Source organism: Oricola indica (genome assembly GCF_965227485.1).
GTDB classification, from domain to species: domain Bacteria; phylum Pseudomonadota; class Alphaproteobacteria; order Rhizobiales; family Rhizobiaceae; genus Oricola; species Oricola indica.
In genome coordinates, this window is the sequence record NZ_OZ245747.1 from 3,733,379 (window position 1) to 3,791,049 (window position 57,671).

45 protein-coding genes, 2 tRNA genes and 4 pseudogenes (2 of these 51 running past the window's edge) are annotated in these 57,671 nt (G+C 58.9%); 33 read left to right on the forward strand and 18 right to left on the reverse strand.

The window, feature by feature from the left end:
• The 4 genes from ACQK2M_RS18670 to ACQK2M_RS18685 form a co-directional block, all read right to left on the reverse strand.
• Positions 1-403, reverse strand: the 5' end (the start) of a protein-coding gene (locus ACQK2M_RS18670) for a c-type cytochrome (protein WP_425420090.1). It extends 512 nt beyond the left edge of the window; the window shows 403 of its 915 coding nt (coding positions 1-403); the start codon lies at positions 401-403; its stop codon lies beyond the left edge, outside the window.
• Positions 404-408: 5 nt separating this feature from the next.
• Positions 409-855, reverse strand: coding sequence for a c-type cytochrome (locus tag ACQK2M_RS18675; RefSeq protein ID WP_425419027.1), 447 nt, complete (start codon positions 853-855; stop codon positions 409-411).
• 184 nt (positions 856-1,039) lie between these two features.
• Entirely contained in the window at positions 1,040-1,642 is a 603-nt protein-coding gene (locus ACQK2M_RS18680) for a superoxide dismutase (protein WP_425419028.1), read from the reverse strand.
• A gap of 130 nt (positions 1,643-1,772) precedes the next feature.
• Positions 1,773-2,639, reverse strand: a complete 867-nt coding sequence (locus ACQK2M_RS18685; protein WP_223477149.1) for a branched-chain amino acid aminotransferase — start codon at positions 2,637-2,639, stop codon at positions 1,773-1,775.
• 144 nt (positions 2,640-2,783) lie between these two features.
• On the opposite strand from ACQK2M_RS18685, the gene ACQK2M_RS18690 reads away from it, so the two are divergent.
• Together ACQK2M_RS18690 and ACQK2M_RS18695 are read left to right on the forward strand one after the other, a co-directional pair.
• Entirely contained in the window at positions 2,784-3,434 is a 651-nt protein-coding gene (locus ACQK2M_RS18690; RefSeq protein ID WP_425419029.1) for a haloacid dehalogenase type II, read from the forward strand.
• A 179-nt stretch (positions 3,435-3,613) separates the two neighbouring features.
• On the forward strand, positions 3,614-4,321 hold the full coding sequence (locus tag ACQK2M_RS18695; protein ID WP_223477151.1) for a L,D-transpeptidase family protein: 708 nt from the start codon (positions 3,614-3,616) through the stop codon (positions 4,319-4,321).
• A gap of 51 nt (positions 4,322-4,372) precedes the next feature.
• Here the strand turns inward: ACQK2M_RS18695 and ACQK2M_RS18700 are convergent, their stop codons facing one another.
• Positions 4,373-5,947, reverse strand: a complete 1,575-nt coding sequence (locus ACQK2M_RS18700) for a helicase HerA-like C-terminal domain-containing protein (protein WP_425419030.1) — start codon at positions 5,945-5,947, stop codon at positions 4,373-4,375.
• A 152-nt stretch (positions 5,948-6,099) separates the two neighbouring features.
• Between ACQK2M_RS18700 and ACQK2M_RS18705 the strand changes: the two genes are divergently transcribed.
• A complete protein-coding gene (locus ACQK2M_RS18705; RefSeq protein WP_223477153.1) occupies positions 6,100-6,459 on the forward strand; it encodes a DUF2267 domain-containing protein in 360 nt (119 codons plus the stop codon).
• A 101-nt stretch (positions 6,460-6,560) separates the two neighbouring features.
• Complete coding sequence (locus ACQK2M_RS18710; RefSeq protein WP_425419031.1) at positions 6,561-7,925, forward strand: TIGR03808 family TAT-translocated repetitive protein; 1,365 nt, start codon at positions 6,561-6,563, stop codon at positions 7,923-7,925.
• Between the two features lie 9 nt (positions 7,926-7,934).
• Here the strand turns inward: ACQK2M_RS18710 and ACQK2M_RS18715 are convergent, their stop codons facing one another.
• A complete protein-coding gene (locus tag ACQK2M_RS18715) occupies positions 7,935-8,939 on the reverse strand; it encodes an asparaginase (RefSeq protein WP_425419032.1) in 1,005 nt (334 codons plus the stop codon).
• Positions 8,940-9,070: 131 nt separating this feature from the next.
• Here ACQK2M_RS18715 and ACQK2M_RS18720 point away from each other — a divergent pair, with 131 nt between their 5' ends.
• Positions 9,071-9,808: a DUF3750 domain-containing protein gene (locus tag ACQK2M_RS18720; RefSeq protein WP_425419033.1), complete on the forward strand. Its 738-nt coding sequence runs from the start codon at positions 9,071-9,073 to the stop codon at positions 9,806-9,808.
• Between the two features lie 2 nt (positions 9,809-9,810).
• Here ACQK2M_RS18720 and ACQK2M_RS18725 read toward each other — a convergent pair whose 3' ends face one another.
• Positions 9,811-11,325, reverse strand: a complete 1,515-nt coding sequence (locus tag ACQK2M_RS18725) for a phosphomannomutase/phosphoglucomutase (RefSeq protein ID WP_425419034.1) — start codon at positions 11,323-11,325, stop codon at positions 9,811-9,813.
• Positions 11,326-11,544: 219 nt separating this feature from the next.
• Here ACQK2M_RS18725 and ACQK2M_RS18730 point away from each other — a divergent pair.
• From ACQK2M_RS18730 to ACQK2M_RS18755, 6 genes are all read left to right on the forward strand, one after another.
• A tRNA-Pro gene (locus ACQK2M_RS18730) sits at positions 11,545-11,621 on the forward strand.
• A gap of 369 nt (positions 11,622-11,990) precedes the next feature.
• The gene (locus tag ACQK2M_RS18735) at positions 11,991-12,263 is read left to right on the forward strand and encodes a PilZ domain-containing protein (RefSeq protein ID WP_425419035.1); all 273 of its coding nucleotides are present in this window, start codon (positions 11,991-11,993) and stop codon (positions 12,261-12,263) included.
• A gap of 180 nt (positions 12,264-12,443) precedes the next feature.
• The gene (locus tag ACQK2M_RS18740) at positions 12,444-13,187 is read left to right on the forward strand and encodes a helix-turn-helix transcriptional regulator (protein WP_425419036.1); all 744 of its coding nucleotides are present in this window, start codon (positions 12,444-12,446) and stop codon (positions 13,185-13,187) included.
• Between the two features lie 3 nt (positions 13,188-13,190).
• Positions 13,191-13,658 carry a PAS domain-containing protein gene (locus ACQK2M_RS18745; protein WP_425419037.1) on the forward strand — a complete coding sequence of 156 codons (468 nt, stop codon included), beginning with the start codon at positions 13,191-13,193 and terminating at the stop codon, positions 13,656-13,658.
• A 284-nt stretch (positions 13,659-13,942) separates the two neighbouring features.
• The gene (locus ACQK2M_RS18750) at positions 13,943-15,820 is read left to right on the forward strand and encodes an autotransporter assembly complex protein TamA (RefSeq protein WP_425419038.1); all 1,878 of its coding nucleotides are present in this window, start codon (positions 13,943-13,945) and stop codon (positions 15,818-15,820) included.
• Positions 15,820-20,139, forward strand: coding sequence for a translocation/assembly module TamB domain-containing protein (locus tag ACQK2M_RS18755; RefSeq protein ID WP_425419039.1), 4,320 nt, complete (start codon positions 15,820-15,822; stop codon positions 20,137-20,139). The genes ACQK2M_RS18750 and ACQK2M_RS18755 overlap by 1 nt, the downstream gene beginning before the upstream one ends.
• 48 nt (positions 20,140-20,187) lie before the next feature.
• On the opposite strand, the gene dxs is transcribed toward ACQK2M_RS18755, so the two are convergent.
• The 3 genes from dxs to galU all read right to left on the reverse strand — a co-directional run bounded on the left by dxs (position 20,188) and on the right by galU (position 24,597).
• On the reverse strand, positions 20,188-22,122 hold the full coding sequence (gene dxs, locus ACQK2M_RS18760; RefSeq protein ID WP_425420091.1) for a 1-deoxy-D-xylulose-5-phosphate synthase: 1,935 nt from the start codon (positions 22,120-22,122) through the stop codon (positions 20,188-20,190).
• Between the two features lie 110 nt (positions 22,123-22,232).
• A complete protein-coding gene (locus tag ACQK2M_RS18765; RefSeq protein WP_425419040.1) occupies positions 22,233-23,555 on the reverse strand; it encodes an NAD(P)H-dependent oxidoreductase in 1,323 nt (440 codons plus the stop codon).
• Between the two features lie 172 nt (positions 23,556-23,727).
• The gene (gene galU, locus ACQK2M_RS18770) at positions 23,728-24,597 is read right to left on the reverse strand and encodes a UTP--glucose-1-phosphate uridylyltransferase GalU (RefSeq protein WP_425419041.1); all 870 of its coding nucleotides are present in this window, start codon (positions 24,595-24,597) and stop codon (positions 23,728-23,730) included.
• Between the two features lie 212 nt (positions 24,598-24,809).
• Here galU and cysQ point away from each other — a divergent pair, with 212 nt between their 5' ends.
• From cysQ to cysN, 3 genes are read left to right on the forward strand one after another with little or no spacing between them, the layout of a single operon-like run.
• On the forward strand, positions 24,810-25,601 hold the full coding sequence (gene cysQ / locus ACQK2M_RS18775) for a 3'(2'),5'-bisphosphate nucleotidase CysQ (RefSeq protein WP_425419042.1): 792 nt from the start codon (positions 24,810-24,812) through the stop codon (positions 25,599-25,601).
• A gap of 14 nt (positions 25,602-25,615) precedes the next feature.
• A complete protein-coding gene (gene cysD / locus ACQK2M_RS18780; protein WP_425419043.1) occupies positions 25,616-26,557 on the forward strand; it encodes a sulfate adenylyltransferase subunit CysD in 942 nt (313 codons plus the stop codon).
• The gene (cysN, locus tag ACQK2M_RS18785; protein WP_425419044.1) at positions 26,557-28,464 is read left to right on the forward strand and encodes a sulfate adenylyltransferase subunit CysN; all 1,908 of its coding nucleotides are present in this window, start codon (positions 26,557-26,559) and stop codon (positions 28,462-28,464) included. Before cysD ends, cysN begins: the two co-directional genes overlap by 1 nt.
• Before the next feature lie 597 nt (positions 28,465-29,061).
• Here the strand turns inward: cysN and ACQK2M_RS18790 are convergent.
• Together ACQK2M_RS18790 and ACQK2M_RS18795 are read right to left on the reverse strand one after the other, a co-directional pair.
• Positions 29,062-30,669: an outer membrane protein gene (locus ACQK2M_RS18790; RefSeq protein ID WP_425419045.1), complete on the reverse strand. Its 1,608-nt coding sequence runs from the start codon at positions 30,667-30,669 to the stop codon at positions 29,062-29,064.
• Positions 30,670-30,815: 146 nt separating this feature from the next.
• Positions 30,816-31,253: pseudogene (locus ACQK2M_RS18795) on the reverse strand (IS5 family transposase); the annotation flags it as partial.
• 89 nt (positions 31,254-31,342) lie between these two features.
• On the opposite strand from ACQK2M_RS18795, the gene ACQK2M_RS18800 reads away from it, so the two are divergent.
• From ACQK2M_RS18800 to ACQK2M_RS18830, 7 genes and pseudogenes are all read left to right on the forward strand, one after another.
• On the forward strand, positions 31,343-32,368 hold the full coding sequence (locus tag ACQK2M_RS18800) for an IS110 family transposase (RefSeq protein WP_425419046.1): 1,026 nt from the start codon (positions 31,343-31,345) through the stop codon (positions 32,366-32,368).
• 258 nt (positions 32,369-32,626) lie between these two features.
• Positions 32,627-32,956, forward strand: a pseudogene (locus ACQK2M_RS18805) (IS66 family transposase); the annotation flags it as partial.
• A gap of 185 nt (positions 32,957-33,141) precedes the next feature.
• The gene (locus ACQK2M_RS18810) at positions 33,142-33,417 is read left to right on the forward strand and encodes a type II toxin-antitoxin system RelE/ParE family toxin (protein ID WP_425419047.1); all 276 of its coding nucleotides are present in this window, start codon (positions 33,142-33,144) and stop codon (positions 33,415-33,417) included.
• 37 nt (positions 33,418-33,454) lie between these two features.
• Positions 33,455-33,772, forward strand: coding sequence for a HigA family addiction module antitoxin (locus tag ACQK2M_RS18815; RefSeq protein ID WP_425419048.1), 318 nt, complete (start codon positions 33,455-33,457; stop codon positions 33,770-33,772).
• 847 nt (positions 33,773-34,619) lie between these two features.
• Entirely contained in the window at positions 34,620-35,921 is a 1,302-nt protein-coding gene (locus ACQK2M_RS18820; protein WP_425419049.1) for a site-specific DNA-methyltransferase, read from the forward strand.
• Entirely contained in the window at positions 35,914-36,273 is a 360-nt protein-coding gene (locus tag ACQK2M_RS18825) for a DUF5681 domain-containing protein (RefSeq protein ID WP_425419050.1), read from the forward strand. The genes ACQK2M_RS18820 and ACQK2M_RS18825 overlap by 8 nt, the downstream gene beginning before the upstream one ends.
• A 2-nt stretch (positions 36,274-36,275) precedes the next feature.
• Complete coding sequence (locus ACQK2M_RS18830) at positions 36,276-37,493, forward strand: hypothetical protein (protein WP_425419051.1); 1,218 nt, start codon at positions 36,276-36,278, stop codon at positions 37,491-37,493.
• On the opposite strand, the gene ACQK2M_RS18835 is transcribed toward ACQK2M_RS18830, so the two are convergent.
• Entirely contained in the window at positions 37,468-37,707 is a 240-nt protein-coding gene (locus tag ACQK2M_RS18835) for a helix-turn-helix domain-containing protein (protein WP_425419052.1), read from the reverse strand. The two genes, ACQK2M_RS18830 and ACQK2M_RS18835, sit on opposite strands and share 26 nt — an antisense overlap.
• A gap of 73 nt (positions 37,708-37,780) precedes the next feature.
• Between ACQK2M_RS18835 and ACQK2M_RS18840 the strand changes: the two genes are divergently transcribed.
• The 6 genes and pseudogenes from ACQK2M_RS18840 to ACQK2M_RS18865 all read left to right on the forward strand — a co-directional run.
• Positions 37,781-38,287 (forward strand): siphovirus Gp157 family protein, encoded by a 507-nt coding sequence (locus ACQK2M_RS18840; RefSeq protein WP_425419053.1) that lies wholly within the window; start codon positions 37,781-37,783, stop codon positions 38,285-38,287.
• A gap of 16 nt (positions 38,288-38,303) precedes the next feature.
• Positions 38,304-39,416, forward strand: coding sequence for a Rad52/Rad22 family DNA repair protein (locus tag ACQK2M_RS18845; protein ID WP_425419054.1), 1,113 nt, complete (start codon positions 38,304-38,306; stop codon positions 39,414-39,416).
• Positions 39,417-39,435: 19 nt separating this feature from the next.
• On the forward strand, positions 39,436-39,630 hold the full coding sequence (locus ACQK2M_RS18850) for a hypothetical protein (RefSeq protein WP_425419055.1): 195 nt from the start codon (positions 39,436-39,438) through the stop codon (positions 39,628-39,630).
• A 452-nt stretch (positions 39,631-40,082) separates the two neighbouring features.
• Positions 40,083-40,226 (forward strand): hypothetical protein, encoded by a 144-nt coding sequence (locus tag ACQK2M_RS18855; RefSeq protein WP_425419056.1) that lies wholly within the window; start codon positions 40,083-40,085, stop codon positions 40,224-40,226.
• 193 nt (positions 40,227-40,419) lie between these two features.
• Positions 40,420-41,366 (forward strand): IS630 family transposase gene (locus tag ACQK2M_RS18860; protein ID WP_425416454.1). Its coding sequence is split into 2 segments (ribosomal slippage): positions 40,420-40,768 and positions 40,768-41,366, totalling 948 coding nucleotides; the frame shifts between segments, so codons are not numbered across the junction.
• A 60-nt stretch (positions 41,367-41,426) separates the two neighbouring features.
• Positions 41,427-41,519, forward strand: a pseudogene (locus ACQK2M_RS18865) (transposase); the annotation flags it as partial.
• 91 nt (positions 41,520-41,610) lie between these two features.
• Here ACQK2M_RS18865 and ACQK2M_RS18870 read toward each other — a convergent pair.
• From ACQK2M_RS18870 to ACQK2M_RS18880, 3 genes are all read right to left on the reverse strand, one after another.
• On the reverse strand, positions 41,611-42,063 hold the full coding sequence (locus tag ACQK2M_RS18870) for a MucR family transcriptional regulator (RefSeq protein WP_425419057.1): 453 nt from the start codon (positions 42,061-42,063) through the stop codon (positions 41,611-41,613).
• 119 nt (positions 42,064-42,182) lie between these two features.
• On the reverse strand, positions 42,183-42,344 hold the full coding sequence (locus tag ACQK2M_RS18875; protein WP_425419058.1) for a hypothetical protein: 162 nt from the start codon (positions 42,342-42,344) through the stop codon (positions 42,183-42,185).
• Between the two features lie 363 nt (positions 42,345-42,707).
• Positions 42,708-42,782 (reverse strand) — tRNA-Gln (locus tag ACQK2M_RS18880).
• A gap of 316 nt (positions 42,783-43,098) precedes the next feature.
• On the opposite strand from ACQK2M_RS18880, the gene ACQK2M_RS18885 reads away from it, so the two are divergent.
• The 5 genes and pseudogenes from ACQK2M_RS18885 to ACQK2M_RS18905 form a co-directional block, all read left to right on the forward strand.
• A complete protein-coding gene (locus tag ACQK2M_RS18885; protein WP_425419059.1) occupies positions 43,099-43,845 on the forward strand; it encodes a polysaccharide biosynthesis/export family protein in 747 nt (248 codons plus the stop codon).
• Positions 43,846-43,898: 53 nt separating this feature from the next.
• Positions 43,899-46,241 (forward strand): GumC family protein, encoded by a 2,343-nt coding sequence (locus ACQK2M_RS18890; RefSeq protein ID WP_425419060.1) that lies wholly within the window; start codon positions 43,899-43,901, stop codon positions 46,239-46,241.
• A complete protein-coding gene (locus ACQK2M_RS18895; protein ID WP_425419061.1) occupies positions 46,150-47,370 on the forward strand; it encodes a tetratricopeptide repeat protein in 1,221 nt (406 codons plus the stop codon). The genes ACQK2M_RS18890 and ACQK2M_RS18895 overlap by 92 nt, the downstream gene beginning before the upstream one ends.
• Positions 47,367-48,584 (forward strand): O-antigen ligase family protein, encoded by a 1,218-nt coding sequence (locus ACQK2M_RS18900; RefSeq protein ID WP_425419062.1) that lies wholly within the window; start codon positions 47,367-47,369, stop codon positions 48,582-48,584. Before ACQK2M_RS18895 ends, ACQK2M_RS18900 begins: the two co-directional genes overlap by 4 nt.
• Before the next feature lie 31 nt (positions 48,585-48,615).
• Positions 48,616-48,831 (forward strand): annotated as a pseudogene (locus tag ACQK2M_RS18905) (IS3 family transposase); the annotation flags it as partial.
• A gap of 150 nt (positions 48,832-48,981) precedes the next feature.
• Here the strand turns inward: ACQK2M_RS18905 and ACQK2M_RS18910 are convergent.
• Positions 48,982-50,409, reverse strand: a complete 1,428-nt coding sequence (locus tag ACQK2M_RS18910) for a calcium-binding protein (RefSeq protein ID WP_425419063.1) — start codon at positions 50,407-50,409, stop codon at positions 48,982-48,984.
• On the opposite strand from ACQK2M_RS18910, the gene ACQK2M_RS18915 reads away from it, so the two are divergent.
• Positions 50,408-51,354, forward strand: a protein-coding gene (locus tag ACQK2M_RS18915) for an IS630 family transposase (RefSeq protein ID WP_425416454.1) whose coding sequence is annotated in 2 segments (ribosomal slippage) — positions 50,408-50,756 and positions 50,756-51,354 — 948 coding nt in all. Because the reading frame shifts where the segments join, the coding sequence is not laid out codon by codon here. The genes ACQK2M_RS18910 and ACQK2M_RS18915 overlap by 2 nt on opposite strands.
• Here ACQK2M_RS18915 and ACQK2M_RS18920 read toward each other — a convergent pair.
• A protein-coding gene (locus tag ACQK2M_RS18920; RefSeq protein WP_425419064.1) for a type I secretion C-terminal target domain-containing protein crosses the window boundary here: on the reverse strand, positions 51,299-57,671 show its 3' portion. The gene runs 4,970 nt beyond the window's last position; only the last 6,373 of its 11,343 coding nucleotides appear in the window; its start codon lies beyond the right edge, outside the window — the gene reads right to left on this strand; the stop codon is at positions 51,299-51,301. The genes ACQK2M_RS18915 and ACQK2M_RS18920 overlap by 56 nt on opposite strands.

The following is a 57,671-nucleotide window of genomic DNA, read 5'->3' on the forward strand; positions in this document are numbered from 1 at the left end:
CGGATTTCATCCGCGAATAGGATGTCCACGGAAAGGAAGGATAATAGTGTCCGCCGTCCGGCGACACCCCTCTCAGCATCGCGTTTGCGAAGTCCTCACGCGACCATGAACCGATGCCGGTCGAAGGGTCCGTCGATATATTGGGAACGACAAAGTCGCCGAAATCGCTGGCGAGGACATGCCCTCCGCCGAGTTTCAGCTTGTCATCGCCTTCGGCGTTGTCGGCAGCGTGGCAGGATGCACAGCCCCCGGCCCAGAAGACCAGTTCGCCGCGCTCGGCGTCGCCTTCCGGCATCTCCGCCAGGACATCGGCTGGCAATGTCTGCGGTATCGTCAGGACATAGAATGCAAGCCCGCCCACGACCGCGGCGAGTGCGACAATCAGGGCGAGCTTGCGAATCATCGGAATCAACGAGTCTGGTAACCTTCGTGGCAGCTCCGGCACGTGCCGAGGATCGGACCAACGGCGGCCTGGAATGCCTCAAGATCGGCGGGGCCCTCTCTGCCGGACGCTTCCATCGCGGCGGCCGCGGCGGTCTTGAACTTCTCCAGTTCGGCCTTGAACCCGTCCGGATCTTCCCAGATCTTCGCCGACGCCCTGGTATCCGCTCCCATGTCGCTTCCCTCGGGGAAATAGTCGCCAAATGCTTCGGCGGAGGCATGGAACGCGGCGATAGCGGCTTTACCGACTGCCGGACTGTAGTCGATTTCCTTCTTCATCATGCCGGCAGATGCTCCTGCGGCGGCCCCGTTGGACTGCATAAGGGATTTGCGCACCGCAATGGGATCGTCCGCGGCAAATGCCGTGGCTGTCGTGGCCGCGATAAGGGAAAAGGCAAAAATCGTCTTCTTCACGTAAATCCTCCTGGGATGGTTGGCTCGCAGTTTAGACACGAAGACTGCGACATTTGTTTTATCGGATGGAGTCACGGTTTCGTGAATTCGGGCAATTTGGCTGCGACACAGTGTCAATCATCACGAAACACGGCTCCGGACCATGTCCGGAGCCGCTGAAGATTGAGGGAATCGGTCGATCGCGTCAGGCGGTCGCCGCCTCGTACATCTCGAGCACATAATCCCAGTTGATCAGGCTATCGACGAAGGCTTCGAGGTACTTCGGCCGCGCATTGCGATAGTCGATATAGTAGGAATGCTCCCACACATCGACGCCGAGGATCGGCGTTGCGCCGTGAACCAGCGGGTTTTCGCCATTCGGCGTCTTCATGATCTCAAGCTTGCCGTCCTTGACGGCGATCCATGCCCAACCGGAACCGAACTGGCCGACACCGGCCGCGATGAAGTCAGCCTTGAACTTTTCATAACCGCCAAGGTCGCTGTCGACAGCGCTTTGCAGCTTTCCGGGAAGCGACGTTCCGCCGCCGTCCTTCTTCATCCATTTCCAGAAATGGACGTGGTTGTAGTGCTGGGCAGCATTGTTGAAGAGGCCCGGGTTCTTGCGATGAGACTGCTTGACGATCTCCTCGAGCGACAATCCGTCCATGCCGGCTTCGGCGGCGAGATCGTTGCCTTTGTCGACATAGGCCTTGTGGTGCTTGTCGTGGTGATATTCGAGCGTCTCCTTGGACATGAAGGGCTGCAGCGCTTCGTAGTCGTAGGGAAGGTCGGGAAGCGTGAAGGCCATTGGGGATCTCCTTGTTTCAAACGAATTCGTATCCAAATCGGCAGGGGCGGATCACTCCGTCGACTGTCACTCAGACACATAGAATTCCGGCACGGCGACCGCAATAATGGAAGCGGGTTTTTTCCCGCACCTAAGAGTGCGCCCACTCCCAGTACAATTCGCGTGCCTTGGTTGCCACGGGACCGGGCTGCAATTCCCGGTCCTCTATTCTGATAATCGGTACGACCTTGGAATGGTTCCCTGTCGAGAAGATTTCATCAGCATCCATGAAGTCGGCGACCGTCAATGTTTTCTCGACGGTGGAGAAACCGTACTGCGCCAGAAGGTCGATGGTCCGCGAGCGTGTAATGCCCGACAGGAAGGTTCCGTTCGGCGCGGGTGTGAAGACCTGCGCGTCCTTTACCATGAAGATGTTCGATGCGCCGGTTTCAGCGACATTGCCGAGCATGTCGAGAACCAGGCAGTTGTCGAAGCCGCGGCTCTTGGCCTCCAATATCGCACGCCCGTTGTTCGGGTAGAGGCAGCCCGCCTTGGCATTTGTTGGCATCGTCTCGATGGTCGGCCGGCGAAACGGCGACAAAGTTACGGAAAAACCGGCGGGCGGAAGCATCGGTGCTTCGTGAAGGCACAGGCAAAACCGGGTCGACTCGGGATCGGCCGGCACCGACATGTAGCCACCATGTTCCGCCCAGTACATCGGCCGGATATAGACAGCGGTCTTGCCGTCGAACTTCTTCAGCCCTTCATGGGTCAGCCCGACAATCTCCTCGGCGGTCATGGTCGGCTTGAGGCCCAGTGCCCAGGCGGAGGCGTTGACCCGCTCGGCGTGCCGGTCGAGATCCGGCGAAACGCCCTCGAACCACCGTGCCCCGTCGAAAACGGAGGAACCGAGCCACATGGCATGGGTGCGCGGCCCGATGATCGGCACATTGCCTTCATGCCAGTCGCCATCGACATAGGTCCATGTCGCGGATTGTGCCTTCGTATCGACCGCCATTTTCGCCTCCGGATTCTCCAAACGCGAGCAGGCAAACCGGATTTCCGCGATGAGGTCAATCACTTGCGCGTTCATTAGGGCATTACGCCGCTATTGACCCCCCTTCCCGATTTGCCCAAAGTCGTCGTAACCCGGATTGGTACTATGCAATTCAAGACCTACGTTTTCGACGCCTACGGCACTCTTTTCGACGTTCATTCGGCAGTCCGGAAATACGCCGACACCCTTGGCCCTGATGGCCAGCGGCTTTCGGAGATCTGGCGCACCAAGCAGCTCGAATATTCCTGGATCCGCACTCTGATGGGGTCCTACACGGATTTCTGGCGTCTCACCGAGGAGGCCCTCGACTACGCTTTTGGTGTTGTGCCCGGTGTCGATAAATCCTGCCGCGACAAACTGCTGGAAGCTTATTGGACGCTCGACTGCTATCCCGAAGTGCCGGAAATCCTCGCAAAACTTCGCGAGCGCGGAGCGCATGTCGCGATCCTCTCGAACGGCTCATCCGACATGCTCGCGGCCGCCGTGGAGTCGGCTCATCTGGGCGGACTTTTCGATGCCGTCCTGTCGGTCGATGCGATCAAGACCTTCAAGACCGCGCCGGATGTCTACCGCATGGTCACTGACACCTTCGCTATTGCGCCCGCCGAGGTTTCTTTCCAGTCATCGAACCGATGGGATATCGCGGGCGCGCACAAGTTCGGCTTCCACACCGTCTGGATCAACCGCGCGGGATTACCCAACGAGTATCAGAACTACGGGCCAGCGCGGGAAATCGGAAATTTGACCGAGCTCTGAGCCTCTTTAATGTGTTGCGGTGCTGCAACGGTGCGGATGGTATCGCATCCAGCTGCGCATAAACTCTCGTTTCTCCGTCATTTTCCGCTCTGATGTTTTGACGAATACGGGTATCTGGATGACATCGCCCTGCCCGCTTCGCATTGCGCCATGTGCAGCCCCATAGTCACGGATCAATGATGAAAGACCTTTCGCGCCGCAATTTCCTTGCCACGTCCGGCGTGCTGACCGCCGGCTTTGCCATCAGCGCCTGCACGACAGTTGAAGAGACGGACGAAAACGGTCCGCGTTTCACCGGCCGCGCTCCCGACTTTCCCGATTACGCCTCGATGTACGGCCCTGTCAGCGATGGCGGTTTCCAAATCCCGGCGGTTCCCTACACCAAAATCCCGGAGCGCTTTCTGCGTCAGGTCGTTTCGGACCCGACCGGCGAAGACCGTGGCACGATCGTCGTCGATACGCGGGGGCACTTCCTCTATCTCGTTTTGGGAGGAGGCAAGGCTGTTCGCTATGGTGTGGGTCTCGGCCGCGCCGGTTTCGAATGGTCCGGCCGCGCCGAAATCGGCGCCCGTCGCGAATGGCCGAAATGGTTTCCGCCTGACGAGATGATCGACCGCGAGCCGAAGCTGGAAAAGTACCGCGTCGAATACGACAGGGAAAACGACGTTTATCTGGGCGGCATGGAGCCCGGCGTCACAAATCCGCTCGGCGCGCGCGCGCTCTATCTCTATCAGGGCGAGAAGGACACGCTTTATCGACTGCACGGCTCGCCGGAATGGAACTCCATCGGCAAGTCGGTTTCGTCGGGTTGCGTCCGCCTGATGAACCAGGACATCATCGACCTTTACAGCCGCGTGCCGAAGGGGACTCCGGTTCTCGTTCGCTAGTCAGGACGACGATCAGTCAAGAACAACGCCGGCCTCGCGCCGGCGTTTTTGTCAGTCCAGAGCCTTTTTCAATCCGCCGAGAATTCCCCGAACCAGCGCGCGTCCGAGCTGGGTCGAGACCGAACGCGCCAACGACTTCATTGCGGCCTCGCTGACGGTCTGGCGGTTCGATCTTCTCTTGGTGGATTTCTTGCGGCTGCTGGATTTCCGGCTCTTGCGATCGTCATCGCCCAAATCGGGCAATGTCCAACGTGAACCGGTTTCCTCGCGCTCTTCTTCCTCTTCGCGCAGCCTCTCGCGTTCGGCGACCTCGGCGGTCTTCTTGGCCTTTTCTGCGAGCATTTCAGAGGCGGACTCCCTGTCCACCGTCTCGTCATATCGTCCCGCCACCGGGCTCAATTTCATGATCTCCGCACGCTCGTCGTCTTTGAGCGGGCCAAGCCTTGAAGACGGTGGGCGGATCAAGGTGCGCTGCACGATTCCGGGTACGCCCTTCTTCTCCAATGTCGATACCAATGCCTCGCCGACACCGAGTTGGGTAATCGCCTCGTAGCAATCGAACTCCGGGTTGGGACGGAATGTTTCGGCGGCGACCTTCACGGCCTTCTGTTCGCGCGGCGTGTAGGCGCGCAATGCATGCTGAACGCGGTTGCCGAGCTGGGAAAGGACCGTATCGGGCACGTCGAGCGGATTCTGCGTCACGAAGAAAACGCCGACGCCCTTGGATCGGATCAGCCGGACGACCTGCTCGACCCGCTCGATCAGGATTTTCGGCGCTTCATCGAACAGAAGATGCGCTTCGTCGAAGAAGAAAACCAGCTTCGGTTTTTCCGGGTCGCCGACTTCCGGCAATTCCTCGAACAGTTCCGATAGCAGCCAGAGGAGGAACGTCGCGTAGAGGCGAGGATTCATCATCAGCTTGTCGGCCGCAAGCACATTGATCGCGCCGAGCCCGTCGCGCGTCGTGCGCATCAGGTCGCTGATCTGAAGTGCCGGTTCTCCGAAGAAGAAATCGGCCCCCTCGCGTTCCAGCACCAGTAGGGAGCGCTGGATCGCGCCGAGCGACGACGAATGGATATTGCCGTAGCGAACAGAGATTTCCTTCGCATTCTCGCCCAGATGCACGAGAAGGGAGCGCAAATCCTTGAGATCGAGAAGCAGTAATCCCTCGTCGTCGGCGATTTCGAAGGCAATATTAAGAATACCTTCCTGCGCATCGGACAGGTTCATCAGGCGGGAAAGCAGAAGCGGTCCCATTTCCGATATGGTCGTGCGGATCGGATGGCCCTTTTTTCCGAAGAGGTCCCAGAAGATCACGGGGAACTCCTGAAACTCATAAGGGTCGAGCTTGATCGTCTCGGCGCGCGCGAGCAGGAAGTCCTTCGCCTCCCCTTTCGCGGCGATGCCGGAAAGATCGCCCTTTACGTCGGCGCAGAATACCGGGACGCCCGCATTGGAGAAGGATTCGGCAAGTATCTGGAGCGACACGGTCTTACCCGTGCCGGTTGCGCCGGTGATCAGGCCATGACGGTTGGCGTATCGAAGCGCCATGAATTCATGCTCCTGGAAACTGTCATCCGGCTTGCGGCTCGCGCCAAGGAAAATCCGGTCTGTCACGTCCCACATGGTCGCCTCTTTCCGCTATATCGGTGTAATGGCGTATAGTCGCCGCGGCTGCGAACGGCAATGCCGCCAGAAACGACCGCATTTTCCAACATTCGCCTTTACGGCGAAAGGCTTTCTACATATTACGTAAACGTCAATATCCGGAGGACAGAATGGACGAACTCATCTCCCGCATAACAGAGTCCGTCGGCATCGATGCCGACGTTGCACAAAAAGCCGTCGGAATGATCCTCGGCTTCCTCAAGAACGAAGGCCCGGCCGAGCAGGTCAACGAAATGCTGGCGGCGATGCCCGGCGTGCAGGATCTCATCGACAATGCGCCCGAAGCGGGTGGCGGGATGTTCGGTGGCGGCGTCATGGGGCTTGGCTCCGCGCTGATGGGCCTCGGCCTCGGCATGGGAGAGATCTCCGGCGTCTCCCGCCAGACGGTCGATTACGCAAAGGAAAAGGCCGGCGACGGCCCAGTCGATGCCGTCATCGCGGCGATTCCGGGTCTGAGCCAGTTCGTCTGAAGCCAATTTCCGCAATCTGAATTGGGCCCGGCCGCCTCGCGGCCGGGCTTTTCTTTTGCGCGCGCATCCGTTTGCACCCATTCTTCACGCGGAGCGAATCGATGAAACGACGCCAGTTCCTGACTCACGCCGGCGCAACGGCATTCCTGGCCGCCAAGCCGCTGGCGGCGATGGCGCAGTCTTCTCCATTTTCGAATGTCGAACTGCGCGGCAGCCGGAGCGCGACCGATTTTGGGGTCCTTCCCGACGCGCCGGTGGACCAATCGGCGAGCTTCCAGGCGATGCTCGACAGCGGTGCCGGCAACGGCATGGCGGTTTTCATTCCAGCCGGCCTCTATGTCCTGTCCGATATCCGCATTCCGTCCGGTACCGTGATCACGGGAATTCCCGGCAAGAGCCGCCTGATTCTCGGCGGGACCGGTCCGCTCCTGGGGGCTCTCGGCGGCGAAAGCATCACGCTTGACGGCCTCGTACTCGGCGGTGCCGGCGTGCAGCAAAACGGCGCGGACGGCCTGATCGAGATGCAATCGGTCCGCTCGCTCCGTATCGAAAAATGCCGGATCTTGCGCGCGTCCGCGGATGCTATTCACCTCCGGGGCTGTTCGGGGGTCATCACCGGGTGCGAGATCGAAAGCGCACAGCGTCTCGGGATTTTCGCGATCGACAGCGAAGGCCTGTCCATCAGAGATAACACGATCGAAAAGTGCCTGAACGGCGGGGTCGTCATCCACAGGAACAGCCAGGGCTTCGACGGCTCGATCGTCACCGGCAACCGGATCGCCGATACGGGCGCGACGAACGGAGGAACTGGTCAGTGGGGAAATGCGATCAACTTCTTTCGAGCCGACAACGTCGCAGCCACCCATAACATCATTTCGGGAAGCGCATTTTCCGCGGTCCGCGGGAATACCGTTCGCGGCATGCAAGTCACGGGAAACACCTGCACGGCAAATGGCGAAACCGCGATCTATGCCGAGTTTTCTTTCGAGAATGCCGTGATTTCCGACAATATCGTGGACGGTGCCGCGAACGGGGTCTCCGTCACGAATTTCGACAAGGGCGGACGCGCCGCGACCGTCAGCGGAAACATTATCCGCAACCTTCATGCGACCGGTCCCTATGAAGCCGATTTCCCGGGCTTTGGAACCGGGATTGGCGTCGAGGCGGATGCGGTCGTATCGGGAAACCTCGTTGAAGGCGCACCGCTTTACGGCATCAATGCCGGATGGGGCAGATTTCTGCGAGACGTGGCGATTTCCGGCAATGTCGTCAGGGACGTCCGCTATGGCATCGGCGTATCGGCGGCAGAAGGCGCGGGCCGCGCCCTGATCCGCGGAAATGTGATCTCCGCGCGTGAAATGGGCATCATGGCGCATGCATGGGGAAAACCTGTCGCCAGGGATCTCCTCACCAATTCCAGCGACGCGCCGCCCAATGTCTCGCTATCGGGGAATGTCGCCGGCTGAAACGGATACCTATTCCGGCAAGGCCGCTCGAAGTTCACCCACCTCGATCCCCTTCCGGTTCGTCAACGGCCTGCGCGAAAGCGGCTCGATGCGCGACCGCATCGTGTCGTCATGACTGAATAACGTCAGCAATATTCCCGCGAGCATGACTTCGGCGGCCGGGTCCGAGCCGTCATCGCATTTCAGGGCGATCCCGAGCCCCGCCTCAGGCAGGCACGCGACAAAGACGCCGTCGGCGCCATTCTTGGCGTAGATTGCCCCCTCACCGGCTTCGATGATGCGCGTGCAGAAATGCCCTGTTCCCGCTGTGAACCAGGGATTGGAGATACACGCCTGCATCAGCCGCGATGTCGCCTTTGCACGTTCGACTCCAAGCGAATGCCCGGTGGCGACTTTCGCGAAGCCATGCGCAAGCGCACGCAGGGGAAAGGCGAATGCGGGGATGGAGCACCCATCGATGGCGAATTCCGCACCGGTAAGCCGGTGTTCCGTAATCGTTTCCTGGGCAGCCATCGCCTGCCTCTGAATCTCATGCCCGGCCCCGGTGTAACCGCCGGTTTCGATATCCTGATGACACGCAGCGCACAGAAAGCCCGCATGCTTGCCTGAACAATTGTTGTGCAGTTGGTTTGGTGTCTGCCCGCTGCGAACGAACTCGACCAGTTTCGATTGGTCGCCCAGTGGCCAATGCGAACCACAGGCGAGATCGCTTTCCTTCAGTCCGGCTTTGGCCAGCATGGCCTCGGCGGCGGCGACATGCTCCTCCTCCGCCAAATGCGATGCACAAGCCATCGCCAGCTGCGTGTCATCGAACCCGAACCGGTCGGCGGCACCGCTTTCGACAAGCGGCAGGGCCTGGAACAGCTTGACGGCAGAACGCGGATAAACCGGCCGCTCCACATCTCCGGATGACCAGACCAGCCGTCCTTGGGGGTCCGAGACAGCAATCGCGCCGCGATGGCGCAGATCGACAATTCCGCCACGTACCGTCTCCGCGAGAACGGGATTGATCATGTCCACCTCCGAGCGAATTCGCACATAGCGTTCACCGCATTGTGCATGTGTATCGTTTGCGTTTGCCTCGATTTGGACGCCACTATCAGGCAATTCGATCGCAGAGCCAGAGGATTTTGGGAAAAGTACCGATGCGTTTTGCAAAAACGGCGATCCTGTTCATAGCGTTGGTGTTTATCGCGCCGATGGCTTTTGCCGGTGCTTGGTGGTCGACCGTCGATCGGCCATCCTCCTGGCGGTCCGCCGACTGGTCAGCGACCGGGCTTCTCCCCTCCCCATCCGCATCCACCGATGCGGCGATTTATGTCCTTTCGGCGCGGACGGGCGGGTTCAAGGGCGCATTCTCGGTCCACAGCTGGATCGCCGTGAAGGAACGCAACGCTGCCAGCTATACGCGTTTCGACAAGGTGGGATGGGGCAGCCCCATTCGGCGCGACGCCTATGCCGCGGACGCAGCGTGGTATTCGAACCGGCCCTGGATCGTTGCGCACCTGTCCGGCGCCGAAGCGGAAGCAGCCCTACCGCGCGTAGAGGCGGCAATTGCCGCCTATCCGTTCTCCAAACGCGGAGATTATCGGATCTGGCCGGGCCCGAATTCAAACAGCTTCGTCGCACATGTCTTGCGCGAGGTTCCGCAACTCGATGCCGTTCTTCCACCGAATGCGGTCGGGCGCGACTATCTCTCGGGCGGCGAATGGTTCGCGCTCGACCCTGACGGCCTCGACGTCCACGTTTCATTGGCTGGGCTCGCGGGATTGTCCGCAGGCCTGCGGAGCGGGATCGAGATCAATCTTCTTGGCCAGACGGCGGGGATCGATTTCAAAGGCCCCGCCCTGAAGATTCCCGCGGTCGGCCGGGTCGGCTTCTGAAGTCAGATCGACTGGTTATAGGCGCCAACTTCCTCGTTCTCGCGAAGGATCGCATCGACGGCGCGGAACATCTCCAGCTTGCGTTCCTCGGACACGGGACTTTCCACGACAACGACGAGTTCGGGCTTGTTCGAGGAAGCGCGCACCAGTCCCCATGTCCCGTCATCGGTCACGACGCGAATGCCATTGACCGTGACGAGATCGACGATTGGATGCCCGGCGACGGTCTCGCCAGCGGACTTCATCTCTGTGAACCGGTCCACGACGCGCGAAATCACATCGTATTTGATCTCGTCGGCGCAATGCGGCGACATGGTTGGCGAACCGTAGGTCAGCGGCAGGGCCCGGTAGAGATCGGCCATCGATTGTCCGGGATTGCGGTCAAGCATCCGGCAAATCGCGATCGCCGTCACCAACCCGTCGTCGTAGCCGCGCCCGATCGGCGGATTGAAAAAGAAATGGCCGGATTTCTCGAAACCGGCAATCGCTCCGAGTTCGGCAACGCGGCGCTTGATGTAGGAATGGCCGGTTTTCCAGTAATCGGTTACCGCGCCATTGGCCTGCAAAACGGGATCGGTCATGAAAAGGCCGGTCGATTTCACATCGACCACGAACTTCGCGTTTTCATGCTGCGCGGAGATGTCCCGCGCGAGCATGACACCGACCTTGTCAGCGAAAATCTCGTTGCCTTCATTATCGACGACACCGCAGCGGTCACCATCGCCGTCGAAGCCGAGACCGACATCGGCGCCAGTCTCCAGCACTTTGTCCCGGATCGCATGGAGCATCTCCATGTCCTCGGGATTGGGGTTGTAGCGCGGAAAGGAATAGTCGAGCTCGGCATCGAGCGGAATCACCTCGCACCCGATGCGCTCCAGCATTTCTGGCGCGAACGCCCCCGCGGTTCCGTTGCCGCAGGCCGCGACCACCTTGAGCGGGCGATTCAATTTCACGCCTTCCACGAGATCGTCGAGATAGACAGCGCGGAAATCGCGGACCGTTTCGTATGTTCCGCCGCCGGTAAGGTCGAAATCCCCGGAAAGCACGATATCGCGCAGTTGCGCCATTTCCTCCTGACCGAATGTCAGTGGGCGCTGGCACCCCATCTTCACTCCGGTCCAGCCATTCTCGTTATGCGACGCGGTCACCATCGCCACCGACGGCGCATCGAGGGCGAACTGCGCAAAATAGGCCATGGGCGAAAGCGCAAGACCGATATCCTTCACGTCGCAGCCGGCCGCCATCAATCCCTGAGCAAGGGCAAGCTTGATCGACAGCGAGTAGAAGCGAAAATCATGGCCCACGACGATTTTCGGCCCCGCGCCCAGGCGACGGATCAGCGTGCCCAATCCCATTCCGAGCGCCTGGACACCCAGCAGGTTGAGTTCCGGCGCCTTGTCCGACGCGGGATGGCCAAACCACCAGCGCGCGTCATACTCGCGAAACCCGGTCGGCTTGACCAAGGCCTGTGTCTCGAATTCGAAACTGTTCGGCAACAGGTCTGAACGTGGTTTCATGGCAGCTATCCCGGCGGTCTCGATGAATCTCGTTTGAATGGAATGATGCCATAAGTCCCGCGACCGCCTGTGTACAGCGGTGGATTGCGACCCAACCCTCAAGCCGGCTCAACCGCGCGAACGGCAATCGAAACGATTGCAGAAAAAACCGAAGCGGAATCGTCCGACCGCACTTGCGGGAATGAAAGGCCGGCGTTATAGACCCGTGCCGTTTGGTCACGGAGTGTAGCGCAGCCTGGTAGCGCACCTCGTTCGGGACGAGGGGGTCGCAGGTTCAAATCCTGCCACTCCGACCATTTTCCACAAAATTCCCGATTTCGTTTGCGGAATGCCCCTGCGGTTCGTCGCGGCATACGCATGTCCGGGAAGGGCTCGACCGACAGCAGCAGCAGTTTGCCAAGAGCGCGCAGCCGGGCACCTCGGGGGATGTCGTTCATCGCGGCAGCGGCGTCGGTCCGGGAAACCGGGCCGAATAGCCGGTATGTTTCGAGGTGGCAGTTTTTTCCACTCTTACGCCAATGAAACTCGATTTTACTGGGCGCTTGCGAAGACGTTAACAAACTTCTCTTGTTCAATCACCAGATCACGCCTGCCTGAATACACGGATATCCTCGACTGAAGAAATTTGGTTTCATGCCTCGGGCAAGGCAGCAAAAGGAATATGCATGGAGCCGGTAAGATCTCCGTTCGAGCGGCGTTCATCAGAGCGTAGCAGGTGTTCGCATCTTGCCGAAATCCGTATCGGATCGAGCTTCGTGCTCAGGGCTATCGTCAAGGATCTTTCCGAGAAGGGTGCGAAGCTTCAGCTGCCTCGAGACTCCTGGCTTCCGAAATCCTTCGATATCTGCATTCCCGATACGGGCCTTCAGCGCAAGGCGGTTTGCCGGTGGCGTCGCGGGGAGTATGCGGGCCTTGAATTCGCCATAATCGCGGAATAGCCGCGCTCTCATACCGGTTGTACAGGGTTTTATTAAACCCGGCTACGTTTAGCTCGGCTGCCCTTCTGCGAAGCGCCGCTCGCACATAATTCGTGCCCCAGGACAACAACCTTTAAACCGACGACATCAGCATCACCGCCATCAAGCGGCGGTGCTGTTTTAACAGTGGAACCCCCTCCAATGAAGACGCGACACGTCGTCCCCCTCAGTCAGGAACCCGGCGTCACTCTCCTCGACAGGGTTGCGGACTGCGACACAAGCTACGATATCCTTCGTTTGACCAGGGATATCACCAAGTCCTACGGATTCGAGTATTTCTCTATTATCCGGCTTCCGCGCAGCGATGAGCGATACTTGTCTTCGCTTTCGACAATCAGCAACTGGCCTCCGGAACTGGTCGGCACATACGACCAACTCGGCCTGCTCGAAAAAAGCCCGATCATGGACGCGCTTCGGCGCAGCACGAAGCCCGTCATTTGGCGGCTTGAAGACCTGGAAAGGAATCAGGCGGATGGCCGCGAGGAAAAAGTGGCCACGCTCTTTGCCGCCCACGGCTTCCATCGCAGCGTCTTTATCGCCACCCAGGATCCGTCGGGTGAACGCGGTGCTGTTTCCTTCAGCGGCACCCGAGACACGCCTACCGATCCCGAGTTGATGGAACTGAGCTATATCGCCAACCGCATCTACGAGAAAGTGTCTGAAATCAGGGAGCCGGCCGCCCTCGCCGACCAGATCCTGAGCGCGCGCGAACGCGAGTGTCTTCACTGGACCGCCGGCGGCAAGACCAGCTCCGAAATCGCCATCATTCTCGGACTGTCTGAGCATACGGTGAACCACTATCTCAGCGCCGTCTGTCAGAAGCTCGGCGCCGCCAATCGCGCTCATGCCGTGGCGCGGGCAATCCGTTCAGGCATATTGGACTGAAATATGAGCGACGCAGAAACTCCTCAACTTAGTATCGAGTTCAGGGACACGCCCTGCCCGTCCCAGCCGCTCGCCGCCATTGGACTGGAAGACGCCAATCTTCTGGATGCCCTGTCACAGTTCGATCCCTACGGGGCATGGCGTGTCGATCTCGAAACGGGAATGGTCTACTGGACGCGCGACGTCTTCGAGATTCACGGCATGCCCTACAAGGAAGGGCCAATCGATCTCGCCCTTGCGATATCGCGCTATCATCCCGACGACCGGGAGTTGGTGATGAACTGCATCGAGGAAGCCACGGAGCGGAAAACCGGATTTCGCTTCGTGTTGCGACTGGCAACCCCGGACGGTCATAACAAGCTCGTGAGGGCCAGCGGGCTCTATCGCGTCAACAGCCAGGGAAAAGGCGAAGTTTTCGGCGCGTTCTCGCAGTTTCAGCCAAGAGTGCGTACCGTGGCCGTCAACTCCTGACACGCTTGGCAGGCATTTTTGCAAAACGTGATTTTTTGACAATCTGAATCGAGTCTTAACTGTTTTGCGCTACGATTGACTCGCTCTAAAACCGGGACACATAGGCGGTATGATATTTTATTCGCCAAAAGCCCGGCTTGACGAATTTCGTCAAGAAACTGGAGTTGGGTGAGCGTGTGCAGCGTCAAGGCGGGATTTTGATTTTTTCTGAAGACATTGTCCGGATAGGCGGAGCGGCAAGAGCGGGACTTCGTCTCGTTTCGCGTGCCATTGCGGTTTTGGCTTTGTCGTCCAGCCTCTCGACTTTCAATGCGCCAGCCGCACACGCGTTCGAACTTCTCGGTCGATGCCTGATTGGCACCTGCGAGGATGAAGACGGTCCGATCGATCCCAAGAATTACCAGGTTGAGTTGACGGTGCTCGCCGATGGCCAACCGAATCGGGACCTCGAGAAAGCCGTCGGCAATGCGTCGCAACTCTGGCAGGGTCGCGACGAACCGGCTGCGGGCTCGGCCGGTCTCCTGACCCGGGCCAAAGCCGACTACAAGCGCATACTCGCCGCTCTCTACAATGATGCGCGATACGCTGCCGATATCTCCATCACCTGGAATGGCCGTGAAATCGCCGATGTGGAGGCGGGAACCGAGTTTCCCGACGACGCAGTGCTTGCAATCTCCGTGCGTGCCGAGCCGCAATTTCTCTTCGGGACTGCGGAAATCGACAACCGCGCGCCCGTCGCAACCGATCGCTTCGACCGGGTCGATCCGCCGGAAGCGGAAGGCTTCATGACCGGTGCACCGGCCTATGCAACCGCAGTCAGAAAGGCCGGGCAGCTTGCCGTCGAGGCCTGGCGCCAGCAAGGCTATGCGAAAGCGAAAATCACCGGCAGGAAGGTGACCGCCAATCACGCGACGCGCGAACTGAACGTACGACTGACCGTCGAGCCGGGTCCGCGCGCAGTTTACGGACAGGTCGCGGTTGAAGGCACCAGCCGGATGAAAGACTCTTTCGTCGCGCGACAGGCAGGCCTGGAGCCCGGCGCGGAATACGATCCCGACGACCTGAAGCGAGCCGAGAAAAGACTGCAGCGTCTCGGGGTATTCCAATCGATTTCGCTGAAAGAGGCGGAATCCGTGAACCGCGACGGCTCCCTTCCCTTCATGCTCACCGTTCAGGAACGCAAGCTGCGACGCATTGGCGTCGGCGCGACGGTCTCGACCATCGACGGCGTCGGTGTGGAAGGCTACTGGCTGCACCGAAACCTTTTCGGCAGGGCCGAGCGGCTGCGTTTCGATGGCCGCATTTCCGGGATCGGCACCACCTCGGATTTCAGGGATTTCGACTATTTCCTGGGCACGGAACTTACCTTGCCCGGACGGTTCACGCCCGACACTGACATTATCATCGGTGGCTTCTTTGAGCGCGAGGTGCTCGACCTCTACTCGAAGAATCGGGGTTCGGCGTCCGTCTATGCCAATCACTTCTACAGCGACCAGCTGACACTGCGCGGCGGGGCATACGCTTCCTATGGCGAATTCGAAGACGTGTTCGGAACCCGTCGTTTCGGGATTGTCGGCTTCGAGGCCGGGGCCGAATACGACACGCGCGACAACGAACTCGACCCGAAGAGCGGTTTCTATGCGAAAATCGCGGCCAAGCCGTTCTATGAATGGGAATACGGAAACGCGATCGGCAAGATCGTGGCGGAAGCACGGTTGTTCCATGCGCTCGGTGCCGAAGAACGCACGGTTCTCGCAGGGCGTGTGAAGGTCGGATCCATCATGGGAGCGCCGCTTTCGGAGATTCCGCAGGACGAGTTGTTCCTCGCCGGCGGCGGCTCGTCGGTTCGTGGATATCCCTATCGGGGGATCGGCGTCGCGGTGCCCGGCGGAATGTCAGGCGGGCGGTCTCTTTTCGAGGCATCCGCCGAAATCCGTCAAACGGTGACCGATTCCATCGGCATCGTCGGGTTCGCCGATATCGGTCATGTCGGTTCGGATTCATTCCCCGACTTTTCGGAGAGCGTTCGGGTCGGTGCGGGCCTCGGTCTGCGCTACAACACGGGTCTCGGTCCGCTGCGCCTCGATGTGGCGTTTCCTCTCAACCGTCAGGCAGGCGATCCGCGTTATGCGATCTATGCCGGGATCGGACAGGCGTTCTGATGATAACCAAACGCCACGCCTTCGCTCTCGCCGCTTCCGGCGCCGTTCTCACAGGAACGGCCGGCTACGTGCTTGCCCAGGATCAGGACGACCAGGAAAAATCGCGCTTCATCCGCTTTGTCGAGGAGCAGCTGTCGACGCCGAACCGCCAGATCCGGCTGAATGGCATTCAGGGGACCCTCTCCTCCAATGTCAGATTCGAGAGCATCACGATCGCCGACGAGAACGGCGTCTGGTTGACGATCGAAAACCCGAGCCTGCAATGGCAGCGCAGCGCGCTCATTCTCGGCAAGCTCGACATCAGCAATCTGTCTGCCGACCGGATCGACTGGCCGCGAAATCCGATACCCGACGAAAACCTCCCGACACCCGAGTCGTCCGGTTTCTCGCTGCCCGAACTCCCGGTGTCGGTCGATATCGGGGAACTCGCCATTGGCGAAGCCCAGTTCGGCGAACCGGTATTCGGCCTTGCCTCGACATTATCGCTCGAAGGCCAGATTTCCCTCGGTGACGGCACGCTGAATACCGATCTCGATATCACGCGCCTCGACGGACCGGGGGGCCAGCTTGCGTTGCAGGCCGCCTATTCCAATGCGACGACCCAACTCGATCTCGACCTTTCGCTGCAGGAGCCGGCGGACGGTGTTGTCGCCAACCTCATCGACATTCCCGAACGCCCCCCGGTCTCGCTCACGCTTGCGGGTGGCGGGCAACTGGACGATCTCGACCTGGGGCTTGCCTTCGACGTCGACTCCCGCCGGATCGCGACCGGAAGTTTCCGCCTGAGCGACAACCTGTTGACCGACGATCGGCGCGCCGAATTGCGCCTTTCCGGACCGCTCTCAAGCATTCTCCCGCAACAGCATCGCGCCTTCTTCGGCGCAGAGACGTCCATCGAGTCGGACATGATCCTGCGGAACGGCGGCGGTCTCGACCTTCAGCGTTTCGAGTTTGGCGGTGGAGCGCTCTCCATGTCCGCCTCCGGATCGACCCTTGCGGGCTGGTTCCCCCGCGAACTGATCGCGGACATCTCCATGCGCTCAAACGATGGATCGCCGGTTCGCCTTCCCGTATCCGGAGAAGCCGTGACCGTCGGCTCCGGCTCAGTCTCGCTGCGTTTCGGACAGCGGGACGCGCAGGAGTGGAGCCTGGACGGGCGACTCCTCGATTTCAGCGCGCCGGATTACGCGATCGGCGAAATACGGCTCGACGGATCGGGCGCGATCCAAAACATCGCGGATGCCGCCAACCGTTTCCTGTCATTCGATATTGATGCGCAAGCGCAATCCGTGGAACCCGCCGATCCGGACATCGCCGCCGCAACCGGCGACAGCCTGAGCCTTGCAATAACCGGCGACTGGCGAAGTGAAAATCCGATCCGCCTGGAGAGTGTCACCTTGTCTGGCGACACACTCGACATCGCCGCAAACGGTCAGTTGGAGAGCCTGAAATTCAACGGCAATGCGCGGATCGAAGCCGCTGATCTCGCAGCATTTTCGCCGCTGGCGGATCGCGAGCTGAGAGGTGCTGCCTCACTGTCCGCGCGTGGCGAAGCCGCGCTTGTGGGCGGCGCATTCGATCTTTCGCTGGACGGTACGCTGGTCGATGCGGTAGTCGGAGATGCGCTCGCCGACCGCTTGATTCGCGGTACGACCCGCCTCACCGGCGGCGTGGCGCGCACGCCCGATGGTCTTCGCTTCAACTCGTTGCTGCTGGAAAACCCGCAATCGCGAACGCAAGTGAACGGTGCATTCGCCACGACCCGCGCCGACCTGCGCGCGCATGCCGAAATTTTCGATGTCGCAACGCTCGACGATCGTGCCTCGGGACGGCTGGCCCTTGATGCGACGATCGACAAGGCCCCTGAATCGCAGCGCGACGACCCTTTTGACGTGAGCGCCAGCCTGTCGCTTTCCGGCGCAAAACTTCTCGACCGCCGCGTTCCCTCCGCCGAGTTCACCTTTGACGGCGCCATCAAAGGCGCCGAACTGGCCGGAAATCTCAGCGGGACGGGACTGATCGGCGGCGAGCCGATCGACGTCAGCGGCGCAATCTCCAGATCCAGAGACCGGATCGACATTTCCGACCTGTCCGCGAGGATCGGAGCCAGCACGTTCGACGGAGACATCATCGTCGAAAACGGCCTGTCGACCGGGTCAGTCGCGGCGCGATCGAACGACATTTCCTCGGTCGCGGCACTCGCATTGGTAGATGCGTCGGGAGCCGTGAACGGCGATATCAGGCTTTCCGCAGCCGACGGCCGGCAAGACGCCACTGTCGATCTGACCGCGCGCGACTTCCGATTCGAGACCAACACGGTTGGCAACGCGGATATCGATGTCGCGGCGCGCGACCTGTTCGGCGTCCCGCAGGTCGATGCGACGGTCAATGCCTCCGACATCGAAGCAGGTGGCATCGCCGTTGCGTCAGCTCAGGTCACAGCCAAAAACGAAGGCGACACGACGCGATTTACGGCCGATGCGCGGCTCGACGACGGCGCGCGCGCCATGACAGCCGGGACGTTGCGCGCGACATCCGATGGTTTCGATGCCCGCCTTGAAACGCTGTCGGCCGACACGAATTATGGCGACATGCGACTGCGCGCGCCGGCCACGATCAGCCGCGCCGGCGGCCTTACGCGCATCGACAATTTCGACGCGGATGTCGCGGGAGGCCGCATCACAGCGTCCGGCACGGTCGCAGACCGGATATCGATACGATCGACTGTTTCCAGCCTTCCCCTGTCGATCGCCAATGGCTTTCGACCGGATCTCGGTTTGGGCGGCGTCGTGAATGGCTCGATCGATGTCTCCGGAACGCCTGGCGATCCGAGTGTTTCCTTTTCGATGCAGGGCGACGGGCTGAACGCCGCAGCGCTGCGCTCCGCATCCGTCTCGCCGATCAACGCATCCGTCTCGGGCACTTATTCGAACAGCACCGTGCGTATCGACTCGTTCTCCGCGCGCAATGCGCAGGATCTCGATTTCTCCGGCTCCGGTACGGTTCCGCTCTCAGGGCCCGGTCTTTCGGTAAGACTGACCGGCGGCGCTCCGCTTGCGCTGGCAGAGCGCTATCTTGCAGAGCGCGGAACACGGGTATCGGGAACGCTGCGCATCGACGCGACCGTCGGCGGATCGCTGTCTTCTCCCGCAGCCGACGGCCTGTTTTCAATCTCGAACGGCTCCGTGGCCGACCCGCTCTCCAATCTGCGGTTGAACCAGATCGGCGGCGTCGCCGGGCTCCGGGGCGATACGCTGTCGATCAACCGGCTCACCGGACAGCTTGCGGGCGGCGGAAACGTCTCGCTGAGCGGGACGGTTGGGCTGACCGGCACGCTTCCGGCCGATCTCGCCATCCGCCTTTCCAATGCGGTCTATTCGGACGGAGAAACGATCCGTACCACGCTTTCCGGAGACCTCGCCGTCTCCGGAGGCCTGACAGCGGGCCCCCTGCTCTCGGGGCGCATCAATCTTCTGGGAACGGAAATCACGATACCCGAGACCCTTAGCAGTGACGCCAACCTCCTGGACGTCGATCACGTGAACGTCGAAGCGGGCACACTTCGCACGCTCCGCCGCTTGCAAGCGGTCCTGCCACGCGACGACAACAACGCACCCCAGGCGCCCGTTCGGCTCGATATCACGGTGAATTCGCCAAACCGCATTTTCGTGCGTGGCCGTGGGATCGATGCGGAACTCGGCGGGCAGGTTCGCGTCACCGGGCCACTCAATGACGTTCGGCCGGTCGGCGCCTTCAACCTGATCCGGGGCCGCCTGTCGATCCTCAACAAGCGGCTTGAGCTGACAGAGGGACGCATCACGCTCAGCGGCTCGCTCGACCCGATGATCAACCTGACCGCGCAGGTCAATGGCGATGACATCGTCGCCTATGTCCGGCTGACCGGCCGCGCTTCCGACCTTTCGCTTGACCTCTCGGCCTCGCCCGAACTCCCCGAAGACGAGATTCTGGCGCGCGTATTGTTCGGCAAGGGGATTGCCAGCCTGTCGCCGATTCAGATCGCCAATCTGGCAACCGCGGCCGCTTCCCTCGCCAGTGGCGGTGGCGGAGGCGGGCTTTCGGAGCAGATCCGGCAAGGCCTCGGTGTCGATGATCTCGACATCACGCAGGACAAGGAAGGCAACGTCGCCGTGAAGGCCGGCAAATATATTCAGGACAATGTCTATCTCGACGTCCAGGCCGGCCAGTCCGGTGGCGAGGTGTCGATCAATCTCGATGTTACGGACAGCCTGACGGCCAAGGGATCCGTCGACACGGACGGCGATTCCAAGCTCGGCATCTTTTTCGAGAAGGACTACTGACGGTTCCTCGCTGACGCGCACCGGAACCGGAAAGACGGCCTTCGGCCGTCAGGCTCGAAGATTGAGCGGTTTCGCCTTGTCCAGGCCCAATGCAGTCAATGCCGTGCGGACGATGCCCGCTTTGTCCAGCCCCGCCTGAGCGTACATACGCGACAGACCGGCCTGATCCATATAGACATCGGGCATGACGAGCGACCGCACCTTCAGACCGCCGTCGAGATATCCGCCCGTGCTCAGATACTGCAGAACATGTGCGCCGAACCCGCCGGCCGCGCCTTCCTCCAGCATGATGAGCACTTCGTGCTCGCGCGCCAGAGTGGCAATCATCTCGTGATCGAGCGGTTTGGCGAAACGAGCGTCAGCGACGGTCGTGGGCAAGCCGTAGCTTTCCAGTTCTTCCGCTGCAAGCAAGGCTTCAGCGAGCCGCGTTCCCAGCGAGAGAAGCGCGATCTTGCCGCCTTCCCGCAGAACGCGCCCCTTGCCGATTTCCAAGGCGGTTCCGCGTTCCGGCAATTCGACACCGACACCCTCGCCGCGCGGATAGCGGAACGCGATCGGCCCGTCATCATATTCGACGGCCGTGCGCACCATGTGCCGCAGTTCCGCCTCATCCGACGCGGCCATGACCACGAAACCCGGCAGGCAGGAAAGATAGGCGACATCATAGGCGCCGGCATGCGTGGCGCCGTCTGCCCCGACATAGCCCGCGCGATCGATCGGAAACCGGACCGGCAGCTTCTGGATGGCGACGTCGTGGACGACCTGGTCGTAAGCGCGCTGAAGAAAGGTCGAGTAGATCGCCGTGAATGGTTTCATTCCATCCGCGGCGAGGCCTGCCGCGAAGGTGACGGCATGCTGTTCCGCAATGCCGACGTCATAGGCGCGCGCCGGAAATTCCTTCTGGAACAAGTCGACGCCGGTTCCCGACGGCATGGCCGCTGTAATCGCGACGATCCGATCGTCTTCCCGGCCTTCCTGCACCAGCGTTTCGCCGAAGACCTTCGTATAGCTCGGCGCATTCGGTTTCGGCTTGGCTTGCGCCCCGGTGATCACGTCGAACTTGACGACGCCGTGGTATTTGTCCGCGGCCTGTTCGGCGGGCGCATATCCCTTGCCCTTCTGGGTGACACAATGGATCAGCACCGGGCCGGAGATGTTGTCTCGCACATTGCGCAACACGGCGAGCAACGTCGGAAGATCGTGACCGTCGATAGGGCCGATATGATAGAAGCCCAGCTCCTCGAACAGCGTACCGCCCGTGACATAGCCGCGCGCATGCTCCACCGCCCGCGTGATCGCGCGATCGACTCGGCGGCCGAGATAGGCCGTCAGTTTCTTGCCGAAATCCCGGATACCCAGATAGGCCGCTCCTGACGCCATTCGTGCGAGATAGGCGCTCATCGCACCCGTCGGCTGGTCGATGGACATGTCATTGTCGTTGAGGATCACGATCTGGCGTGCATCGATAGCCCCGGCGTTGTTGAGCGCTTCATAGGCCATGCCCGCCGACATCGCGCCATCGCCGATGACCGAGATCACTTGCCGGTCGATGCCCTGCAGGCGAGCAGCCTCCACCATCCCGAGACCCGCCGACACGGATGTCGAGGAATGCCCGGCCCCGAACGCGTCAAAGTCGCTTTCCGCGCGTTTGGTGAACCCGGAAAGTCCATCCTCCTGCCGCAATGTACGAATGCGATCGCGACGACCGGTCAGGATCTTGTGCGGATAACACTGATGGCCGACATCCCAGATCAGCCGGTCATGCGGCGTGTTGAAGACGTGGTGGATGGCGATGGTCAGTTCGACGACGCCGAGGCCGGCGCCCAGATGGCCACCCGTACGCGATACCGCGTCGATCATTTCCGCGCGCAATTCTCCGGCAAGCTGCGGCAGCAGCTTGTCGTCCATCTCACGCAAACGAGTGATGTCGGTTATGCCGTCAAGAAGCGGCGTTTCGGGCGCGTTGGTCGTCAATTTTCTTATCCGTTCGTCCGAACAGCCATAGCCGAAATCACCGGTCGGTCACAAGTTGCACGGCGGTCTTGCAACGAAACATGGCGGGTCGATGGCATATTTCAACGCGACGGACCGTCTCAGGCGAGCAATTGGTCCTGCCGGGCACGCAGTTGCGCAATGAGCGATCCTTCCATCGGTACCGCGTTATCCCAGGTGATCAATTCGCCCCGCGCGATCGGCTTCAGAGCCGTCCCGTTTTCGAGCAGGCCGCAAGGAATGGCATTTGCGCGCTTCGCGTCATCCGCAGTGAGGGTCCATGAACGGTAGCAATACTGTCCGACGGCATCGAGTTTTTCGCCCGCTGCGATGTCGCGCTTCGCCACTGCGCAGACTTCGGCGACACGCCTTGGCAACGGCACCATGTCCCGCTTGCCATGCAAGACGACCCGCGCCGCTGTCAGCGGGACTTCGAGGGACGTCAGGTGATAGGGGCGGTGGAAGGTGAAATAAGGCCCCTCGCCCATCTTCAGGTCGGACATTCGCTCGTGGATGCGCGGATGCTCCGCCTTGATCACGACGAAGATACCCGGCGAAACCCCTTTGCCGATCGAATAGTCGACACATCCGGGCTTCGACAGGACGCCGCCGTCCTCTTTCGGAATCAGGACCGACGCCAGTTGATCGACGGTCGCGCGCGGCCCGTGCATGCCGGGCACGTCCGGCACAAGCCCCGTCGCGTTCGCGATCGCGGCCATTTCCACCATGGTCTTCGAGCCGTCCACGAACTCGACCAGCATGCGAACATTCATGTTCCGCCGGTCGGCCTCCTCCTGATAGTCGTCGGGCACCGCATCGAAGTTCAGTGGATTGTTCTTGCCCTTTCCCGCGCAGACAACGGAGTGTCCCATCGCCGTGACGAACTCGATGATCTCCATGCAGGAGGACGGTTCGTCACCGGCGCCAAGCGTGTAGATCACGCCAGCCTTGTCGGCCTCGTGTTTGAGGTAGGGGCCGATACAGACATCGCATTCGACATTCATCATGATGAGATGCTTGCCATGGCGAATGGTCCGCATGCCGATATCGGCACCGGCTTCCGGCACGCCGGTCGCATCGATGACCACGTCGATCAGACCGTGCGAGAGAGCGAGATCCATATCTCCCGTGACGGCGATCTTCCCGGCTTCCATCGCCGCCGACATCTGATCGTGAGTGGAAACGTCCTGCGTGTGGCCTTTTTCGCCATAGGCCATTTCCGCGCCAATGGCCGCGCGGCCCGGCGTTCGCTCGACGACGGCGCCGACCCGGATGCCCTGCATCTGGGCAATCTGGGTGAAGATGTCCGTTCCCATCTCACCGGTGCCGACGAGCCCGATACGAATCGGGCGGCCGGAATGCGCGCGTTCGCGCAATTCTGCGGCAAGGCCGGTCAGGGCGACGTTTGGAGGAGGTATCGGCATGCAGGCTCTGGCATCATAAGCGGGCACACAGGGCTCCGCGGCTGGCAATCTTGTCAACTATCGTGTTCGCGAAAGCAACAGCGCCGGTCAATTTGCCGCCCCCTTTGCGGGCTGAGGGACCGGTCCTGGAACCGGCCCGTCCGATGGCAAATAATCGAGTCGTATCGGCCGTTTACGGCAGCGACTTCAGCAGATCCCGAACTTCGTCACGCACATCGTCGTTCTTCAGGGCGAGCATGATGTTCGCTTCGAGGAAGCCGAATTTCGATCCGCAGTCGAAGGTTCGCCCGTCGAAGGAAACACCGTAGAACGGTTCGCTCTCCATCAGGTTCAGCATGGCGTCCGTCAGCTGTATCTCGCCACCCGCGCCGGCGGCCTGCGTGGACAGGATTTCCATGACCTTCGGCTGAAGGATGTATCGCCCGTTAATATAGAGATTGGATGGGGCTGTTCCGGGCTCCGGCTTTTCGACCATGCCGGTGATTTCAAATGCCGAGCCCTTCTCCGCCCCGGTTGCGACGATCCCGTATTTATGCGCGAGGTCGGGGGTCGTTTCCTGAACGGAGATGATGTTTCCGCCGACCTCGTTGTAGGCATCCATCATCTGCTTAAGGCAGCCCGGTTCGCCATCCATAACCATGTCGGGAAGGAGCACCGCAAAGGGCTCATTGCCCACGATGTCGCGGGCACACCACACGGCATGGCCGAGACCCAGCGGCTTCTGCTGCCGCGTGAAACTCACCTGCCCGGCCCCCGGCGTCTCAGTATCGAGTTGCTCGGCAGCGGCCGTCTTGCCGCGCCCGCGCAAAGTCGCATCCAGTTCGAACTGATAGTCGAAATGATCTTCGATCAGGCCTTTGCCGCGCCCGGTGACGAAAATCACGTGCTCGATACCGGCCTCGAAAGCCTCGTCGACGCAGTATTGAACCACGGGTCGGTCGACTACGGTCAACATCTCCTTCGGCAGCGCCTTGGTGGCGGGAAGGAAACGGGTTCCAAGACCTGCGACGGGAACGACGGCTTTTCGAACGGGTAAGGCCATATCGGTATTCGGACTCCTTTGTTTTTCACTTTGAACTGCTTCGCAGCGCAACATAACGATTTTTCGAGGTCCCGTAACCTCTCCCAATGGATTGGAAGAGCCGGCAAAATTTCACTATGAGCTCCCTTCGCATAGGCAGCCTATTCCTTGCGCAGCGTAAGCGAATGGTTCAATAACCGCCGAACTTCGCGCTGGTTCCCGTTTGGACTGACATGACCGTTTTTGCGATAGACGACCTTATAGACCTGACCCGAGAAGCCGGTGTGCTGGCAATGGAAACCTACGGGCGCCCGCACAATGTCGCCACCAAGCAAGACAACAGCCCCGTCACCGAAGCTGATCTTGCGGTCGATAATTTGATATTTCCAGCGCTGAAGAAGCGCTTCCCCGATATCCCGATCGTCACCGAGGAGCGTGCTGCGACCCACGCGGCCATGCCAGAAAGCGCCCGGTTCTTCCTGATCGATCCGATCGACGGAACAAAGGAATTCATCAAGAAGACCGGCGAATTCACGATCAATATCGCGCTGATCGAAGCCGGACGACCGGTGGCCGGGATAGTCTATGCGCCGGCGATCGGGCGTATGTTCGTCGGCGCCATCAATTCGGGCGCCCGTGAAATCGGCGCGGACGGTTCGTCGCGCAAGATTTCGGTCCGGGAGTGTCCGGGACAGCAAACCGCCGTCGCGAGCCGCTCACACCTGACAAAAGAGACCGAAACCTTCATCGCGGAAAATAAAATTTACGATTGCGTGAATGCCGGATCGTCGCTGAAATTTTGTCTTGTCGCCGCGGGCGAAGCGGACATTTATCCACGTTTCGGACCAACGATGGAATGGGATACCGCTGCCGGGCATGCGGTTCTCGCCGCGGCCGGCGGACAGGTTTTGACATGTGATGGCACGCCGCTTAGCTACGGCAAATCGCAATTCAGGAACCCCTATTTCATCGCCGGATCGCCAACGGCGCACTACTCGATCCCCGCATCGGTTCGGACGATGTAAGCCTGCCGCGCCTCGTGGACGGTGCAGCGAACGGCCCACGGAGCATATCCCGCATGCAAACCCTCACTCATCTGCAACGACTGGAAGCCGAGAGCATCCAGATCATGCGTGAAGTCGTCGCCGAGGCCGAAAACCCGGTGATGCTCTATTCCATCGGCAAGGATTCAGCGGTCATGCTGCATCTTGCCCTCAAGGCCTTTTATCCGGCCAGGCCGCCCTTCCCGCTTCTCCACGTCGACACGACCTGGAAATTCCGCGACATGATCGCTTTCCGGGACGACGTGGCCGCCAGGAACGGCCTCGATCTCATCGTCCATATCAACGAGGACGGCGTGAAACGCGGCATTGGTCCCTTCACCCACGGCTCGGCCCTCCATACCGATGTCATGAAGACCGAAGCGCTCAAACAGGCGCTCAACAAGCACAAGTTCGATGTCGCATTCGGCGGTGCGCGGCGCGACGAGGAGAAATCGCGGGCCAAGGAGCGGGTATTCTCATTTCGTACGTCGGACCATCGCTGGGATCCCAAGAACCAGCGACCGGAACTCTGGCGCCTCTTCAATGCACGCAAGAACAAGGGAGAATCGATCCGGGTCTTCCCGTTGTCGAACTGGACCGAACTCGACATCTGGCAGTACATCCACCTGGAAAATATCGATATCGTCCCGCTCTATTTCGCCGCCAAGCGCCCGGTCGTGGAACGCGATGGCGTGCTGGTCATGGTCGATGACGAGCGAATGCCGATCGGCCCGGATGAAGTCGTCGAGGAGCGTATGGTCCGCTTCCGTACGCTCGGTTGCTATCCGCTGACAGGCGGCGTCGAAAGCGAGGCCGCCACGCTGCCCGAAATCATCCAGGAAATGCTGCTGACAACCACCTCCGAACGCCAGGGCCGCGTGATCGACCACGACCAGGCCGCCTCGATGGAGAAAAAGAAGCAGGAGGGCTATTTCTGATGGCACACAAGTCAGAGCTCATCGCAGACGATATCGAGGCCTATCTGAAATCCCAGGAGGAAAAGTCTCTCCTGCGGTTCATCACCTGCGGCAGTGTGGATGACGGCAAGTCGACGCTGATCGGCCGGCTGCTCTATGAATCCAAGCTGATCTTCGAGGACCAGCTGTCGGCGCTGGAGGCCGACTCGAAGAAGATGGGCACACAGGGCGACAAGCTCGATTTCGCCCTGCTTGTCGATGGACTGGCCTCCGAACGCGAACAGGGCATCACCATCGATGTGGCCTATCGCTTCTTCTCGACGGAAAAGCGCAAATTCATCGTCGCGGATACACCCGGTCACGAGCAATATACGCGCAACATGGCGACCGGTGCCTCCACGGCGGATCTGGCGATCATCCTGATCGATGCGCGCAAGGGCATCCTCACGCAAACCAGGCGGCACTCCTTCATCGTGTCGCGGCTCGGGATCGAGAACATCGTCCTGGCGATCAACAAAATGGACCTCGTCGATTACTCGCAGCAGGTCTTCTCCGACATCGAAATCGCCTATCGCGAGTTCGCTCGGGACCTGGGCGGTATCGAGCACATTACAGCCATCCCCATGTCGGCGCTCGAAGGCGACAACATCGTCGATCACAGCGCCAATATGGACTGGTACACGGGGCCGGCCCTGCTTGAGCATCTGGAGACTGTCGGCGTCCGCGACGCGGCGCAAACCAAACCGTTTCGCATGCCTGTGCAGTGGGTTAACCGCCCCAATCTCGATTTCCGCGGCTTCGCCGGCTATATCGCGTCAGGCACGATCGAGCCCGGCGACCGCGTCAAGGTTCTGCCGTCGGCAAAGGAGAGCACAGTCAAGTCCATTGTGACGATGGACGGCGATCTGAACGAGGCCGTCGCCGGACAATCGGTGACGCTGACGCTCGAGGACGAAATCGATATCTCGCGCGGCGACATCATCTGCGCCTCCGGCAACCCTGCGGAAGTCGCCAATCAATTCGAAACGACGATTCTCTGGATGGCCGACGAGCCCCTCTATCCGGGCCGGCCCTATCTTCTCAAGATCGGCACGGCGACAGTGAACGCAACGATCACCCGGCCGAAATATCGCATCGACGTCAACACCCTCGCCCACGAAGCAGCGCTTGAACTCGACCTCAACGAGGTCGGTGTCTGCAATATCTCGCTCGACCGCGCGATTGCATTCGATGCCTATGACGACAATCGCGAAACCGGCGGGTTCATCCTGATCGACAAGATCACCAATGCGACCGTCGGAATGGGCATGATCCATTTCGCATTGCGCCGCTCGTCCAACGTGCACTGGCAGGCGCTCGACGTCGACCGGACCACACGGGCATCGATCAAGGGGCAGAAGCCGGTCGTTCTGTGGTTCACCGGTTTGTCCGGCTCCGGCAAATCGACCATCGCGAACATCGTCGACCGCAAGCTGATCGCCATGGGCGCGCACACGATGATGCTCGACGGAGACAATGTCCGTCACGGGCTTAACAAGGATCTCGGCTTCACCGACGCGGACCGCGTGGAAAACATTAGGCGTGTCGCGGAGGTGGCGAAATTGATGACCGACGCCGGACTGATTACCCTCGTCTCCTTCATTTCGCCCTTCCGCGCCGAGCGCCGCCTGGCGCGGGAACTGATGGGAGAGGACGAATTCAAAGTCGTCTACGTGGACACGCCGCTCGAGGTCGCGGAAGCACGAGACGCGAAGGGCCTCTACAAGAAAGCGCGGGCCGGTCAGATCAAGAATTTCACCGGCATCGACTCGCCATATGAAACGCCGGAGAACGCCGCGATCACCATCGATACGACGACTACCTCACCGGAAGACGCTGCCGAGCAGATCATTGAAATGATGGCGCAATGGGGTGTCATCTCGCGATAGATGGGTTTCCCTGCTTTCTCCAAAAAACAGCGAGTTTTCGGCGATTCATCGCTATTCATGCGTAACAGGCGACAAAAAACGCTCGTATTAACAACGGCATAGAGCAGCGTTCCCTACGGTAAAAGCAGGGAACAATCGAGCGCTTGCAGGGATTTCGATCGGCGCTTGCAGGGATTTGCAGCGAAATTAAATCCCTGATCGGATGATCGCTTGATGGCGGGCCTATTCGCGTGCGCAGAGCGGGCGTTTTTCGACGCGGTGACGGTCTTGCGATGGGGCGGGCGCGGATCACGGTCTGCGTTGCAAGCGCGCCTGCGCAGGGTTGTCGACACAGCGGATGGATACAGCCGCCATGCGGAACGCGAAAGCGTCTTCGCAATGATTTTCGAACGCCTTGATCTCACCTGAAAGCGGCGACTGATCGTTTGGCGATCGGTGTGTGGTCCAGGCCATCGCAAGGGCGCGTGCGGCCGGTTTCGGTTGGCGGGCTAGCATTACAGTTGCGTTGTCGAGGGTCGTCTGAAAGCATCATGGTGAAAAAAGAAAACGCCCGCGCGTTGCACGGGCGTTTCTTCGTTTCGGGCAGCCAGGCTGCAATCAGTTAAAGCGCCAGGAAAGGCCGGTGGTAAACGACTGAACGTTGGAGTCTTCCGACCGCGAAAAGCCTTGAATAGCATCGCCGTACAGTTCGTTATCGGTCCACTTCGTATTGCGGTATTCCAACTTGGCCGAAAGATTTTCGGATACCATGGTTTCCATACCGAAACCAAAGGTCCATCCGTCGCGATCATACGAATAGGAAAGCAACTCTTCAGATCCGATTGGAGCATAACCGGTGTTCAGCGTAATATCCGCATCCATCTTCGTGCGGGTAAAAGCACCAAGCCCATAGAACAGCGTCTGCGGATTTAGCAGAACGCCTGCGCGGCCACCAACAGACCAGCTGTTGCCCGTATGGAGCGTGTAGGTCAAATCGCCTGATGCGGTGGTGACCGCGTTGTCGCAATCGTCAGCGCCGGGCCCCGGAACTGTCTCTACACCTTCAAGACAGTAATCACCGAACAATCCGACTTGTGACTTTGTGTTTGAGAACGTGTAATCACCGACGAGACCGACAACAAGCCGATCGCCAAACTGCATGTCATAGCCGGCATCCAGCCGTCCGATCATGCCTTCGCCGCCAAAATCCAGGTCCCCGCCGATTTTGAACAGATCGATGGGACCGACCTGCAAAAGGCCACCAGTGTTATAGTCGTGAACTTCGATACCGGCGTTGTGACGTACCGTAGAGAATCCGCCACTTGCGCCGACATGGAAACCGGTCCAGTCGACAGCCGGGATCGCATCGACAGCTGCCTGCTGTTCGGCGCTGCCGCCACCGAAACGATAGGACAGGACGCCTCGAATCGTATGAATTGCGGCATCGTCCCAAGTGTTGATGCCTGCGTCAGCGCCAATCGGAATCGGATAATTGTTGCTGCTATCCCATTGAGTGCGCCGGTATTCCAACTTCATGGACATCGCGCCGCTGATCAGAGCTTCGATGCCGCCACCGACTGTCCACCCGTCTCGATCATAATCATAAGACGACAGCGGCACTGTCCCCGTATCAAGGGAAGTCAGAGACAGGTTCCCTTCCATGTGGGTGCGTGTGAAACCGCCCAGTCCGTAGGCCAAGGAGCCGGGATTGACGACAAATCCGGCGCGACCGAGGACGCTCCAGCTGTTCTTCGCTGTCAGCGAGTAGTCTATGCTCGGCGAGTCGCTTACCGTGGCTGTGTCGCAATCGTCGCCGGGGCCTGGCGTCGGGAAGTCTTCGTAGCAAACATCGCCATTTATGCCGCCTGTCGCATCAATGTTCGACCAGGTGTAGTCGCCCTGGATGCCGATGACGAAGCGGTCACCGATTTGATAATCGTAACCGCCCTCAATGGTCCCAAGGTAACCATCACCCCCGACATCCAACATCGCGCCGATGGAGAAAAGGTCGATGGGACCGACCTGAATCAATCCGCCAAGATCGCGATTGTAGATTTCTGCGCCAGCGTTGTGAGAAGCGCCACCTAGCCCCGCACCGACGCCGACATGAAAACCTGTCCAGTCATATGCGTTTGGTGCAGGCTGGATATCATCGGCCGCGTAGGCTGCGGTGCCAGACAACAGCAGCGTCGAAAAAAGTACCAATATGCTTGTTTGCGGTCTCACGTAACGCCCTCCAATTTCGCAGATCCGAATCTGTTGCCATACCTACCCGTCATTCACGCGAAAGTTGAGTCAAATACTGGCCGTCTCGTAACTAAATCTCGCAATGTTGCAGCGGCGACACATGTTTCTAGCGTTGCAGTTGCTTTCTAGGCCGTGTGGACGGATTTGAGCAAGATAGACCCCGCTGCGAGGGCGACGAAGGACGCGAAGTTCCGTTTGGTCTTTTCGCAGCGTAGTGCAATCCGTTTGAAGCGCTTCAGTTTGCCGACGGCCTGCTCAATGCGGGCCCGGCCCTTGTAGATTGCGTTTGCGAGGCGCGCGGGCTTTCTCTTTTCATTGGCCTTGTGCGGAATCACGGCAATTGCGCCACGGCGACGTGCTGCCTGCCGGTTGGCCTTGCTGGCATACCCCTTGTCGCCCACCACCGCGCGTGGCTCAACATCGGGACCGAGCGCCAGCAGGACGGGAAAGTGCGGCGCGTCGGCCTTCTCGCCACCGGTCAGGTCGAAAGCGATCGGATGGCCGTCAAAGTCTGTTTTCAAATGGATTTTCGTCGAGAACCCGCCGCGCGAGCGGCCGAGCGCCTGGTTTTGCTGCCCCCTTTATGGATGGCCCGCCCCTCCCGCCGACGCCTGTGTAGGATGTCGGTATTCAAGAAAGGAAGGAACGGACCATGAGCATAGTGATCCTCGGTATCGACCTGGGCAAGAACAGCTGCAGCATCGTCGGCCTCGACGCAGATGGATCGGTGATCGTACGACGGCGGATGCGACGCGACGGGGTGATCGCGTTCGCCGCCAAGCTGCCGCCCTGCACGATGGCAATGGAGGCGTGTTGCGGAGCGCATCATATGGGCCGCATGTTAGCGGGACTCGGCCACGAAGTCCGCTTGATGTCGCCGGAATATGTGCGCCCGTACGTCAAGGCGCAGAAGAACGACGACCGTGACGCCGAGGCGATCGCCGAAGCGGCGACCCGGCCAACCATGCGCTTCGTCGAACTCAAGAGCGAGGAGCAACTCGACGTTCAGACGCTGCATCGGGTGCGCGATCGCCTCGTCGGCGAACGCACCTCGCTGACCAACCAGATCAGGAGCCTGCTGCTGGAGCGCGGGCACGTCGCGGCGCAGGGCCACGCCCGATTGCGCCTCCTGCTCGGAGAATTGCTGGATTCAGGTGCGGATGCGCTCAGCCCGCGCATGGCGTTCCTGCTCGGGGATATGCGTACACGCTGGGAAGAACTGGACCGCCGCATTGCCGCCTTTGATGCCGAGTTCGCAACCATGGCTCGGACCGACGATCGGGCCCGGCGGCTGACAGGTATTCCTGGCATCGGAGCGCTGAACGCCACGGCGCTGGTAGCCGCAGTGGGCAGCGCGGCGACCTTCTCGAAGGGACGCGATCTTGCTGCTTGGTTGGGGCTCGTGGCTCGCCAGGTCACCACCGGCGGCAGGCCGAAGCTACTCGGGATCACGAAGCGCGGCAGCCGATATCTGCGCAAGATGCTGATCCAGGGCGCACGATCCGCCATGCCCTCGCTGGCCAAAGCCGACACTGCGATTGGATCGTGGCTACGTGCACTTTTGGCCCGAGCCCATCCCAACGTTGCCGTCGTCGCGCTGGCCGCGAAGTTGGCCCGTATCGTCTGGGCGTTGCTCCGCCACGGAAAAACTTATCAAGCTGCGTCGATACCGGCATGAGGAACATGCGTCCGGAGAAAACTTCGCCGGACGCGACGAACTGCGAGTGGTGAAAGGAAGATGGCCTGACAGTCGATCGGCGTCCCGAAAACCTCCGGCGCTAAATGGCCCTCGAGGCCGGCCCCTTTATGAGGATCGGAGCGCGCGGATCTCCATCTTGGCAGCGGTTTTGCGCCGACATGCCGGATACGTTTGTGCAGACTGATCACACCATCACCGGCAAACCACTTGCAACCGGGGCGGGCCATACGTTTGCGCCCGCTGCCGGTCCTCGATCCGGGCCGTGGCAGGACAAGGACGGGCCGGCTGTGGGTCTATGCCCGAGACCAGCGCGGCTGGGCCGGCTCCGATCCGCCCGCGGCCGTTTACTTCTACGAGCCCGATCGACGGGCACAACGGCCAAGGGATCATCTGAAGGAGTTTACAGGCATTCTGCACGTCGACGGATATGCCGACTTCGAACAACTGACCAACGACAACAGGATTATGCTCGCTGCGTGCTGGGCGCACACGAGGCGCAAGTTCTATGACGTTCACCAGGCGACCGGCTCACCGATCGCCGGCGAAGCGGTTCGCCGCATCGCCAGGCCGAGACACGTCCCCTGGTCATGAAACTGCGGAAATGGCTGGAGGCGCAGTTGCCGAGCGTTCCCCAGCGCAATTGCTCGCGCTGCGCATAAAGGACCGGTACGCCTTCGATAGAGGAATCTGGACCCGAATGAAGTGTCAAGCATTTCTTGACATATGTCAGGTAATGCCTTACATTTCGGCGCATGATTAAGACCTTCAGAAACAAGGAACTTGCGGCCCTGTGGGAAGGTAAGCGGTCGAAAATCGACAAGAAGATGCATGCGCGAATTCTGAGGCGTCTCGATCGATTGGAAGTGGCGGAAAAGCCGGAAGAGATGAATCTCCCAGGATTCGATTTTTATTCGCTTCAAGGCTTCAAGCCAACCCGGTACACAGTCCATGTCAATGGCCCATGGTGCATCACCTTCGCCTTCGAAGATGGCGACGCCTATGCGGTCGACTGGGAGCAATACCACTAATGCTAATGCTACGTCATCAATACCATGGAGGGTCAGAATGGCACGTAATGATATCCCTGCGGTCCGCAATCGCGACCGTTGCCCTACGCATCCTGGCGAACTTCTCGCCGAGGAAGTAATTCCGGCTACGGGCAAGTCGAAGGCCGAAATCGCGCGTCTGCTCGGCATCTCCCGTCAGACTCTGTACGATATCCTGAATGAGGACGCCCCTGTCCGGCCGGCTGTTGCCGTCAGGCTGGGAAAGCTCTTCGGCGACGGCGCTGGCGTATGGCTGCGCATGCAGGCCGCTTATGACACTTGGCATGCTGAGCGGGAAGTGGACGTGACGGATATTCCGACTCTCACAGCCGCCTGATTTACCGCGCGCGGGAAAAAGCGTAACTACGCTACCATTCAGGGGCGGGGGCTACACCTGCCGTGGACGCGATCATTAAGGGCCGAAAAGAACAGGGTCGCCGCGCGGATACCGGACAATCGCTGACAACGTGCAACGCCCGGACGCTTACGGGATTTGCAGCGAAATTAGATCCCTGATCGGATAAACGCTTGATGGCGGCCTATTCGCATGCGCAGAGCGGGCGCTTTTCGACGCGGTGACGGTCTTGCGATGGGGTGGGCGCGGATCACGGTCTGCGTTGCAAGCGCGCCAGCGCAGGGTTGTCGACACGCCGGATGGTACAGCCGCCTGCGAACCGACGCTGAACGCGAAAGCGTCTTCGAAGCGATTTTCGAACGCCTTGATCTCACCTGAAAACGGCGGCTGATCGTTTGGCGATCGGCGTGTGGTCCAGGTCATAGCAAGGGCGCGTGCGGCCGGCTGTGATTGGCGGACGGCTCCGTCTGGTCAATCGACCATCGGCACATCCGCGATTGCGACGATGGCTCCAACGACAATCCTGACGGCGCCGGTATTGCGACGTCGCATCAGCGACGCCTTCCAACAGGTTTTAAGTCGACGTTTGCGGCGACGTTTCGACGACACTTTTGTCGCCGCGTTCTTTCGTCGATGTAGCGACAAGCTCTGTCGACACTTCCGTCATCGTTACTATTTAAGTAATGCCGCACTTTAAATCGTCACTTACGTCACACTTATTTCATCAATTCGTCGATATCCAATTTTTTTTATTTATCGTAATCCTCTATTTGCAATTTTTTTATCCTTTGTATTGCGCTTCCTGTATTTATACTTTATCAAACACCCCATGAAACAGTCTGCCCTTACCCCTAAGCGACACCTGGCGGTCGAAATTTTTCCGATCGGATCGATCCGGCGCTACGAGAAGAATCCGCGCCAGCACCGGCGCCGCGATCTTGAAATGCTGAAAGCCAGCATCCGCGAACACGGGTTCACGAATCCGATCCTCGTCGATGAGGAGAAGGTCATCATCGCCGGTCACGGGCGCTTGACGGCGGCGACCGAGCTTGGGTTGCCGGAACTGCCCGTCATCATCTTGCGCGGCCTGACGGAAGCGCAAAAGAAGGCGCTGCGCATCGCCGACAACAAGATCGCGCTTGAATCGTCCTGGTCGCCTGAAATTCTCGCCGACGAATTGGCGTCACTTGCGCTGGAAGATATCGATCTGTCGCTAACCGGTTTTGAAGGCATCGAGTTGGAGAAGATCCTGACGCCGGATTTCGGCGAACCGGATGATCCGCCGTTGCCGCCTGCGCCGGACGAACCGACGAGCCGGCCCGGCGATCTCTATCGTCTTGGCGACCACTTGCTCTTTTGCGGTGACGCGCTTGATCAGGCCTCTTATGAGCCTCTTCTTGAGGGGCGCAAGGCGGATATGGTGTTTTCCGATTTCCCCTACAATGTACCGGTCCGGGGCCATGTCAGCGGCAAAGGCAAGGTCACCCATGGCGAATTCCGCATGGCGTCGGGAGAGATGTCGCGCGAAGAGTTCGCCCGCTTTCTGGCGTCAGCAACCACGTTGTGCCGGTCTCATTCCCGAGACGGCTCGCTGCATTATCTGTGTTGCGATTGGCGCATGGTCCGGGCGTTGATCGAAGCCGGCGAGGACAATCTCGGCACACTGTTCAATCTCGTTGTCTGGGCCAAGGCGAATGGCGGCATGGGACGCTTCTACCGGTCGCAGCACGAGATGATTGCGATCTTCAAGAACGGCGCCGGCCGCCATGTCAACAATATCCAGCTCGGGCGCCTGGGCCGCAACCGAAGCAATGTCTGGCATTATCCGGGCGCGACAGGATTTTCCAAAACCCGCAAACGCGACCTTGCCGATCACCCGACCATCAAGCCTGTCCGGATGGTCGCAGACGCCATACGCGATGCGTCGAATCCGGGCGACCTGATACTCGATCCGTTTGGCGGTGCGGGAACGACGCTGATCGCTGCCCAGAAAGTCGGGCGCAAGGCCGCCCTGATCGAGATTGAACCGAAATATGTCGACGTGACCCTGCGGCGGTTCCGCGACGAAACCGGGATCGACCCCATACGCCTAACAACATCTTTAATCCAGAAGGAGCCTACAGATGGCTAAAAATCACGAGAACAATGAAGACATCGGTTACAAGAAGCCGCCCAAGACGACACGCTGGAAAAAGGGTCAGTCGGGCAATCCGCGCGGACGAAAGAAGAAACCGCGCGACGCGAACGGATTGTTGAAGCTCGAGCTCGAGAAGGTCATCACCATCCGCGACGGTGGCGAGGATGTGCGCATCACCAAGAAGGAAGCGCTGATCACGTCGCTGGTCAATGACGGAATCAAAGGCAATGCGAAGGCACGCGAAATGATGATGCGCCTCCTCGATGTCGACTCCGTGCCGGAACCGTTTATCGCCAACGATAACGACCAGGCGTTGCTCGACGAGTTCTTGAAGCAGAACCGGTAAAGATGACGACACATCCTGTTGAAGCGCTTTATCGCACACAGTTCGCGCCATTTGTGCGTTTTGCCCTGGGCGAATTACGGCCGAAGGATAAATTTCTTCCCAATTGGCATATCGACGTTGTCATCGATCGATTGAAGCGCATAATTGCCGGCGAGCCCTTGCGCATGGTCGTAAACATGCCGCCACGCAATCTGAAATCGCTTGTCTGCTCGCTAGCGCTGCCTGCGTTTCTCGCCGGCAATGACCCGACCAAGCAAATCATGCTGATCGTGGGCAGCGACGGGCTGGCACAAGAGTTTGCGGAGAAGCTTGCGACACTCATGGGTGGCAAGCGCTATCGGTCGCTGTTTCCGCATATGCGCATGACATGGACGAAGCGATCGGTCAGCTTCGGCCATGGGGGCTTCATCCGGATCGTGACCGTCGGCAAAGCCCTCAGCGGACGCGGCGCCGATCTGGTTATCATTGACGATCCGATCTCGCCCTCGCAGGCCAGCGATCCCGCAAAGCGTCAAAAGGTCAATGACTGGTACAGAAAGGAAGTACTCACGCGATCAAACGATGGGAAGATCGAGGCGATTCTGCTGGTTATGCAGCGCGTCCATGGTGAGGATTTGTCGGGTTTTGTTAAGCGCAACGATCCGTCATTCGAACAGCTTGTCTTGCCGGCTATCGCGGTGGCACCCGAGACTTGGCGGCTCGACAACGGCCAGGTCTTTACCCGCAACCGAGGTGACTTGCTGCATGCCGAACGCACCGATATTAACGCATTGCTGCGTATGCTCGACCGCATGAACGGCGTCGACTTCTGCCTGCAACAGCTCCAGGCCGCCTATATGCCGCGGACCTATGCCGATAAGGAACATTTCCACGAGTTCCTGTGGACGTCGCGTCCTGAAGGATGGACCGCGCCGGCGCCGTTGCCGCCGTTCGGTCTGTTGAAGATCCTATCGAAGGAATATGTTCTGCGCGACGTTTTCGGGATTGCGCCGCCCGAACCAGTGCTGGTCCCCGAGCAGTCGGTCACGGATGAAGAGATCCAGATAAGCGCTATCGAACACCAACGGCTGTTGGTCGAAGGCAAGCCCTATTTTGGCATAGAGAACCCCGACACGACGCATGCCTTCGAAACGCGAGGATCGCTCTACGGACGCAAGTTGAACGCGATCTTCAAATCCGCCTACGCCGACCAGTTCACTCATGCTGTCGCTTCAAAGTGACGCCTGTTCGATCGTCTTGATCAACAAAGTCGATGCCGGCCGCTTTGAGGCATTCTTCTATTTGATAGGCTGTCCGCACGTTGCCCTGAATCAGGCCCGGCCGCGCTTCGATGCGTTTTATCGTCGAACCGCCGACCCCTGCCCGTTCGGCTAATTCCGACTGGTCCCAGTGAAGCAGCGCACGCGCCGCCTTTATTTGTTCTGTGGTGATCATGATCGAAGGCAACTTGACTTCTGATGCTTAAAACGATACTTTTAGTATCATGTTCGAGTAAAGGAGTTAACACATGCAAAGCGTCTCTGTCAATTTAGAGCTAAATCGATTCACGGAATTTAAGCGCCGCATTCTCGAAGCCGAACCGGATATCGACGATGAAACGCTGGCCGACACGCTGGAAGGGGCGACCAACCTGCATGAAGCGCTCGCCGCGCTGGTGCGTTCGGCGATTGATGATGCCGATCTGGTCGCGGCGCTGAAAACCCGCATCGCGGAAAGCCGCGAAAGGCTCGATCGGCTGTCCGGGCGGATGGAAAAGAAACGCGCGCTGGCGCTGGTGGCGATGGAGGAAGCCGGGCTCGACAAGATCATGGAGCCGGACTTTACCTTGTCGCTTCGCACCGCCCCACCAAGCGTGGTAGTGACCGATGAAAGCCTCATTCCCGAATGGTTCTTCGTGCCGCAGCCACCCAAGCTCGACAAACGGGCGCTTCTGGACACGCTGAAAGCCGGCACCTTTGTCAATGGCGCCGCGCTGTCGAACAGCCGTCGGTCGCTGTCGGTGCGTACAAAGTAACGGCGGGGAGGATATGATGAGCTTTGATGCAAAACAGATCCGCCAATTGCGCGCCAAGCTGAAACCGCGCCATGTCCGGGCCCGAACCGAAGACGGCATTACGCTGCATTATCTAGAAGGCTGGCATGTGATCGGCGAAGCCAATCGGATCTTCGGCTTTGACGGTTGGAACCGTGAGACCGTGGAGAGCACTTGTGTCTATACAAAACATCTGGGCGTTCGCTTCGAGGCTGTCTATGTGGCGAGAGTTCGCGTAACGGTCAGGACCGACGGCGGGACGATCATCACACGGGAAGGCTCGGGGACAGGCGAAGCGAGCACGTCCACGCCGGGCAAGGCGCATGAACTTGCCCTCAAGGCGGCGGAAACCGATGCGACCAAGCGGGCGCTGATGACCTTCGGCAATGCATTCGGGCTCTCGCTCTATGATCCCAATGGCTCACATCGGACAGCCGCCCCGCAACAGCTCAACGGACGCACCCAAGATAGCAGCACTATCGGCGCATCTCCGGTCTCGCAGGACGCAACTGTCCACACAGAAACTTCCTGCGATACAGGTGATCCGGGGACAGGCAACGAATTGAACCGGGGAACAAACCGCGCGACGATCGCTTGCGAAGCCGTTGCGCATGATGCCAGCCCACAGACCGACCAGATCAATGGTTCGGGCCCTGCGGCATCAAAGGGGAAGGATCCGGTTTCTTCACCCCAATCCGATGATCTGCCCGCGATCGATGCCGGCCAAGATCCGGCGGGCAAGGGTGACAGTTGCCAAACCGAAAACGAAGCATCGAACCATACGCAGCAATGCCGAATCGATAAATCGACACTTACCCTTTCCGAGCCGAAGCGCGTTCGCGATCCCGAACATCTGCGCTTTGTCGTTACCCATGGCTGTGCGATCTGCGGGCGCAACCGCACCCATGCCCATCACCTCACCTTTACCCAGCCGCATGCGCTTGGTCGCAAGGTCTCTGATGAATTTACCGTTCCCTTGTGCGCAAAACATCACCGCGAATTGCATCACGCGGGAAACGAGGAGGCATGGTGGCGCAACCACAAGCTTGATCCGCGTGCCATCGCCGACGACCTTTGGATGAGAAGCCGAAAAAAGAGGGTGCGAATCTGAAAAAGGACCCGGTCACGAGATGGGCGAGACACCCCGCATTCGTATCCTGATCGCGGTCGAGGAGGTATTCGCAGACCGCCACGAACAAAGGCCCGATGATGGCGATCGGCTGATCGAACCGGCGAACCATTCCCGCACAGTCACCCGCGCGGAGCTTCTGATTGCGGTTCTCACCGGATGGAATATTGGTGCGATGATCGCCTGGATCTTATGATATCTGCCGGACGGAGCCAGGTCTTGGATTGAATTTCGGTTCGGCGCCCCGTTTGCCCGGTGGCTCTATCGTGCCGGGCACGTCGACAGCGTCGAGGAAATGGGCTGCGCACGTTCCTTAATCCTCGCATTGTGCGAGCCTTCCTGGGATTCGCGATGTGCTCGGTGAGTTTCACGCTGGTTGTCTGAACGGAGATGTCGAAGGACTGTGTAATGTCTGATCATAGGACGGCACCAGGTCATTGGCGAACACTGTTCGGAATGTAATGTCCACGGACAGCGTGTTTACTTATCCCAGCACCGTCGCTTACGAAGGGTCACAGTGTGTATTTGTAGGCCGGTACACGTATATTGAGGAGGCGTCGACTGCATTCGACACACGTTAATGTTGAATCAATTTTACATGTCCTGTATTTACACGGCGGGTTGGGATGTTCCGAAAGGAAATCGCTCATGCATGTCACGATTCCCTTGTTGCGCGGCTGCCTGAAGATAAAATCCTATCGCTATCTGCGTACGCGTGAACGCGACGGAGAGGTGCCTGTCTGGAGGCTGGGCGGCCTATACTTCATCTATCGGCGCGACACGCGATCGTGATCGCGCGAATTTGGATAAAGTCAGCTGCGCGCAGCGAGGCGCGCCGACAGCGCGCTTGCAGGTTCTATTGTGATCCCGGAAAACGTCCCCGTTTTTGGCTAGAGCGGCACCCGATCTGATTGAATCGGCAGGGATTCCCAAATCAGCGGTTTGATGATTCATGATGTCTGCCGGAGCAAGGAGGCCGGCGGACATGTCCAAGGCTCTGTCGCTCGATCTTCGCACACGTGTTCTCGCCGCTGTCGCCGGCGGTCTCAGCCATCGTCAGGCGGGTGAGCGCTTTGGCGTCAGCGCGGCCAGTGTCAGCCGCTGGCGGACGCGTGAACGCGAACAAGGCGATCCTCGTCCCAAGGCGCTGGGCGGCGATCGACGGTCCGGGCGCATCGACGCCTGCAAGGGATTGATCTTGTCGCTGCTCAAGGAGACGCCCGACATTACCATCCAGGAGATGCGCCAAGCGCTTGCCGCACGCGGCCACGTTTTCGGCTTCGGCACGATCCAACGCTTTTTCAAGCGTCACCGGATCACGCGCAAAAAAAGACCGCGCACGCCAGTGAGCAGGACCGTCCGGACATCCTGAAGCGACGAAGGACGTGGTTCAACGACCAGATCGACCTCGATCCGGCAAGGTTGGTCTTCATCGATGAAACCTGGGCCAAGACGAACATGGCGCGCACCCATGGCCGGGCTCCGCGCGGTGAACGGTTGCGGGTGGGCGTGCCTCATGGCCATTGGAAGACTACGACCTTTGTCGGCGCACTGACGCTGCGGGGCATGATCGCGCCCTTCGTCTTGAACAGGCCGATCAACCGGATCGCTTTCGAGGCCTATGTAGAGCAAGTGCTCGTGCCGGAACTGCGGCATGGCGACATCGTGATCATGGACAACCTCTCCAGCCACAAGGGACCTCGGACCCGCCAGATGATCGAGGCGGCCGGAGCCTCCCTGCTGTTTCTTCCGCCCTACAGCCCAGACTTCAACCCTATCGAGAATGCCTTCTCCAAGCTGAAGGCCATGCTCAGGAAGGCGGCCGAGCGGACCATAGATGACCTGTGGGACAGGATCGGGAGCCTGATCCCGACATTCACGACGCAGGAATGCGCGAACTACTTCGCCGCCGCCGGATACGATGCAGCATGAACGGATTCTGCTCTAGAGTTTTCCGCATTTCCCCTTTGGCTGGGAGAGGAGCGGAAGCGCATGAAAGCATCGAAGTTCACGGACGCGCAGAAGGCGTTCATCATCAAGCAGGCGGAAGATGGGACGCCCGTGGCGGAGGTCTGTCTGAAGAGCCCAGCAAAGGCGCGGCCGCCAGACCGAGCTCATCTTGTCCACGTAAGCATCCAATCAGACCGGCAACGACATCCAGCCGGACAATCCCGGCCTACTTCTTCCGCTTGGTTTTCGGCTTTTCTCCCGGCTTGCGCCCGAGCCCCATGCTTTTCGCCAAGGCGGAGCGCTGTTCGGCGTAACTCGGCGCAACCATCGGGTAATCGGCTGAGAGGTTCCACCGGGCGCGGTATTCCTCCGGTTCAAGACCGTGATGAGCGCTGAGGTGGCGGCGGAGAGACTTGAATCGGGCGCCGCACTCCAGGCACACGATATAGTCCTTTTGCACCGAGCGCTTCGGATTGACCGCCGGAACAGGCTTTTCCTCTTCGCGAGCGCCTGCTACGCCGTCCAGGCTCGTCAGGGCGCCATGAATGTCGGCGATGAGCTTCTGCAATTCCGACGAAGGCACCGGATTGTTTTCCACATAGGCGGAAACAACCTCGGCCGTCATCCGCGCATAGCGCAGGCCGTCTTCTTCGCGTTCACCCGTTTCAAGTGCATCCATACTACGAATCCAATCCTTTTCTTATGCACGCCGCGATAGTGCAGATTGAACCGGCGCGCAACCGCAAGAATCGCGCGCCGATATTTCTGCTTTAGACACCTCGGCGTCAAAGCATGACCTTATATACCTTGGTTAAACAGCTCGGCATACGGTTCGGTTGCTTTCCGAGCCTCCAGTTCCTGCGCCTCAAGAAGCGCCATGCCGATTAACAGACACAGGAATCCACGGTGCTGTTTGCTCGCCAGTTCATAGGCCATTTGAAGAAAATAGATCGTATCCATTGCCATTCCCTTTCTCGGTTTGGTTGACCGGAGGGATTGGCGAAACTTGAGATATTATCGTGCCGCTCCAATTAGTTGGAATGACCGTCATCAAAACAGGACTTCACCCCATATCGACACTTACGGCCTTATGCGCCGAAAGCCACATTCGAGGCAATCGTAGCTGCGGAGAAAGGAGGAAGTATCCACGACTGGGATTTAATCGGTGATGCGGGCGAACATGCCCTACGTCTATGACGAGCGAATTGCCCTTGGATGACGGGGAATTCGCGAGAACGATTGTTTGGAACGAATGCGCTAGAGTCCAAAAAAGGTCGTCATGTAGCTGAAAGGCCCGCGCGAATTAATCAGGTGATTGGGAATTGGCTGGGGCGGCTGGATTCGAACCAGCGCATGGCGGTACCAAAAACCGCTGCCTTACCGCTTGGCTACGCCCCAAGGAGATCGCCGTCGCTGCGGCGAAACAAGGTCGTCGATATATTGGCGATTAAACGCCTGTCAACTGCCTATGTGGCAAGCGTGTCGGACGGCGGTGATCCACATTGATGCCGATCGGGTCGGTAACCGATCCTTTTCGGTCAGTTTGAATAGTCGCGCAATATTTCGCCACGTTAAGTTATGTTTGGTAGCGGTAGCCATCTCATTGCCGCATTTAACTGGAATTGGCTTGAGATCGGTAGATTTCACAGTTTACATGATCGCTTCATGAGGTATGCCTCGGGGGCAACAACCGACGGATTCGGTTCGAGGTGGGATGATCAGCACTGGATCGCAAAGACTGGCGCTTGTGGGCCTTATGGCGTTTTTGCTGTGGGGCTGTACCAGTGCGTCCGGAACGCTGGAAGACGCGTCCAACTCATTTGCCGAAAATGAAGCCGGTGGTGATCTGCAACTCGTCTCTGCCCTCCCCGCGCCCGCCAATACCAATAACGGCCTCGAACAAAGGCTCGCCGAGAACGATCTGATCAAGGTCGACGTTTTCCAGGTCGATGAGCTCGACCGCGAGGTTCGCATCGATCCGCAGGGACGGATCAATCTGGCGCTGATCGGCACGGTTCAAGCCGGCGGCAAGACGATCCCGGAACTCGAAACGGAAATCGAACGCGCCTATGGCGCGAAATATCTGCAGAATCCCGAAGTCTCGGTTTTCGTCGAAGAATCGGCTGGGCAGAAAATCACGGTTGACGGCGCGGTCCGGAAACCAGGCGTTTACACGGTCTCAAGTACCTCGACCCTGCTGGAAGTTGTTGCGCAGGCTGGCGGCTTTGCAGAGATCGCCGACGATCAGAAGACTTACATCTTTCGCGATGTTGGAGGACGCAAGCTGGTTGCCAACTATAATGTCAAGAATATCCGCGGCGGAAAGGCTCGTGATCCTCGCATCTTCGGCGGTGACGTGATTGTGTCATTTTCGTCCGGCTCGAAAATTGCTATGAGAAACTTGCGTGAAGCGCTGGGCGTCGCGAGCAGTGCGTCTTCTCTGGCCGTACTTCCGTTGTAAAATTGATTCTGGGACCACGGTGACTGGTCCGACATAGAAAACCCGGGGCCACCGTGAACAAATTCGAACCAGACAGGCGATCCTATGAGCTGCCGGCCATGGCTGAACGTGGTATGGTTCACTATCAGGAGCCAGCCTTCGGTTACGGCCGTCTACCCGAGGAAGATGAGGACAGCCTCGATCCGCTCAAGCTGATTTGGTATGTCATTCACTACCGTTGGCTGTTTGCCGCGCTTCTTTTGGCCGGATTAGTGATCGGTGTCTTCGTAACCTTGCTCCAGACGCCGCTTTACCGCGCAACGACCGATGTCGAAGTGATTACGCCGAGTGCCAAGGTCATCCAGGATTTGGAACTCGTATCGCAATCGGCCGACCTGCGCGCCTTTGAGACTGCGCGTGAGAAGATGCAGAGCCGCGATCTTGCGCGCCGCGTTGTTTTTGCACTGGGACTGACTGAGGACGAGAAGTTCCTCGCCCCCACACCGAGTTTCTCGGTGATGAACCTGTTCAATCGAGTTTTTAATTATACATCAACCGCAGATCTCGAAGACCTCGACGCCGAAGAGCGGGAAGCGATGGCGGTTAGGAAGATCCAGGACAACCTTTCCGTGGATCTGGTCCGCAACACCTCGATCCTGTCCGTGGCCTATAGTCACGCCGATCCGAAATATGCGGCGGAGGTGTCGCGCCAGGTCGTGCGCAGCTTCATTGACCAGAATGTCGACAAAACTAGCGAAACCTCCGACCTCACACGGCAGTTCATTGAGGAACAGGTCCGCGAGACAAAAGCGAAGCTGCAGAGATCAGAAGAAGCTTTAGTCGAGTACGCCAAGCAAGCAGGGATTACACTGACTGGAGATGACGCTTCGTTGATCTCTGAGAATATATCCAAACTCAACGAGTCGCTGGGAGACGCACTTCAAGACCGCCTTGCGGCACAAGCCTACGTGCAACAGGTCGAGGATGGCGATGCTGCGACGTTGCCAGAAGTGTTTAAGAGCGAGTCAATCCAGAACACCAAGCAGAGACTAGCCGAGCTTAAGGCCACCTATCAGGAAAAGCTAACGACGCTAAAGCCGGGCTTCCCGGAAATGCGGCGTTTGCAGTCGCAAATCTCCGAACTGCAAAAACAGATCGATGCAGAGGTGGCCGCAATTGCGAATGCCGCGCGAATTCGGTTTGCCCAAGCGGAAGAGAGGGTCAGTGGCCTGCAAGGCGAAATCGCGAAGCTGGAAGCCGAACAAGCCGAATTCCAAGACAAGAACATCCAGTACACGATTCTGCGTCGCGAGGTTGAATCCAACCGCTCGCAATATGATTCGCTTATCTCGAAGCTCAATGAGGTCGGGGTCGGGTCCGAGCTTAGAACATCCAACGCTTCGATCATAGATCTGGCGGTGCGGCCGACCACCCCCTATTCGCCGAGCCTCAAGCGCAATCTGGCGCTATCGCTGGCACTGTTCCTTACGCTTGCGGCAGCGCTCGTCTATCTCCTCGAACTGATGCGCAATACCTTCACCGTGCCCGATCAGGTGGAAAGCGAATTGAAAATACCCGTGCTCGGTATTCTGCCGCGGACGTCGGAGGATGCGCTCGAAACCGAAATGGCGGACAGTAAGTCGGGTCTTTCGGAAGCCTATCGATCCCTGCGAACGTCGATCCAGTTTACCGGTGTTGGCGACACTATGCATTCGCTCTTGGTTACTTCACCGGAGCAAAGCGAAGGCAAGTCGACAACCGCCTACAAGCTTGCGCATGATTTTGCCGCGCTTGGAAAAAAGGTCCTCGTGGTCGATGCCGACATGCGCAAGCCGCGCATGCATCGGCTGTTCAAGACCGACAATTCAGCCGGCCTTAGCAATGTGCTGTCGAACGTACTGCGAAAAGGGGACGTGCGTTCGATCCTCCACCCAACACATCATCCAAATATCACGCTTCTTGCCGCAGGCACGATTCCGCCAAATCCAGTCGAATTGCTGATGTCTCAGAAGATGGCCATGGCGGTCGCGCAGATGGCGAAATCCTATGACATAGTAATCATCGACGCGCCGCCGGTTCTAGGTCTCGCGGACGCGCCGGTTCTGAGCCGCCTGGCGGACGCGACGCTGCTTGTCGTCTCCTCGAAACAGGTGACGCGGAAATCGGCCAAGCACGCGCTGGAACGCCTTAGGAGTGCATCAGGCAATGTTGTCGGCGCCGCATTGTCGAAATTCGCGGTCGATAAATTCGATTACAATTACGCCTATCGCTACACGCAGTATAACTACTACGGCTATGACAATGCTTCGGTTGAAATAGAAGATCATGGCACACGCGCATCCAAAGGCGATATCGCCGGCAAGCTGGCTCGCGGCGGGTCTGATATCATTGATCGTTTCAAGCGCCGTTTTGATTAATGGTACGAGCTCGCTGATCTCGCAATTCAACCCGGCAATCGCTCTTCAAATCAATCCGCTCCGTTCCGATGACAGGGTCTCGGTCTCGCTCGCGAAGACCGACGACGCGAGAACCGGCAAGATTGTCGAGAAAGGTATGTTCCTCTCGCCGATCGATGCGCGATTCTATAGCTTGATGGGCGTTCTCGCGGAACGCAGCGACGACCGGGAAGCCGCATCGCAATTCTATCGTCATGCACTGGACCTACTGCCAACCGAATTGCAGGCGCTGAGCCGCCAGCTGGTCTTCGACATACAGTCCCAGCGTTATCTCGAGGCCGCGGAAACGCTGGAAATCCTGGGACGGCGATGGCCGGATCGATGGAGCAGTTTCGAACCCGCCCTGCCGATTCTTTTGTCTGATCCCGACGCCAATGGCCGGATCACGCAGCGTTTCGCCGATTATCCACCGTTGCGCGTTCGCCTAATACGCAGCCTCGCAAGAACCAAGGAGATGTTGCCCTTTGCCTATCGCATGGCTGTCGACTGGCATGATCGCGGCGTCGAAGACGTCGACAGCGTCATCAACCTAGTGACCAATGCTTTCCTGCGCGAAAAACGATACACCGAGGCTTATCTCCTGTTTCAACTGACGCGCCCGGAAAGCACAAAGTCAGCGTTCGTCTACAATGACACCTTTGAAATGCCTTTTTCAGGCAACGCCTTCGACTGGCGCATCCGCGACCAGGCCGGTGTCAGCTTCGACCGGGTCACGCAAGACGGGGACGCAGCCCTTTCGATGCGGTTTCTCGACAATCCGATCCGGTTTCGCAATGTCAGCCAGTTGGTACGCCTAGTTCCCGGTCGCTACGAGGTAGCCATTTCATATGAAAGCCGGGACCTCGTGACCCCGAAACCAATCCGGTTTGCAGTTCGATGCATCCCGTCAGGGCAGATGGTCCTGAGTACGCCTTTTCAGGACGCAACAAGCAAACATAAAGAACGCCATGGCTTCACGGTGCCGGCCACCGGCTGCGCATTACTGGAGCTTCATCTCTTCAACGAGAAAATGCCGATGAGCTGGCGCAACCGCTATCGCGGAACGCTTGTGCTCCGGTCGGTTTCTATTGTGCAAAGGCGTGGCGTATGACACCCGGATCCGCTGCGTCTCCGCGCTATGCCGGTGCTGTGATCGTCATTGCCCTGATCCTTGGCGGTGGCGCTGGCCAAGGAATATGGACCGACCATCTGCTCGAACTCATCCTGGTCCCGGCTCTGTTTTTCGGTATCGCAGGACTCTGGTCCAACCAACTTGGCACCGCAGCGCGGATACTGACGATCCTCGTTCTGGCGACCATCGCTATCCAGTTTGTTCCGATAACGCGAACCATTCCCCTGACCGGTGGTAATGGGCTGGGCTTCTGGTCACCGGCGCCGCAAAAGAGTCTTGACGCGGGGCTTTTTACAACCGCGGCGCTAGGTTTTTTTCTCTATGTCTCGCTGATGAGTGAGCGAGAGCGGGCGCGGCTATTACCATATTTCTATGTCGGGCTCTTTCTCCAGGCGGTCGTTGCCGTCGTGCAACTCTCCTTCAGCCGTTCGGTCACCCTGTCGGGGATCCTCCCTTTTGACGTGACCACAGGCCTCTTTGCGAATGAGAACCACTTTTCAAGCCTATTCTTTGCAACGATCCCGCTCCTCGCCTACACGATGATCGTGCGCGCGGAGAGCATGCTGGGCTTCGTCGCGCTCAGTCTCGTCATGGTCGGCATCCTATTTGCCGTCGGCTCTCGCGCCGGAATGGGTATCTCGTCAGCAAGCGCAGTGTTGTCGCTGATCTGGTTTGCGCCTGTCGGGAACAAGCTTGTCGCGAGGATCGGCGCGCTTTTCGTTGGCGTGTTTGGACTGCTTACAGCCTTGTGGGCTTTCGGTTCCGGAAGCTCGCTTGAGGGTGATCAGCGGTGGGTCATTTTTGAGACAACCTGGGAGGCCATCGGCGATCACTGGCTCTTGGGATCTGGACTGGGGACTTTCACGCTTGTCTACCCAGCCTATGAGGAGGTCGAGCAGGTGATGGCCGCATACGTCAATCATGCCCACAACGACTTCCTCGAAATCATGCTCGAACTCGGTCTGACGGGAACCACCTTGTTGCTGGGCTATTTTGCTCTCTTGCTGCGCGGTGCATTTCGATCCGGCCTGTCCGAGGCCGCATTCCTGTCCGTCGTGGCGCTTTGTATCCACTCCATTCTAGATTATCCGCTCAGGACGATGGCACTTGCGATAACTCTCGGCTATCTGAGCTCTGTTGTTCTGTCACACAAGGACGACATGGAGCGAGACAGAAACCGGCCGGCAACATAATTATCGGGAACGAAAAGGGGAGCAGGTCACCATCTCTGATCTGACGCTGGACAAGCTTATCCTCACCGAGGCTGCAAAGGGAAACTTCTGAGCCCCTCTCGTCGCCATGCGTGCATCAATCACGTGCGCGTGCAGACGAATGTGGAGCTTCGCGTCTGTCGCTTTCTGGGCCCAGCATCGTTCGACGCAGCCGCGCCCACCGCGCGGGACAGCAGACGAGGAGCGCCTCGTCGCGGACATGATAGACGGCGAGAAGGTGAACACTTTCTCCCAAAACCTCGACGTCGGTTTCATCTGGCGCATCACCAATATCGCACTCAATACCGCAATTTTATTTCATCTAGTGTTGTGGATCTGCGCCCTGCGCATCCGCCCCGTTCATTCTCAGGGAATGTCGCTAGAAAATGAATATGTCATCAACATTGCCGAGCGTTTGATAATCAAAGTTATGCAGCACCAATTCGTCACCGGTGCCGTTGTTGAATGCGATGGTCGTGTCACCGCTGCCGGCGTCATATGTGAATCCGAAACCGCTGGAGTCGACGGCAATAGCGGATACGTCGAGCTGATCACCGTCACTGAGGAAATCGAAATCATCGATTTCGTCGCTGCCATCACTGAAGAGGAAGACGAAGGTATCGGCACCAGCTCCGCCTTCCAGACGGTCATTACCACCTTCACCGACAATGGTATCATCTCCACCCTGACCGCGCAGGCGGTTTTCGCCGGAATTGCCGTAGAGGATGTCGGCATAGTCCGAACCACGCAGCTCGTTCGCGCCAACAAACGTGTCGGTTCCGATCAGGTCTTGAACACCTGCAACATTTTCGGTTGCAATACCGGTATCGAGGTCCGCGTTGACGCCTTCCCCGGCATCGGCATAGCTGACGCGAGCCGAACCAGTCATGTTCGTGAAATCCATAAAATCATCGCCATCGCCAGGACGGACCTCGATCCGATTAGCTCCTTGGCTATTTCGGTAGTCACCATCGACGTAGATGAAGTCGTTGAACGCGCTGCCGACGATCACATTGAGGCCGGAGACCGTGTCAGTCGTACCCCAGCCATCATCAATTTGCATCGAGCCCGGCATTGTCGACGGCGTTCCGGAACTCGGCGTACCTGAGGTCAGATTGGCGACAATAGCTCCTGGTGAATTGTCGTAGACGCCGAACACGTAATCCCAATTCGGATCGCCAAATTCGTTGGTAGCCTTGAGGACATCGTTGCCGGCTTCGCCCCTCAAATAGACCGATCCACCCTCTGCGACGAGAATGTCATTCCCATTCCCGCCGGAGAGATCGTCGAAGCCGGTGGCAAGATCTGTTCCGCCACTCAACAACATGTCATTGCCGTCACCGCCATTGATTTCATCACTGCCATCAAAGCCGTCGATAACCTCATTGGCCGCCGTGCCGTTCAGCGCGCTTGCGCCGTTGTCATCACCTGACGTGCCATTGATCAAATCGATGATGAAGACGTCCGCGGGATCTTCGATGGTTAAGTCCACACCCTTCACAACAATCGTGTCGACGCCATTCAGATCGATTGTGGTTTCGTCATTGGTCCCGTCATAAGAAAATCCATCGAAGCCACTGGGATCAACGGTAGCCGTCGTTAAGCCATAGGCCGACAGGTCTATGAAGTCACGGCCAACGACGAAATCCCTGATCTCGTCATTGCCGCTTCCCGGCTCGAAGGAGAATAGGTTGGCGTCACCATTTGCGACTAGAGCGGCACCCGATCTGATTGAATCGGCAGGGATTCCCAAATCAGCGGTTTGATGATTCATGATGTCTGCCGGAGCAAGGAGGCCGGCGGACATGTCCAAGGCTCTGTCGCTCGATCTTCGCACACGTGTTCTCGCCGCTGTCGCCGGCGGTCTCAGCCATCGTCAGGCGGGTGAGCGCTTTGGCGTCAGCGCGGCCAGTGTCAGCCGCTGGCGGACGCGTGAACGCGAACAAGGCGATCCTCGTCCCAAGGCGCTGGGCGGCGATCGACGGTCCGGGCGCATCGACGCCTGCAAGGGATTGATCTTGTCGCTGCTCAAGGAGACGCCCGACATTACCATCCAGGAGATGCGCCAAGCGCTTGCCGCACGCGGCCACGTTTTCGGCTTCGGCACGATCCAACGCTTTTTCAAGCGTCACCGGATCACGCGCAAAAAAAGACCGCGCACGCCAGTGAGCAGGACCGTCCGGACATCCTGAAGCGACGAAGGACGTGGTTCAACGACCAGATCGACCTCGATCCGGCAAGGTTGGTCTTCATCGATGAAACCTGGGCCAAGACGAACATGGCGCGCACCCATGGCCGGGCTCCGCGCGGTGAACGGTTGCGGGTGGGCGTGCCTCATGGCCATTGGAAGACTACGACCTTTGTCGGCGCACTGACGCTGCGGGGCATGATCGCGCCCTTCGTCTTGAACAGGCCGATCAACCGGATCGCTTTCGAGGCCTATGTAGAGCAAGTGCTCGTGCCGGAACTGCGGCATGGCGACATCGTGATCATGGACAACCTCTCCAGCCACAAGGGACCTCGGACCCGCCAGATGATCGAGGCGGCCGGAGCCTCCCTGCTGTTTCTTCCGCCCTACAGCCCAGACTTCAACCCTATCGAGAATGCCTTCTCCAAGCTGAAGGCCATGCTCAGGAAGGCGGCCGAGCGGACCATAGATGACCTGTGGGACAGGATCGGGAGCCTGATCCCGACATTCACGACGCAGGAATGCGCGAACTACTTCGCCGCCGCCGGATACGATGCAGCATGAACGGATTCTGCTCTAGAAGGTCGTTACCAGCACCACCTTCGAAATAGTTGGAACCACGGCCGCCGACCAGCACCTCGCCACCGACATCTCCGAAGAGAACCGAAACGCCGAAGCGGCCGCCGCGGACCTCTTCGATATTGGTCAAGGTGTCCGTGAAGGTCTGACCATTCCAGACGCCGGTCACAATTGCGCTGCCGATGCCCGTGAAGCTGACAGTCAGATCCGTGACGCCGGGTCGGTCGTATCGAACGACGTCATAGCCATTGCCACCATCGACCTGGTCATCACCTTGACCGGTGACAAAGCGTTCATTTTCGTCGGAACCGAGGAAGGTGTCGTCCTGGCTCGAGCCGCGCCATTCATCGACGATGCCAATGACCTCGACGGAAGACGTACCGCCATTGCGCTCAGTCGCAATGCCGGTCGTCGCGTCGATGTCGACACCGCTATAGTCATTGAAATTCAGACCGAACTTGCCGCCGCCGAGACTCGAATAGACGTTGACGAAATCATTACCGGTGCCGGGATTGAGAAGCACGAAACCGGTTCCGCCGGCCAATCCGCTCTTGTCGACGCTGAAGGCATCGTTGCCGCTGCCAGCGATCAGATGCAGCCCTTCTTCCGTTGTAAGCTGGTCGATATTGATCACCCAGTCGAAGCCGATGCCGTCCTTGATGATTGTCGCAACGTCCTGGGTAATATCGACATTCAGCGCGGCGCCGCCGAGATTGTTGTAGATCAGGTCGATAAAGTCGGACCCTGTCACATCGACTGCGTCGTTTCCGTTGCCCGCTTCAATGGAGTCGTAGCCGCCACCCGTCGTAATGAAATCGTCACTGTTCGTGCCTGTGAGATATTCATCACCCGCACCGCCGGGAACCTGGTTGAAGTTGTCGAAAAATAGGAACGGCGTTGTTCCCTGAGTACTCAGGTCGACCCCTTCGACGACAATCGTGTCGGTCCCCGCCATAGCATTCGTGATGGATATTGTCGTGTCGGTACCGTCCCAATTTACGGTGATCCCGCTCAGGTTGGTGACGCCGGCCTGGACATAGGCGCGCAAATCGATCCTGTCGCCCTCGGCGAGATTGAAATCCTTGATGGTGCTCGAATTGTACTGGACAAAGACAAACCGGTCGGCATCGGCTTCGCCCCAAAGCTCATTGGTACCCTCACCTGCGCCAAGGATGTCGTCTCCGTCACCGCCTTTGAAGACTTCATCGCCGTCATTACCGATCAGGATATCGCCGCCATTGTTGGAACCGACAAGCATTTCGATGTTTGTCAGCCGATCTATGAAGGCTTCACCGCCCCATGCTCCGGTGACATGGGCGCCGTTGGTATCGACATAGAGCGCGCTGATCGCCGAAGCGTTGCCGTGGTTGTAGCGCGCCGTGTCAAAGCCATCGCCACCATCGACCACATCATTACCCTTGTTGGTCATGAACCGGTCGTCGTTGGCAGTACCCACAATAACGTCGTCTTTGTTGGAACCGCGCCATTCTCCGACGAAACCATCGACATTCAGCGTTGCTGTACCGCCATTCAATTCGGTCGCGACACCGGATGTCGCGTCAATAGAGACACCGTCATAGTCCAGGAAATTCAATGCCAGTATGCCGCTGGCACCGGAGACGCTGACATAGTCATTGCCTGTCCCGGGGTTGATGAGGATGTATCCGTTGCCCCCCGCGACGCCACTTGTGTCAACGACAAAGCTGTCATTGCCCGTATCCGTCATGAGATGGAAGCCGGCACTCATCTGGTCGATATTGGCGATCCAATCGAAACCGATACCGTTCTTGGCCAAAGTGGCGTTGGACGGACCAATTATTGCATTGACCGCTGCACCGCTCAGGTTGTTGTAGATGAGGTCCACGAAGTCCGAGCCGGTGACGTCAACCACGTCATTCCCGTCGCCGCCGGTTATCTGATCGAATCCACCAAGCGGCTGGATCAGATCGTCGGCCGCTGTACTGGACAGGATATCATCGCCGGCTGTACCGCCGGGAACAACATTCATGCTGCTGGCAAGCAGGAACGGCGCGTCGCCATCACCGGTGAGATCAACACCCTCAACAGTGAGGATATCGCCATTTCCAAGATCGATGACCGTGTCAACACCCCCGCTGAGGGTTACCAGCCCGGCCGTCGTCCCAATTCCGAAAGCCCGCAGATCAATGCGGTCGCCGGAACCGCTCCACTCGAAATCTCCATTTATAATCGTATCGGTACCGTCGCCCGGCTTGAATACAAACCGGTCCGCCCCGGCACCGCCTTCGAGGAGGTCAACGCCAGCTCCGCCGCCAAGTACGTCATCACCACCCCGGCCTCTCAGGGTTTCGTCGCCCTCGGCACCAAAAAGGATGTCGGTGTCAGTGTCAGAACCACGAACTTCCTCGATATTGGTCACCATATCGAGGAAATTCTGTCCGTTCCAAACGCCGTTGATGTTGGCAGAACCAACGCCATTGAAAAACGCGGAAACTCCAGTCACGCCGCCGCGGTCATAGCGCAAAATGTCATGGCCACCGCCGCCATCGACCTGATCATTGCCTTCGCCAGTTATGAAGCGCTCGTCTTCAGCGGTTCCAAGAATGGAATCATCCTTGTTGGTCAATTGCCAGTCGCGGACAAACCCTGTGCCCGTGATGGAAAGTGTCGAACCACCATTGCGCTCCGCCGCACTTCCTGTCGTGGCATCAACATCGACACCGTCATAGTTGAGCAGCGCGACGCGGACAGGCCCACTGCCCGCGCTGATATCGATCGTATCGGTGCCCGTTCCCGGATTGGCTATAAAGTACAGGCCTGACGGGCCGGCTATGGTGAAACTGTCATTCTGGGCGCCTGCCCCGAAGTAGATGCCGTCGCCAATCTGGTCGATATTGGAAAGTGTGTCGTTGCCAATCCCGTCTTTGCCAACAGTTCCCGAAGTCGCCCCGATATTGACGTTAAGGGCAACGCCGAGATTACTATACAGCAGATCATAAAAGGCATTGCCTGACGAACCGGTGAAGTCGATCTCGTCATCACCTTCAGACGCTTCAATCGAATCCAGCCCTGTGTTCGTGTCCGGCAGGATCAGATCATCTCCCGGCGTTCCTGCCAGATTATCGTTGCCTGTCGTGCCGTTGATTTGGTTGGTGCCCGAAAAATAGACTTCGAAGTCATCTTCGTGCAGTTGCGCCAATGTCACGCCCATGAGGACGAAACCGTCATCGAAGCTGTCGCCGTCGAGGTCGCCGAAATTGAATGTCGTGTTTCCGCCCGCTTCGGAGGCAAAGGAAGCCAGCGATCCAGGCGTCACGCCCGACACATGGTCGATGACGATGACATCGTCGGATCCTTGCCCTGGCGTAAAATCGGTAATCGTGTCGAAACCGTCGCTCTGATAATAAAAGACCGTGTCATTTCCGGCGCCGGTGGTGATCGTGTCGTCACCCTTTCCGCCTTCGAGAAAGTCGTCCTGCGCGCTGCCGGTGATGCTGTCGCCCAAAGCCGAACCGGCAATATCGTTGATACCGCTCACGGAGTCGACAATGGATCCGCCGCCACGCGTGACCGTACCCGAACCGAGGTCGGCGGTAATCGCCGTATCGGAGAACAAATAATTGAGGAAGACGGAGTTCGAAGCCGAACTCAGATCGGTATAGCTGTTGGCGCCACCAATGCCGATGACGCTCGAATTGCCCTCGGTGAAGGCGGCGCTGCGCTGATAGCTGACCTGTCCTTCAAACAGGATGAACTCGGCACCGCCGAAACCAACCCCATCCAGCAAGCCGGTCGAAGCGACGCTGCCATCGGATTGATAAAGTGTAGCTTCTTCCAGGTTCCCCGATAGGAAAAGGCCGAGTAGGACGCTCAGATTGGTCGTCAAGCCGTTCGCGGAGTCAAGAACTGTCGTTCCATCGGGACCCGTGATGGTCACATCACTGACCGTGCCAAATCCGGCCACATCAGCCGACTGCAGCGACAGGCTGGCTCCGTCTACACTTACCTTCTGCCCGTTTGCATAGGTGACCTCAATGTTCGTTGCCGACAGCGCGGTGATCTGATAGGAGCCGGCATCCGATGCAAGGTTTGCAACAACCAGATCCCGCAGATCGCTGGCCTGCGAAACAGCACCAACGAGGTCGGTCACAAGAACGGAGCTGGAAACCGTCTTTGATTCGAGCAGCGTCGTACCGTCCGCGGCAAAGCGTCGAATACCGTCAGCGTCACCACCGTCAGGGCTGCCCCCGGGACCGTTGAACGTAAAGCTGGACCCGAAAAGCTCGGTGATCGTACCATCGCTGTTGACCCAGCGGATCGTTGTACCATCGGTGAAAACCGGCGCATCGCTCAGATCGGCGACATTGGCCCAATTGTTGATGAAACCCGTGAAGGAAAATGCCGCATTTCCCAATCCGGTCAGATCGACACCCTCGACAATAATGACGTCGGTACCGTTGACGCTGATTGTTGTGCTGCCCGGATTGGTTGTGTTGTAGTCAAACACGGCGAACTGGCTGACATCAGAGATGCCGGCATAGCTCGAAATGTCGATAGTATCGCCTTCACCGGAATTGAAGTCGGAAATCGTATCGGTCCCGTCTCCCGGCGCAAACACGAAGGTGTCTGCATCCGCGCCGCCAACCAGCGTGTCATCTCCGGCGCCGCCCTCGATAAGGTCGTTTCCGCCGCGTCCCTCGAGATAGTTGTTGCCGCCCGACCCGATCAGAGTATCGGCCTGGTCCGTTCCCAGCACGCCTTCGATGTCTTCAAGCGTGTCCGTGTCGCCATAAGTATCCGTGGCAGTTCCCGTTCCCAGATTGACAGTGACCCCTGCCCCGCCGCTTTCCAGGTTATAATTTACGGTATCCCACCCGCCCTTGCCGTCGATGGAGTCGTTGCCAGCCTCGCCGACCCAGCTTTCCGAAGAATTGTCAGGACCGGACCCGAAGTCGGAACCGATCAGCGTGTCAGCATCCTGCGTGCCTTCGAAATGGTCCGCAAAGGTGAATGTAGAATTGACACCCGTACCGACGACCGTGCCACTTCCGGCACTGTCGGTGACTGTCAGTGTAATGCCGCCAATGCCGGACAGGTTTTCGTAGATAATGTCGAGACCGCCGCCATAACGGTCGGCAAAGGCGGCCGCGTGGCCAATAATCGTATCGCTACCGAGACCAGCCAGAATGATGTCGCCATCGCCCTGCGAAGCGGAATCACCACCTGATGAGTTGATGGTGTCGTCGCCGTCGCCGGCATTAATGTTGTCACGCCCACCACGTCCTTCGAGGTAGTTGTTGCCGCTGGTCCCGATCAGCGTATCCGCCAGATCCGTACCCTGCGCTGCCTCGATATCTAAGAGCGTATCCGTGTCGCCAAACGTATCGGTGGCGGTCCCTGCCCCAAGGTTCACGAATACTGCGCCGCCGCCGTTTTCCAGGTTGTAGGAAACCGTGTCCCAGCCGCCATTGCCGTCGATGTAATCGTTGCCTGCCTCGCCGACCCAGCTTTCCGAAGAATTGTCAGGACCGGATCCGAAGTCGGAACCGATCAGCGTGTCGGAATCCTGCGTGCCTTCGAAATGGTCCGCAAATGTAAACGTGGCATTGACGCCCGTACCAACGACCGTGCCGCTGCCCGCATTGTCTGTCACCGTCAGTGTGATACCGCCAATGCCGGACAAGTCCTCGTAGAGGATGTCGAGACCGCCGCCGTAGCGGTCGGCAAAGGCAGCCGCATGGCCGGTAATCGTGTCGCTGCCGAGACCGGGCAGAATAATATCGCCATCGCCCTGCGATGCAGAGTCGCCACCTGAAGAGTCGATGATGTCGTCGCCGTCGCCGGCATTTATGATGTCGCGACCGCCGCCGCCCTGAAGATTGTCGATGCCATCCAGTCCGCCTAACTGGTTATCGTCGGCATCGCCTATGATCGTGTCGTTTTCGTTGGTGCCCGTCACTCTCTCGATACCCGAGAAAGTGTCGGTATCGCCGAACGTATCGGTACCAGTGCCAGTCCCAAGATTTACGTTGATGCCAGAAGGCCCGCCTTCATTGGAATAATCGACGCGGTCGAAGCCTGCTCCACCGTTGAAGTCGTCATCACCGGAACCGCCGGTCAAATCGCTGCCGCCGTCGCCAACGGTTATCGTGTCGTTGTTGACACCAGCTTCGAACTGGATCCCGTCGCCGTTGACCGAAGTGGAGTCAAAATTGAAGTCGTAATGTGAATAGAGGACATCGAAGGCGGTATCGTCCCCACCATTATAGGCAAAGATCGCAGTCGCCACGTCCGTTGCGGGTTCGAAGACGTTCTGTATCTCT

Coding starts and splice junctions, on each gene's coding strand:
- ACQK2M_RS18680 (WP_425419028.1), bottom strand. CDS start 1,642: ATGGCCTTCACGCTTCCCGACCTTCCCTACGACTACGAAGCGCTGCAG.
- ACQK2M_RS18685 (WP_223477149.1), bottom strand. CDS start 2,639: ATGGCGGTCGATACGAAGGCACAATCCGCGACATGGACCTATGTCGAT.
- ACQK2M_RS18690 (WP_425419029.1), top strand. CDS start 2,784: ATGCAATTCAAGACCTACGTTTTCGACGCCTACGGCACTCTTTTCGAC.
- ACQK2M_RS18695 (WP_223477151.1), top strand. CDS start 3,614: ATGAAAGACCTTTCGCGCCGCAATTTCCTTGCCACGTCCGGCGTGCTG.
- ACQK2M_RS18700 (WP_425419030.1), bottom strand. CDS start 5,947: ATGTGGGACGTGACAGACCGGATTTTCCTTGGCGCGAGCCGCAAGCCG.
- ACQK2M_RS18705 (WP_223477153.1), top strand. CDS start 6,100: ATGGACGAACTCATCTCCCGCATAACAGAGTCCGTCGGCATCGATGCC.
- ACQK2M_RS18710 (WP_425419031.1), top strand. CDS start 6,561: ATGAAACGACGCCAGTTCCTGACTCACGCCGGCGCAACGGCATTCCTG.
- ACQK2M_RS18715 (WP_425419032.1), bottom strand. CDS start 8,939: ATGATCAATCCCGTTCTCGCGGAGACGGTACGTGGCGGAATTGTCGAT.
- ACQK2M_RS18720 (WP_425419033.1), top strand. CDS start 9,071: ATGCGTTTTGCAAAAACGGCGATCCTGTTCATAGCGTTGGTGTTTATC.
- ACQK2M_RS18725 (WP_425419034.1), bottom strand. CDS start 11,325: ATGAAACCACGTTCAGACCTGTTGCCGAACAGTTTCGAATTCGAGACA.
- ACQK2M_RS18735 (WP_425419035.1), top strand. CDS start 11,991: ATGGAGCCGGTAAGATCTCCGTTCGAGCGGCGTTCATCAGAGCGTAGC.
- ACQK2M_RS18740 (WP_425419036.1), top strand. CDS start 12,444: ATGAAGACGCGACACGTCGTCCCCCTCAGTCAGGAACCCGGCGTCACT.
- ACQK2M_RS18745 (WP_425419037.1), top strand. CDS start 13,191: ATGAGCGACGCAGAAACTCCTCAACTTAGTATCGAGTTCAGGGACACG.
- ACQK2M_RS18755 (WP_425419039.1), top strand. CDS start 15,820: ATGATAACCAAACGCCACGCCTTCGCTCTCGCCGCTTCCGGCGCCGTT.
- ACQK2M_RS18765 (WP_425419040.1), bottom strand. CDS start 23,555: ATGCCGATACCTCCTCCAAACGTCGCCCTGACCGGCCTTGCCGCAGAA.
- galU (WP_425419041.1), bottom strand. CDS start 24,597: ATGGCCTTACCCGTTCGAAAAGCCGTCGTTCCCGTCGCAGGTCTTGGA.
- cysQ (WP_425419042.1), top strand. CDS start 24,810: ATGACCGTTTTTGCGATAGACGACCTTATAGACCTGACCCGAGAAGCC.
- cysN (WP_425419044.1), top strand. CDS start 26,557: ATGGCACACAAGTCAGAGCTCATCGCAGACGATATCGAGGCCTATCTG.
- ACQK2M_RS18800 (WP_425419046.1), top strand. CDS start 31,343: ATGAGCATAGTGATCCTCGGTATCGACCTGGGCAAGAACAGCTGCAGC.
- ACQK2M_RS18810 (WP_425419047.1), top strand. CDS start 33,142: ATGATTAAGACCTTCAGAAACAAGGAACTTGCGGCCCTGTGGGAAGGT.
- ACQK2M_RS18815 (WP_425419048.1), top strand. CDS start 33,455: ATGGCACGTAATGATATCCCTGCGGTCCGCAATCGCGACCGTTGCCCT.
- ACQK2M_RS18820 (WP_425419049.1), top strand. CDS start 34,620: ATGAAACAGTCTGCCCTTACCCCTAAGCGACACCTGGCGGTCGAAATT.
- ACQK2M_RS18825 (WP_425419050.1), top strand. CDS start 35,914: ATGGCTAAAAATCACGAGAACAATGAAGACATCGGTTACAAGAAGCCG.
- ACQK2M_RS18830 (WP_425419051.1), top strand. CDS start 36,276: ATGACGACACATCCTGTTGAAGCGCTTTATCGCACACAGTTCGCGCCA.
- ACQK2M_RS18835 (WP_425419052.1), bottom strand. CDS start 37,707: ATGATCACCACAGAACAAATAAAGGCGGCGCGTGCGCTGCTTCACTGG.
- ACQK2M_RS18840 (WP_425419053.1), top strand. CDS start 37,781: ATGCAAAGCGTCTCTGTCAATTTAGAGCTAAATCGATTCACGGAATTT.
- ACQK2M_RS18845 (WP_425419054.1), top strand. CDS start 38,304: ATGAGCTTTGATGCAAAACAGATCCGCCAATTGCGCGCCAAGCTGAAA.
- ACQK2M_RS18850 (WP_425419055.1), top strand. CDS start 39,436: ATGGGCGAGACACCCCGCATTCGTATCCTGATCGCGGTCGAGGAGGTA.
- ACQK2M_RS18855 (WP_425419056.1), top strand. CDS start 40,083: ATGCATGTCACGATTCCCTTGTTGCGCGGCTGCCTGAAGATAAAATCC.
- ACQK2M_RS18870 (WP_425419057.1), bottom strand. CDS start 42,063: ATGGATGCACTTGAAACGGGTGAACGCGAAGAAGACGGCCTGCGCTAT.
- ACQK2M_RS18875 (WP_425419058.1), bottom strand. CDS start 42,344: ATGGATACGATCTATTTTCTTCAAATGGCCTATGAACTGGCGAGCAAA.
- ACQK2M_RS18885 (WP_425419059.1), top strand. CDS start 43,099: ATGATCAGCACTGGATCGCAAAGACTGGCGCTTGTGGGCCTTATGGCG.
- ACQK2M_RS18895 (WP_425419061.1), top strand. CDS start 46,150: ATGGCACACGCGCATCCAAAGGCGATATCGCCGGCAAGCTGGCTCGCG.
- ACQK2M_RS18900 (WP_425419062.1), top strand. CDS start 47,367: ATGACACCCGGATCCGCTGCGTCTCCGCGCTATGCCGGTGCTGTGATC.
- ACQK2M_RS18910 (WP_425419063.1), bottom strand. CDS start 50,409: ATGTCCGCCGGCCTCCTTGCTCCGGCAGACATCATGAATCATCAAACC.